Source organism: Psychrobacter sp. TWR1-1-1 (assembly GCF_049895865.1).
GTDB lineage: Bacteria > Pseudomonadota > Gammaproteobacteria > Pseudomonadales > Moraxellaceae > Psychrobacter > Psychrobacter immobilis_A.
Map to the genome: position 1 here is coordinate 57,672 of NZ_JAFCTE010000008.1, position 57,671 is coordinate 115,342.

Annotated in this window: 48 protein-coding genes and 1 tRNA gene (2 of these 49 cut by a window edge); 25 read left to right on the plus strand and 24 right to left on the minus strand. The window is 42.9% G+C overall.

Annotated features, from left to right (window positions below; genetic code table 11):
- Both ACP69U_RS09225 and ACP69U_RS09230 read right to left on the minus strand, forming a co-directional pair.
- Positions 1–75, minus strand: partial view of a TetR/AcrR family transcriptional regulator gene (locus ACP69U_RS09225; protein WP_045446854.1) — the start only. 609 nt of this gene lie to the left of the window's left edge; the window shows 75 of its 684 coding nt (coding positions 1–75); the start codon lies at positions 73–75; its stop codon lies off the left edge, out of view.
- A 233-nt stretch (positions 76–308) separates the two neighbouring features.
- Complete coding sequence (locus ACP69U_RS09230) at positions 309–1,097, minus strand: TatD family hydrolase (protein ID WP_426138371.1); 789 nt, start codon at positions 1,095–1,097, stop codon at positions 309–311.
- A 260-nt stretch (positions 1,098–1,357) separates the two neighbouring features.
- Here ACP69U_RS09230 and ACP69U_RS09235 point away from each other — a divergent pair, with 260 nt between their 5' ends.
- Entirely contained in the window at positions 1,358–2,023 is a 666-nt protein-coding gene (locus ACP69U_RS09235; RefSeq protein WP_426138372.1) for an acyltransferase, read from the plus strand.
- A 53-nt stretch (positions 2,024–2,076) separates the two neighbouring features.
- On the opposite strand, the gene ACP69U_RS09240 is transcribed toward ACP69U_RS09235, so the two are convergent.
- Both ACP69U_RS09240 and tsaA read right to left on the minus strand, forming a co-directional pair.
- The gene (locus ACP69U_RS09240) at positions 2,077–3,864 is read right to left on the minus strand and encodes a GspE/PulE family protein (protein ID WP_426138373.1); all 1,788 of its coding nucleotides are present in this window, start codon (positions 3,862–3,864) and stop codon (positions 2,077–2,079) included.
- Positions 3,865–3,936: 72 nt separating this feature from the next.
- Positions 3,937–4,833 (minus strand): tRNA (N6-threonylcarbamoyladenosine(37)-N6)-methyltransferase TrmO, encoded by an 897-nt coding sequence (gene tsaA / locus ACP69U_RS09245; protein WP_426138374.1) that lies wholly within the window; start codon positions 4,831–4,833, stop codon positions 3,937–3,939.
- Between the two features lie 509 nt (positions 4,834–5,342).
- On the opposite strand from tsaA, the gene ACP69U_RS09250 reads away from it, so the two are divergent.
- Together ACP69U_RS09250 and ACP69U_RS09255 are read left to right on the plus strand one after the other, a co-directional pair.
- Positions 5,343–6,116, plus strand: coding sequence for a ferredoxin--NADP reductase (locus ACP69U_RS09250; protein ID WP_045452050.1), 774 nt, complete (start codon positions 5,343–5,345; stop codon positions 6,114–6,116).
- Between the two features lie 143 nt (positions 6,117–6,259).
- A tRNA-Leu gene (locus ACP69U_RS09255) sits at positions 6,260–6,345 on the plus strand.
- A gap of 97 nt (positions 6,346–6,442) precedes the next feature.
- Here ACP69U_RS09255 and ACP69U_RS09260 read toward each other — a convergent pair.
- Positions 6,443–6,646: a hypothetical protein gene (locus ACP69U_RS09260; RefSeq protein ID WP_426138375.1), complete on the minus strand. Its 204-nt coding sequence runs from the start codon at positions 6,644–6,646 to the stop codon at positions 6,443–6,445.
- 508 nt (positions 6,647–7,154) lie between these two features.
- On the opposite strand from ACP69U_RS09260, the gene dinB reads away from it, so the two are divergent.
- From dinB to infA, 7 genes are all read left to right on the plus strand, one after another.
- Complete coding sequence (dinB, locus tag ACP69U_RS09265) at positions 7,155–8,240, plus strand: DNA polymerase IV (RefSeq protein WP_426138376.1); 1,086 nt, start codon at positions 7,155–7,157, stop codon at positions 8,238–8,240.
- Positions 8,241–8,406: 166 nt separating this feature from the next.
- The gene (gene queA / locus ACP69U_RS09270) at positions 8,407–9,627 is read left to right on the plus strand and encodes a tRNA preQ1(34) S-adenosylmethionine ribosyltransferase-isomerase QueA (protein ID WP_426138377.1); all 1,221 of its coding nucleotides are present in this window, start codon (positions 8,407–8,409) and stop codon (positions 9,625–9,627) included.
- A gap of 111 nt (positions 9,628–9,738) precedes the next feature.
- Positions 9,739–11,493, plus strand: a complete 1,755-nt coding sequence (locus ACP69U_RS09275; protein WP_426138378.1) for a type IV pilus assembly protein FimV — start codon at positions 9,739–9,741, stop codon at positions 11,491–11,493.
- A 51-nt stretch (positions 11,494–11,544) separates the two neighbouring features.
- Complete coding sequence (locus ACP69U_RS09280; RefSeq protein WP_426138379.1) at positions 11,545–13,158, plus strand: FimV/HubP family polar landmark protein; 1,614 nt, start codon at positions 11,545–11,547, stop codon at positions 13,156–13,158.
- A 184-nt stretch (positions 13,159–13,342) separates the two neighbouring features.
- Positions 13,343–14,428: an asparaginase gene (locus ACP69U_RS09285; RefSeq protein WP_426138419.1), complete on the plus strand. Its 1,086-nt coding sequence runs from the start codon at positions 13,343–13,345 to the stop codon at positions 14,426–14,428.
- Positions 14,429–14,502: 74 nt separating this feature from the next.
- The gene (gene truA, locus ACP69U_RS09290) at positions 14,503–15,342 is read left to right on the plus strand and encodes a tRNA pseudouridine(38-40) synthase TruA (protein ID WP_238049565.1); all 840 of its coding nucleotides are present in this window, start codon (positions 14,503–14,505) and stop codon (positions 15,340–15,342) included.
- Positions 15,343–15,463: 121 nt separating this feature from the next.
- Positions 15,464–15,685 (plus strand): translation initiation factor IF-1, encoded by a 222-nt coding sequence (infA, locus tag ACP69U_RS09295; protein WP_045446828.1) that lies wholly within the window; start codon positions 15,464–15,466, stop codon positions 15,683–15,685.
- A gap of 304 nt (positions 15,686–15,989) precedes the next feature.
- On the opposite strand, the gene ACP69U_RS09300 is transcribed toward infA, so the two are convergent.
- The 6 genes from ACP69U_RS09300 to leuC all read right to left on the minus strand — a co-directional run bounded on the left by ACP69U_RS09300 (position 15,990) and on the right by leuC (position 22,520).
- A complete protein-coding gene (locus ACP69U_RS09300) occupies positions 15,990–17,186 on the minus strand; it encodes a L,D-transpeptidase family protein (protein WP_426138380.1) in 1,197 nt (398 codons plus the stop codon).
- A 433-nt stretch (positions 17,187–17,619) separates the two neighbouring features.
- A complete protein-coding gene (gene leuB, locus ACP69U_RS09305; RefSeq protein WP_426138381.1) occupies positions 17,620–18,723 on the minus strand; it encodes a 3-isopropylmalate dehydrogenase in 1,104 nt (367 codons plus the stop codon).
- Positions 18,724–19,022: 299 nt separating this feature from the next.
- Entirely contained in the window at positions 19,023–19,772 is a 750-nt protein-coding gene (locus ACP69U_RS09310; RefSeq protein WP_426138382.1) for a hypothetical protein, read from the minus strand.
- Positions 19,773–19,913: 141 nt separating this feature from the next.
- Positions 19,914–20,564: a 3-isopropylmalate dehydratase small subunit gene (gene leuD, locus ACP69U_RS09315; protein WP_426138383.1), complete on the minus strand. Its 651-nt coding sequence runs from the start codon at positions 20,562–20,564 to the stop codon at positions 19,914–19,916.
- Between the two features lie 47 nt (positions 20,565–20,611).
- Positions 20,612–21,076, minus strand: a complete 465-nt coding sequence (locus tag ACP69U_RS09320) for a hypothetical protein (protein WP_045455168.1) — start codon at positions 21,074–21,076, stop codon at positions 20,612–20,614.
- A gap of 25 nt (positions 21,077–21,101) precedes the next feature.
- Complete coding sequence (gene leuC / locus ACP69U_RS09325) at positions 21,102–22,520, minus strand: 3-isopropylmalate dehydratase large subunit (RefSeq protein ID WP_201603548.1); 1,419 nt, start codon at positions 22,518–22,520, stop codon at positions 21,102–21,104.
- A 487-nt stretch (positions 22,521–23,007) separates the two neighbouring features.
- Between leuC and ACP69U_RS09330 the strand changes: the two genes are divergently transcribed.
- Together ACP69U_RS09330 and putP are read left to right on the plus strand one after the other, a co-directional pair.
- Entirely contained in the window at positions 23,008–23,880 is an 873-nt protein-coding gene (locus ACP69U_RS09330) for a LysR family transcriptional regulator (protein WP_045446822.1), read from the plus strand.
- 477 nt (positions 23,881–24,357) lie between these two features.
- Positions 24,358–25,857, plus strand: coding sequence for a sodium/proline symporter PutP (gene putP / locus ACP69U_RS09335; protein WP_426138384.1), 1,500 nt, complete (start codon positions 24,358–24,360; stop codon positions 25,855–25,857).
- A 694-nt stretch (positions 25,858–26,551) separates the two neighbouring features.
- On the opposite strand, the gene ACP69U_RS09340 is transcribed toward putP, so the two are convergent.
- The 3 genes from ACP69U_RS09340 to ACP69U_RS09350 form a co-directional block, all read right to left on the minus strand.
- A complete protein-coding gene (locus ACP69U_RS09340; protein ID WP_426138385.1) occupies positions 26,552–27,958 on the minus strand; it encodes a hypothetical protein in 1,407 nt (468 codons plus the stop codon).
- A gap of 405 nt (positions 27,959–28,363) precedes the next feature.
- Complete coding sequence (locus ACP69U_RS09345; RefSeq protein ID WP_238049945.1) at positions 28,364–29,758, minus strand: outer membrane protein transport protein; 1,395 nt, start codon at positions 29,756–29,758, stop codon at positions 28,364–28,366.
- Between the two features lie 206 nt (positions 29,759–29,964).
- The gene (locus ACP69U_RS09350) at positions 29,965–30,237 is read right to left on the minus strand and encodes a SlyX family protein (protein ID WP_045455183.1); all 273 of its coding nucleotides are present in this window, start codon (positions 30,235–30,237) and stop codon (positions 29,965–29,967) included.
- Between the two features lie 241 nt (positions 30,238–30,478).
- On the opposite strand from ACP69U_RS09350, the gene ACP69U_RS09355 reads away from it, so the two are divergent.
- The 6 genes from ACP69U_RS09355 (at position 30,479) to ACP69U_RS09380 (ending at position 36,914) form a co-directional block, all read left to right on the plus strand.
- Positions 30,479–32,422 (plus strand): ATP-binding cassette domain-containing protein, encoded by a 1,944-nt coding sequence (locus ACP69U_RS09355; RefSeq protein WP_426138386.1) that lies wholly within the window; start codon positions 30,479–30,481, stop codon positions 32,420–32,422.
- A 471-nt stretch (positions 32,423–32,893) separates the two neighbouring features.
- On the plus strand, positions 32,894–33,478 hold the full coding sequence (petA, locus tag ACP69U_RS09360; RefSeq protein ID WP_045446807.1) for a ubiquinol-cytochrome c reductase iron-sulfur subunit: 585 nt from the start codon (positions 32,894–32,896) through the stop codon (positions 33,476–33,478).
- A gap of 22 nt (positions 33,479–33,500) precedes the next feature.
- On the plus strand, positions 33,501–34,706 hold the full coding sequence (locus ACP69U_RS09365; RefSeq protein WP_173936707.1) for a cytochrome b: 1,206 nt from the start codon (positions 33,501–33,503) through the stop codon (positions 34,704–34,706).
- Positions 34,706–35,422 carry a cytochrome c1 gene (locus tag ACP69U_RS09370; RefSeq protein WP_045446804.1) on the plus strand — a complete coding sequence of 239 codons (717 nt, stop codon included), beginning with the start codon at positions 34,706–34,708 and terminating at the stop codon, positions 35,420–35,422. The genes ACP69U_RS09365 and ACP69U_RS09370 overlap by 1 nt, the downstream gene beginning before the upstream one ends.
- A gap of 195 nt (positions 35,423–35,617) precedes the next feature.
- Entirely contained in the window at positions 35,618–36,232 is a 615-nt protein-coding gene (locus ACP69U_RS09375) for a glutathione S-transferase N-terminal domain-containing protein (RefSeq protein ID WP_198329725.1), read from the plus strand.
- 244 nt (positions 36,233–36,476) lie between these two features.
- On the plus strand, positions 36,477–36,914 hold the full coding sequence (locus ACP69U_RS09380) for a ClpXP protease specificity-enhancing factor (protein WP_426138387.1): 438 nt from the start codon (positions 36,477–36,479) through the stop codon (positions 36,912–36,914).
- Positions 36,915–37,021: 107 nt separating this feature from the next.
- Here ACP69U_RS09380 and dcd read toward each other — a convergent pair whose 3' ends face one another.
- From dcd to ACP69U_RS09420, 8 genes are all read right to left on the minus strand, one after another.
- A complete protein-coding gene (dcd, locus tag ACP69U_RS09385; RefSeq protein WP_426138388.1) occupies positions 37,022–37,597 on the minus strand; it encodes a dCTP deaminase in 576 nt (191 codons plus the stop codon).
- Between the two features lie 136 nt (positions 37,598–37,733).
- Positions 37,734–38,876 carry a DUF2804 domain-containing protein gene (locus ACP69U_RS09390; RefSeq protein WP_426138389.1) on the minus strand — a complete coding sequence of 381 codons (1,143 nt, stop codon included), beginning with the start codon at positions 38,874–38,876 and terminating at the stop codon, positions 37,734–37,736.
- Positions 38,877–38,888: 12 nt separating this feature from the next.
- Complete coding sequence (locus ACP69U_RS09395) at positions 38,889–39,326, minus strand: hypothetical protein (RefSeq protein ID WP_404641763.1); 438 nt, start codon at positions 39,324–39,326, stop codon at positions 38,889–38,891.
- An 82-nt stretch (positions 39,327–39,408) separates the two neighbouring features.
- Positions 39,409–40,632, minus strand: a complete 1,224-nt coding sequence (gene apbC / locus ACP69U_RS09400; RefSeq protein ID WP_426138390.1) for an iron-sulfur cluster carrier protein ApbC — start codon at positions 40,630–40,632, stop codon at positions 39,409–39,411.
- 171 nt (positions 40,633–40,803) lie between these two features.
- Positions 40,804–42,156, minus strand: coding sequence for a magnesium transporter (gene mgtE / locus ACP69U_RS09405; protein ID WP_426138391.1), 1,353 nt, complete (start codon positions 42,154–42,156; stop codon positions 40,804–40,806).
- A gap of 175 nt (positions 42,157–42,331) precedes the next feature.
- Positions 42,332–43,132 (minus strand): 3-hydroxybutyrate dehydrogenase, encoded by an 801-nt coding sequence (locus ACP69U_RS09410; RefSeq protein WP_426138392.1) that lies wholly within the window; start codon positions 43,130–43,132, stop codon positions 42,332–42,334.
- 61 nt (positions 43,133–43,193) lie between these two features.
- Positions 43,194–43,823, minus strand: coding sequence for a CoA transferase subunit B (locus ACP69U_RS09415; protein ID WP_045455208.1), 630 nt, complete (start codon positions 43,821–43,823; stop codon positions 43,194–43,196).
- 176 nt (positions 43,824–43,999) lie between these two features.
- Complete coding sequence (locus ACP69U_RS09420; protein ID WP_426138393.1) at positions 44,000–44,713, minus strand: CoA transferase subunit A; 714 nt, start codon at positions 44,711–44,713, stop codon at positions 44,000–44,002.
- A gap of 347 nt (positions 44,714–45,060) precedes the next feature.
- On the opposite strand from ACP69U_RS09420, the gene ACP69U_RS09425 reads away from it, so the two are divergent.
- The 6 genes from ACP69U_RS09425 to ACP69U_RS09450 all read left to right on the plus strand — a co-directional run bounded on the left by ACP69U_RS09425 (position 45,061) and on the right by ACP69U_RS09450 (position 53,708).
- The gene (locus tag ACP69U_RS09425; RefSeq protein WP_426138394.1) at positions 45,061–46,476 is read left to right on the plus strand and encodes a GntP family permease; all 1,416 of its coding nucleotides are present in this window, start codon (positions 45,061–45,063) and stop codon (positions 46,474–46,476) included.
- Between the two features lie 398 nt (positions 46,477–46,874).
- Complete coding sequence (gene metG, locus ACP69U_RS09430) at positions 46,875–48,986, plus strand: methionine--tRNA ligase (RefSeq protein WP_426138395.1); 2,112 nt, start codon at positions 46,875–46,877, stop codon at positions 48,984–48,986.
- 313 nt (positions 48,987–49,299) lie between these two features.
- Positions 49,300–50,352 (plus strand): ABC transporter substrate-binding protein, encoded by a 1,053-nt coding sequence (locus ACP69U_RS09435; RefSeq protein WP_201614565.1) that lies wholly within the window; start codon positions 49,300–49,302, stop codon positions 50,350–50,352.
- A gap of 159 nt (positions 50,353–50,511) precedes the next feature.
- Complete coding sequence (locus ACP69U_RS09440) at positions 50,512–51,552, plus strand: ABC transporter substrate-binding protein (RefSeq protein ID WP_109590281.1); 1,041 nt, start codon at positions 50,512–50,514, stop codon at positions 51,550–51,552.
- Between the two features lie 430 nt (positions 51,553–51,982).
- Positions 51,983–52,882, plus strand: a complete 900-nt coding sequence (locus ACP69U_RS09445) for an ABC transporter permease (protein ID WP_426138396.1) — start codon at positions 51,983–51,985, stop codon at positions 52,880–52,882.
- Between the two features lie 31 nt (positions 52,883–52,913).
- Positions 52,914–53,708, plus strand: coding sequence for an ABC transporter ATP-binding protein (locus tag ACP69U_RS09450; RefSeq protein WP_045446787.1), 795 nt, complete (start codon positions 52,914–52,916; stop codon positions 53,706–53,708).
- 100 nt (positions 53,709–53,808) lie between these two features.
- Here the strand turns inward: ACP69U_RS09450 and ACP69U_RS09455 are convergent, their stop codons facing one another.
- Entirely contained in the window at positions 53,809–54,486 is a 678-nt protein-coding gene (locus ACP69U_RS09455; protein WP_426138397.1) for a response regulator transcription factor, read from the minus strand.
- 36 nt (positions 54,487–54,522) lie between these two features.
- Positions 54,523–56,643 carry a PhnD/SsuA/transferrin family substrate-binding protein gene (locus ACP69U_RS09460; RefSeq protein WP_426138398.1) on the minus strand — a complete coding sequence of 707 codons (2,121 nt, stop codon included), beginning with the start codon at positions 56,641–56,643 and terminating at the stop codon, positions 54,523–54,525.
- A gap of 254 nt (positions 56,644–56,897) precedes the next feature.
- Here ACP69U_RS09460 and ACP69U_RS09465 point away from each other — a divergent pair, with 254 nt between their 5' ends.
- Positions 56,898–57,671, plus strand: the 5' portion of a protein-coding gene (locus ACP69U_RS09465; protein ID WP_426138399.1) for a cytochrome c. Its footprint extends 603 nt past the window's final position; the window shows 774 of its 1,377 coding nt (coding positions 1–774); the start codon lies at positions 56,898–56,900; its stop codon lies beyond the right edge, outside the window.

A 57,671-nucleotide genomic window follows, 5' to 3' on the forward strand; every position in this document is an offset into this window, starting at 1 on the left:
CGACTCAAGTAGCAATTGCTCTGCCATCGCTAAGATATTCTCTTCTCGTGCCTTGAACTGATGCTGACGACTCATAATCTCTCCTAAAACCTGACAAGATTAAGCATATGACCATCGTGTGGATGAATGCATCGGCGACAAGCGTATAACGTCATACAAAGTCTGCTCGAAAACCACCAAAGGAAATATGCTTATGTTTGCTAAATAGTCATTGATAATCATAGGCTTACGCTCCACATCATAAGTACAAATAACGTAAAGCAACAGGACTGTATCATAAATGACTGAGTGGTCATAGCATAACCATTTTAGTGATACTGTGCCAGTAAATTCTCAAAGTTTTTTGCAGTTAATACCCCAACATCATCGCTACTACAGCCATACATCTCTGCCAGACAACTGGCGACATACGGTACGTAGGCAGGCTCATTCGGTCTACCACGCTTGGGCACCGGTGCTAGATAAGGACTGTCAGTTTCGATAAGCAGTCTGTCTCTAGGCATGTTTTTTGCTGCATCTTGAATCATTTGAGCATTTTTAAAACTAACAATGCCCGAAAATGAGATATAAAACCCTAAGTCAAGTGCACGCTTGGCCGTCTCCCAATCTTCGGTAAAACAATGAATAATACCGTGTTCAGCGCCTTCTGATTTTAGGATATCAATCGTATCTTCTTTGGCATCACGCATATGAATGACGAGTGGTTTCTTCAGGCTTTGACTGGCATGAATATGGCGAGCAAGACTGGCTTGCTGCTCTTTTTTGTTTTCCGTTGACCAGTAATAATCTAATCCTGTCTCCCCAATCGCCCATACATGGTCGGCATCAGCCGTTTCGATCAAACGCTCAACCGTCGCTGATTGCAAGACACTGATATCTTCACAAGGATGAATACCGACGCTCATGCCAAGATTTAGCGCCTCATCACCATAAGTGCTGACAATATGAGCAATCTCATCATATTCGGCAAAATCACACATAATCGCCATTGCCCGAGTGACATTGGCAGCTTTCATCGCGTCAATCGCGCCAGACAATTTACCATCATACTTGGTTAAATCTAAGCGATTAAGATGGCAATGGCTATCAGTAAACATAAGTAATCTCGTTAATAAACATGAATGAATAAAAAATATTAGGTTTAAAACCTTAGAGTATTGATTGCTCCAAAGGCAACTGTTTTCAAACAAAGTTTAGCGTTACACTATCAGAGTCATGGTTAACCGTGTCTGAAACGGTATCAAAACTGACTATATTCTTGACATGAGCCTTGATATAAAGACAGCTAATCAACCATAGAAGCCAGTCGCTAGCGAAAACATTACGCCTTCTACTCACTTTTCATAAGCCCATCATTATGAACCATAAAAAAACCATCAGCCTTTCTCCGATTATAAAAACATTATTACCCAAACAGCTCTATAAAAAGCGGTTTTTGTTACAAGACAAAGGGCTCAATAATCATATCAATATCGCCAAAGATGCACGCATCATTGGCAATTCGACCATTACCATTCGTAAGGGTCATGACAATCACATCACTATCGGTAAGGGCGGCAAATTTAATCAGTTAAAAATTGACATCAACGGCAATCACAATCAAGTCACGATTGGAGAGCACGTTAAATTCTCGGGACAATTATTGGTTGTCGGTAATCATCTGCATATTTATATCGGCAATAATACCACCGCTATTGATTGCTATATTTTGGCGCGCGATAAAAGTGTGACCATTGGTCAATCGTGCATGATATCACGTGGTATCGAAATTCGAGCGACTGACGTTCACAAGGTCTATGATATAGACACTAACGCGCGAGTGAATAAGGCACATACAGACGTCATTTTAGGAGACCATATTTGGATTGCCGCCAATGTGACCATTTCTAAAAACGTCTCTATCGCCAGTGGTTGTATCATTGCAGCAGGGGCATTTGTCAATAAACCAGTTGAGACGCCCAACTGCATGATTGCTGGTACACCAGCCAAAATTATTCGCCAAAATGTACGCTGGGAGCGTTAAAGAGTTAAGTTACAAGGCAACGTTTTGCTAAAGCAAGCACTGGCTATTTGACATCAATGCAATGGCACCACTCTCATTACTTCTTCTATAGTCGTCACCCCTTCACTAATACGCTTTGCGCCCGATAAGCGCAATGGCTGCACACCTTCGCGGTACGCTTGCTGCTTAAGCACATCTAAATTGGCATCGGCGGCGACCAGTTTTTTTAGCTCATTTGACAACGGCATGATCTCGTACAGACCAACGCGACCTTGATAGCCCGTATGGCGACAATGCTCACAGCCTTGCGCCGTATAAATTTGCGCTGGAGCGGGCGCACGCCAAGGCTGAACCAGTTCCTGCCACTGAACAGCAATTTCACTGTCTGGGACTACGTCTAGGGCTTTTTTGCAATGCGGACATAACGTGCGTAGCAAACGCTGCGCCATGACGCCTAATATCGTCGCTGAGGTTAAAAACGGCTGAATGCCCAAATCATGCAAGCGAGTAAGTGAGCTTGGTGCATCATTGGTATGCAACGTCGAGAGTACCAAATGTCCAGTGAGTGATGCTTGTACTGCCATATTGGCGGTTTCGGCATCGCGAATCTCACCAACCATAATGATATCTGGGTCTTGGCGCATCAAAGAGCGAATACCATCGGCAAAGTGCAAATCAACCCCTGGATTGACCTGCATTTGGTTGAAAGCAGGCTCAATCATCTCGATGGGATCTTCAATCGTACAGACGTTAACTTGCTCGGTGGCGAGCTGCTTAAGCGTACTGTACAACGTCGTAGTCTTACCTGAACCAGTCGGACCCGTAACCAAGATAATGCCATTTGGATGCGCGGTCAGCTCATGCCAAGTATCGAGCTGCTTACCTGACAAACCAAGCTGAGCAAACGAGCGCACCAGCACTTCAGGATCAAATACCCGCATCACCAGCTTTTCGCCAAAGGCAGTCGGCATCGTCGATAGGCGCAGCTCAGTTTCCAGACCCTTTGGCGTACGGGTTTTCAACCTGCCATCTTGTGGTTTGCGTTTTTCTGCCACATTCAGTCGTCCTAATATTTTAATCCGCGCCGTCACCGCGACAATGATTGCCAAAGGCATCTCATAGACGGTATGCAACACGCCATCAATACGAAAACGGACTTTACCCGTCTCACGGCGAGGCTCTAAATGGATATCACTGGCTCGCTGCTCAAAAGCATATTGCAACAACCAATCGACAACTCTGACAATATGTTGATCGTTGGCATCGGGGTTGGTATTGTCGCCCAGTTGCAGTAATGCCTCAACATTGGTGACATCAGCCGCCGCCCGCTTATGTACACTATTTGCTCCTGCAATCGCTTGGGTGACTTGGTAAAACTCTTGACGGTAGCGATTGATTTGCTCAGGATTGATATAAACCGTACGATAGCTTTTAGACTTGATTAATTTTTCGATACTTGTCTGCCACTCAGTACAAAACGGCTGGTCTGTACCGATGACGACTTCATCATTCGTCACTTCAATGGGCAAAATATGCTGTGAGCGGGCATATTCAAAGGACATCAGTTGGGTCACGGCTGGGACATCGACTTTTAATGGATCAATACGGACAAGTGCCATGCCTGCTTTGGCAGCCAACCATTGATTCAACCATACCAAAGTCAATTTATGCTCAACATTTTTATCCAGTGCATGACCGTTTGGCAGACCAAATTCACTGATGGTCAGGAGTGGATGCTGCGCTTTATCACGGCGGCTCGTCATCACTAAATTGTAGCCACGCTGATCAATCACCTTATCTGCCAATAGTTCATCTAAGCACCAACGTAAATCAATCACGATTGAGTATTTCTGAGCAGACATATTTTTTTCTTCTTTTATTATTGAGGAGTGATTTATGGATAATTCATGCGGCAGTAATGGCGTCACTGGACATTATAAGCTCACTTTGACAACAGCCATTATCTGCAATTGCCCTGATTCTATCAACTGGAAGCTCACATCGACAGACTTATAACGCATGACAAACGGCGTATTTATCTCCGCGCGACGATAAGCTGGACGCGGGTCTTGTGCAATTAACGCTTTAATAGTCTCGATATCGGAAATAAGCAATTGCTCTTGCATTTGTTGAATAAGCGTCGCTACACTATTATTTTTTGCATGAATAGCTTTCTTATTATTTTTATTCTCAGTCTCAGTCCCATTGTCATTGTCATTGTCATTGTCATTTTTATCGCATCGTCCAGCATCAACCAACGTCATAAATTGCTCGTAAGCAGACTCCGTGATAATTATCTCTAATAAATCTGGCGCAGTTGGCGCAAACCCGCTTTTTGCATTGCTGAGCGCATCGCTATAAGCGACATAGGGCTTAATATCGATAATCGGCGTACCATCTATCATATCTGCACCGCTAATAATAAGTAACACGCGCCCTTCTACAACCTCGATACTTTCAAGCTTGACGACAGATAACCCAAGCGCTGAAGGTCGATACATACTGCGACTGGCAAACACCCCTATTTTTTGATTGCCACCGAGCCTTGGTGGGCGGACTTGCGCACGAAAGCCAGTGCCGCTTTTGCCAATGTGAGTGTCTTTATTGGTATAGTTATGATGAAACTGCCAACTGATCCAGATATGGCTGAACGCGTCTAAACCGGCAAATGCTGCTGGCGAGTCATAAGGCGCTATCATCTCAATGATACTGGTGAGCGCAACCAAATTCGGCTGGCGTGGCGCACCAAATTTCTGTGACAACGGGGCACGATGGTAGCCAATCATTGGCGCATGGTGGTAACCCGCCAAAGAGATATTATCATCGGACATCATGTTTCTCCAAAAAACCGTTCAATAGTAAGCATCTGCTTTTATGAGAGCGTTTAGCGCATATTATCCAGTGATACAAAATTACTCACTAACGATATTCCATTTTATCATGCCGCATCGTCGCTGCCAGACGGATTTTTATTTTAAATTTTGGTATTATGAGCCATAAATTCGATGAGAGCCTTTATTTTTCAACCCTTATAAGCCATCTACAGCAACAGCCATTGCCGTGGTTTTACAGGAGACAGATTAAATCATATCTATCCTTAGACTTTATCAGTCCCTCTCCTGATTTTAAATGCTTAATAAGGTGTTAGAATATCGCCCCATGACGTTGGTTAAAACATCGGCTATGCTACTTACTTTGCGTGACAGAGGTTTTAAACGATTAGCTGTTCCAATAGTGATTGAAAATTTACTACTCTTCTATACCTTTTTTCATTGAAAATTTTAATTTAACACTCATTTAAACTTAATAAAACCGATAGCAACTTATTAACGAGGACTTTATGTCAAAACTTCGCACCGAAACGGTCACAGAGGTTCATCACTGGAATGACGCTTTATTTAGCATCAAGACAACTCGCGACGATGGCCTGCGCTTTCGTAATGGCGAATTTGCGATGATCGGAATCGTTGTCGATGGCAGACCACTATTGCGCGCTTATTCGATTGCTAGCCCGAACTACGAAGATCACTTGGAATTCTTTTCTATCAAGGTTCAAGATGGCCCATTAACCTCGCGCTTGCAGCATATTAAAGTTGGTGACGAGCTGTTGGTCAGCAAAAAACCAACGGGCACTTTGGTACTAGATGATTTACTGCCTGGCAAAAACCTTTATATGCTCTCTACAGGCACTGGACTGGCACCATTTTTATCGTTGGCACGTGATCCTGAAGTCTATGAACGCTTTGAAAAAATCATCTTGGTACATGGTGTGCGCCATGTCGATGATTTGGCGTATCGTGATATGTTTGAAAATGAGTTACCTAACGACGAGATCTTTGGTGAATGGTACCGTGAAAAATTCATCTACTACCCAACAGTGACTCGTGAGGATTTCAAAAATCAAGGTCGCGTGACTGACTTAATGACCTCAGGAAAGCTCTTTGAAGATATTGGCTTACCACCGATGAATAAAGAAGACGACCGTGTCATGATCTGCGGTAGCATGCCATTTAATGCTGAAGTTTCAGCGATTTTGGATGATTTTGGTTTGACCGTTTCACCACGCATGGGTGTCCAAGCAGATTATGCCGTTGAACGTGCTTTTGTAGGCTAAACCAATTTTTTTGATTTAATTGAAAATTATATCAAATAATTCTTGACGGATAAAAATAGGCTGCTATAATACGCAGCCTATACAGAGTTAACCCTGTAGCCCAATTCGATAATCTCTATCTAATAGACCTTATCTTCTAACATGCCAGTGTGATGGAATTGGTAGACATGACGGATTCAAAATCCGTTGCCTAATAAGCGTGTCGGTTCGAGTCCGACCACTGGTACCAATATTAGTAACAAATCAGCCTCCTCATTAGGAGGTTTTTTTGTGCCGGTAATATTATTGCTATACTTACTTCTCTATTTCAGATTGCAGCACCGCAATTATCTTAATGGGCACGGCAAACTCCCACGGCATGCCAGCATTACAATAAAAATGTCCGTCACGATATAAGCCGTAAAATCATTACCACAATGATCCATCATTGCTTGCTCATCACTATCATCACAAACCGCACACCATACTTTTTTATCGCCGCGTGCTAGCATCGCCCTTGTTAAATCGCTCCCTTTTAGTTCATTATTCATCATCAGCTCCTTAGTCATTCTAAACTCTCTAACATCAAGCTCTTAAAGAGTTAATTTTACCAAAACTCCATTTTCGATCTTGGCATGAGCGATAAGTAATGTCTTTTTTACATGGTCATAGAGGCGCACAAGGCATTACTTATTGTTTTATAATCATCCATTAGCGCGGATACTATATTGTAAAACACCAGAATCAAAACTGTAACATCTAAATGTGAGATTTATGACAAACGGTGAGCTTGATACGACAGGTGGTGCAAGAGTACAAATGAGTTTGATTTACAGTAGACCTAGATCATTCAACAGCAAAAATATGTTTGCTAAATACGATCTTTTTGAATTAGTACTACTGTTTATTATTAACTAACTCTATGATATATAAGATTTATGACATATAAAATTATTCATATATCATTGCTAGCGTTCTACTAACCTAGCAAAGGATTCTATCGATAAATTTAAATTTTGATACTCAATCAAAGCGCTTGAATCAGGTAAAATAGTGAGTATGACAACTTCTATAAATGCTAGCCCCCGTAAAATCATTCATATAGACATGGATGCTTTTTATGCCAGTGTGGAGCAGCGTGACTTTCCTGAACTGCGCGGTAAGCCATTGGTGGTTGGTGGCGATCCAAGTGGTCGCGGTGTGGTCGCAGCAGCCAGCTATGAGGTGCGTAAATTCGGTGTACGCTCTGCCATGTCTTGTTATGAGGCGCGTAAACGTTGCCCAGAAGTCATTTTTGTAAGGCCACGTTTTGAGGTTTATCGCGCAGTTAGTAGCGATATTCGTCAGATTATGTACCGCTTAACGCCACATGTTGAACCATTGTCTCTAGATGAGGCCTATCTCGATGTTACAGGGCTACAAGTCCATAAAGGCTCAGCGACCTTGATGGCGAACTGGCTGAGGGCACAAATACTAGCGCATACTGGATTAACGGCCTCAGCAGGTGTGTCGTTTAACAAGATGTTGGCTAAAATTGCCTCTGATATCAACAAGCCCAATGGTACGGCAATTATCACACCAGCGGATGCTGATGCCTTTATCAGTACGCTACCTATCGAGCGCTTTCATGGTATTGGTAAAGCCACTGCCAAGCGCTTACATGCGATGGGTGTAAGTACTGGCGCGGATCTCAAGCGAATGCAAGCGGCTGTATTGGTGCAGGAGTTTGGCAAGCGTGGGCAGTTTTATCACGATATTGCCCATGGGCGTGATGAGCGGGCTGTCAAATCTGAGCGCGCGCACAAATCTGTGGGTTCTGAAACCACATTCAAAGACAATCTAAGTGATAACCATGAATTACGTATACAAATTTATGAACAAAATGCCGATGCCTTTCATCAACTGCAACAAAAACAGCTGGTCGCCTATACCATTACTCTAAAAGTTAAATACGCAGACTTCACTCAAATCACCCGCTCACACACGCTATCGACTGCCTTTAACAGTGCTGATTCTGCCCATTATTGGTTGGACAAACTGTTTTTAGACATTCCTCGTGAGCTACCTATCCGCTTAGTCGGTGTTACTTTCTCTTCATTAGCACCTGCCGCCCAATTGTTGCCGCAGTTAAATTTGTTTGAATAACATACTGACGCTCATCGCTTTTATTAATTATTTATTCTAACAATTAATGCTTAGGCTATTTAATATACAAACCCTTTTGTGCGCATAAGTCCTTACTAAACTGCCCTTTCATGACATGGTTTCTGCTACAATTACGCCAAAATTTACATTCATTTAAAGATTAATTATGAACGATTTTCACACTATAGACTCTACTACTGCCGCCTCAATTGATGCCGAAAAAAACAACAATGATTTGAATTATTTGAGCGTTGATGATTATGATTATGAGCTGCCAGACAGCCTGATTGCACGCTATCCTCTCTCACAGCGTTCTGCCTCAAAACTTTTGTATTTGCCCGCCAATAATCAAAAAGACTCTACGCTTGTAGAAGATCGCTTATTCACTGAGTTACCTGAGTTATTAAATGAAGGTGATTTGATTGTATTTAATGATACAAAAGTGATGAAAGCACGCCTCTTCGGACAAAAGGATACTGGCGGTAAGCTTGAAGTATTGATTGAACGCTTGGTTGATATCTCAGATTTAGAGACAGCGACTTTATATGTAGAGGCTGAAAAATCTGTAGAAGCTGCAAATGACAAACCCGTGAATCAAGAACATATTGCACTTTGCCATGTTAAAGCCAGTAAAGCGCTCAAACTTGGACAACACTTGCAGCTTGCTGACGGTCATATGAAGGCGGTGATGATTGGTCGTCAAGACAACTTATTTATTTTAGCGTTTGATGCGCCGATCTTGCCGCATTTAGAGCTTTATGGTGAGCTGCCTATTCCCCCCTACTTTGAACGCCATGCGGATGAGACAGACAATACTCGTTATCAAACGGTCTTTCATGATCCAACCAAGCTTGCGAGTGTGGCTGCACCGACTGCAAGCTTACACTTTGATGAATCGGTACTGAGCAGACTTGTGGCAAAAGGTATTCATACAGCTTTTGTGACTTTACACGTTGGCGCTGGTACATTTGCGCCAGTAAAAACGGACAACTTGCTCAATCACACCATGCATAGTGAGTATGCACATTTACCACAAGCAACCGCTGAGCTCATCAATCAAACCCATGCGAATGGTAAACAAGTCATCGCTATTGGCACCACGGTCACACGCGTGCTCGAAACGGCGTATCAAAAAACAGCCGTTAACGGGCAGCCTCTCTCCAGCTGGTCTGGTGATACCGATATATTCATTTACCCAGGGTTTAAGTTTGGTGTAATAGATCGACTGTTGACCAATTTCCATTTACCCAAATCAACGTTGTTAATGCTGGTGTCGGCATTTTCGGATAAAGATGCCATTGAGCATGCTTATCAACATGCGATTAAAGAACACTATCGCTTCTTTAGTTATGGTGATGCAATGCTGCTCGATAGAAAGCGCGATTAAACAATACTCAAACATTTTTTGTATTGTCCACAACAGTTGTGAAATAAACTGGTAAACTAAATGGTATTTTGTTATAACAGCACAGATAACTTATATCTTAAAGGTCTGCACATGTCTTGTCATTTATCTCATCGGTTGACTACGGTACATCGCGCGGTCTCGATGGCACTACTTTGTTCCGTAGGCTATGCGGCTCTCGTATCGAGTGCACAAGCTGCAACGATTGGTAAGACTGTTGTCACCTCTGCCCAACATGAGCCGCTAGCTGCGAGCATTGTGGTCAGTGATATTCGAGCCGCTGACTTTTCAGCAAGTTTGGCAAACTCTACTATTTATCAGCAAATGGGCTTGGCCCAAACTGATTCGATGACCGTACGTTTTAAACCTACCTCAGCGACCAGCGGTGAAGTATTTATTACTACTTCACAACCTGTATCCACACCTTTTGCTGATGTGGTTTTAAACATAAATGATAAGGGTCAACGCAACGTCATTCCCAAGACATTGTTGATGCCGCTCAATAGCCGTCTGCCCATTGACACGCCTAAAAATATCGTTACTGGCGCAAAAAAACCGAATCTACCCAGTGTGTCCTCTAATACGGCTAAACCGTTGACCGTTAGAGAAGGTGCACCGCCGCCATTAACATTATCGCCCATGCTAGCGACTACTCACTCGTCAACGAGCGAGTTGGTGGCGTCTAAATTGCCAGCACCTAATATCCAAGCACCTACAACGACTCCTACCTCGCAAGGCAACAATCTTGCTTATGCGCCTAGCCGGCTAGATAATGGTCGTTTAAACAACGTTAACAATACTCTTAACGCTAACGACAATGATCGTAATCCAACCAGTCGATTAGACAATGGTCGCTTGAGTGCAAATGGCAACGTTACCACAATAGGTAACAGCAATATCAACCTCAATTCTGCTAAGAATGTAGCGAATGATACAGCCCTAGTCAATAACAAGACCATGCCAATAGATAATAGTCTATCAGCGACAGCTGTCACTGATAAACAGCTCGATATTTTGAATATCCAAGTCACTCGCCAGATACAGCCGAGTAGCAAATCAGAAGCTGGCATGATGGCCGCTTCTCCTATTATGCCAACGCCGAGTGAAAACAAAGCGAGTACACCAAATGCCAGTCTTGATACCAGCAATACAGCTGTCGCCACTGTCCCATCTAGTGTCACCAACAACGCCTCTATCAGTACGGCAGCCAGCACTACTACTGCGTCCCAATATCAAGTACAGCGCAACGACAGTCTATGGGTTATTGCACAGCAAATTGCGCAAGAAAATGACTTAGACATTCAAACAGTAATGAAGCAGATTCAGACACAAAACCCTGATGCCTTTATTAATAAAGACGCGGGTCAACTCAAAGCGGATGCCAAGCTTAGCTTACCCAGTTACGATGTTGTACCATCACAACAAAAACTAGAAGCGGCTATTAAAGCGCAAAGACAATATAGCCGCAGAGCAAACACACCTGTGGTAAAAAAGGCTGCAAAAGCACCCTCTAAAAAACCGTCTGAAACAAATCAAGTCGCTAAACAGCGTAAAAAACCCATGATTACTAAAACACAAACGCTGCCAAAAGCACAGTTTTCAGTGCTCGCACCTGGTCGTAATGGCAACGCAGATGGCACCCAAGCAACATCAGCAGCGGCAACAGGTAATGGTCTCAGCACAGATATATTAGCCACGCTCAAGGCCTCAAGACAAAGTACGGCAGCTCAAGCTCAGCAGCTGTCAAAAACCAGCAGTGCACTTGATAGCTATACAAGAAAAATTCAATTACAAAATCAAAAACTGGCTGAGCTCCAAGCTCGTCTCAAAAAACTACGCAATCAATAATTGCCTAACTGATCAACGCAGTGTGCTGTGATCATAGGCGTGGGAGTAACTATGGACAATATGCTATATATCATCGCCGGATTGGTACTTATTCTAATAGTAGCCGGTTTACTATTGTACAAAAAGAAAGCGCAAAAGCCCTCAGCGCAGCCGGGAATGAGTACCACTACGCCAGCTCCGATGCCAAAAACGGATCACAAAACTCCTGCCCAAAGCCACAAAGATGATGACAATAAATTTGATCATATTACGATTGCCCAGCGCTTCATGGATCAGCAGCGTTATGACAAAGCCATTGAAACCCTCAGTCGCGGCCTAAGCGAAAAACCGAATGATGGTCAATTGTCTGTTAAATTACTCAGTATATACGCGACTATTAATCAGCCAGAGAACTTTAACAAAGTTTATGATGCCATCAAGACGCAAAGCGAACCAAAAAGTCTTGCGCTAGCTGATGAGTTAAAAACTTTATTTTCAGAAGAGCAGAATCAAGTCGCAGCAAAAGAGGCACCCGTAGAAGATAATAGCCATTTTGAAAGCATAGATTTTGACTTACCGATTAATCAAATCGATAGTAAGAACGCGCTATCTGATCAGCCAGTAACCTCTGAAGACAACCGTAGTACGCTGATAGATGACAGCATGTCTAATTCGGCAGTAACAAACACATCTTATGAGTCCAGTCTTACTAGCGACAATGTAGAAGATAACTTTGATCTTACGCTGAGTGATTTAGAGAGTAATATTAGCGCATCTGAGGCGACTGATACGGCGCCAGTCACTTCATCATTAGAGATGACAGATGATGAAAGCCTGAACACTGCCAATATCGACAGAACTGATAATGATGTCGCGGTGTCCGCAGAAGATAATGATCTTAGTGATCTTAGTGATTTTGACTTCAGCTTTGATTCATCTGAAGAAACTGATGCGCAGGCAACGGATTCTGTCATTCCAGACCGCCCTGATAGTATCAACGATGAAATGACGCTAGAAGATGACGCGTTCATTTTAGACTTTGATGATCTAGCAACTGATGTCGATAAAGGTGTTGACGAAACTGCTGAAGCATTGTCTATCAACACTGTCCAGAATGACGAAGAAAATGATTTCACTTTGTCTTTAGACAGTCTCGATGCGCCAAACAACATAGAAACATTAACAGAAAGCGAAGCGCCTGTACTTGAAGAGAATAGTGATACTGATAACTTCATTATTGAAGAAGATCGTTTTGAAACTGAGAGCTTTGAAAATATTAATCTCGAAGCACAATCGCTTGATAATAATGATTCAGAATATAATCTTGCTGAAGAATCTATTGTCACAACGACAGCCCCGCTGCTGTTCGATGATAACTCTTTATTAGACAATGAATTCGATACTCACTCTTCAACAGCACTCAGCCCAGTTGCTCCAATTGAGGACGAGTCTACCCTTACCGCCGAAGATGCTGCTGAAACAGCAGAAGACTTTTCCTCGCGCTTTGCGGCCGACTTTGACTTTGTCAAATCATTAGATAGCACTCAAGTTACGCTGGATTTGGCAGGCCAATATTTACAATTGGGTGAATACGACAGTGCCAAACGCTTATTAAATGAGGTATTAATTCAGGGCACTAATGAGCAACAGAACCAAGCAAAAGTATTACTAAATCGTACTGCGTAAAAGCCCCATCGTTCTTTTGTCAGCAAGTATTCTATAACACTAAGAATACTTGCTGATTTTTTTTGCATTTAACCTTTATACTATTTATTATTACTGAGCGCTATTAGCTATTAGCATCCAACCTTAAACTCTCTTTTTTATCACATACTTCTTTATTACGGCTCATACTATGCCATTTTCTGCTATGACAAATACATTATCCAATCCTGTCCAACTCATTTATGCTGGCGGTACTTTTGGTAGCTATGGACGACCCTTAGCACCGTTATCAGCAGAAGTATTCTTACCGACTTTACAGAAGCTATTGACTGACCAAGATAACGCTAACCACCTGCCTCAAATCTCATGGCTGGATAATGCCTTAATTAAAGACAGTAGCCAACTTACCCCTAACGACTTTGTACATTTTTATCAGCTTTTGCTAGCAGCCTATGCACAAGGCGACAGGCGTTTTGTGCTCATCACTGGTACAGATACTTTGAGTTATTTGGGTGCATTTTTAGCAGAAGCATTTGCTGGCAGTGATATTTGTATAGTCGTCACTGGTAGTATGCGCCCACTGTTAGACAGCGAGGTGATACATTCCTATGATATCGATGACCATAGCGACGCATGGGATAACCTCAGCGATTCATTAAAACTGGCTGCTGCTGGTGAGTCGGGTGTGAAGATTGCTTTTGGCGGTGAGTCTTGGCCTGCGCAAACGGTACAAAAAATTCATAGCCATGATTTAATGGCATTTACGGGTCACTCTAGAGCTGCCTATCCTGCCAATAGTTATATCAAAAACTTACCGGATACCCGCCGCCAGCATTGGCTCGATGATCAGCAAGCAATGATTGACCATATCGAATCTCGAGCTGAGCAAGCACGCATTCATGCTTTATATTGCTTGCCAAACGACACTGAGGTAATGACTAGTCAGCTACAGGCATTATTATCACAGCCGCCATGTGGCATTATTCTATTAGGATTTGGCGCAGGTAATGTTCCTTATTCACAAGCGCTAGCAGAGGCACTAGAGCTTGCTTATAAAAACGGTCACATGGTGATATGCGCTAGCCAGTCTCCATTTGGCGGTGTCAGTGACAGCTATGCGGCTGGTAGTTGGCAATATGAGTATCATGTGATTGCTGGCGGACGCTTAACGATTCCTGCTATCTATGCACGACTGCTATGGCTATTGCTGCGTTATGACAATCCCACTCGGCGCAGACAACGTTGGTTGAACAATGTCAATCAGGCGGGCACCACTATCAAAAAACGTTAGACTATCGTTAAATATGTTTATATTTATAGGCGCCAATACGAAAATGTCCAATACCAACCATGTCCGAGATTAACATGTCCGAGATTAACAGCATCAACGCTGAAACGCCCCCAACCTATACATTGGCCATTGCAATTGAATTTTTGGGGACGCGCTATCATGGCTGGCAGCGGCAACGAGAAGTATTAGGCGTACAAGAAGCATTAGAAACCGCTATCGGTAAAGTTGCAAATGAGGCGGTAGAGGTCGTCGCGGCTGGTCGTACCGATGCAAGCGTCCATGCCAGCAATATGATTGCCCACTTTACGACACGTGCCTATCGTCCTACTCATAACTGGCTGCGCGGAGTAAACAGTCTATTGCCTGATGATATCGCCCTGCGGTGGATTCAACCTATGCCTGACGACTTTCATGCGCGTTTTGGTGCCATTGCCCGTCGCTATCGCTACATCACGCTGAATCAAGCACAGCGCCCTGCTATTTTGAATCACCAAGTCACTCACATCTATGAACCGCTCGATTTAGCAGCGATGCAACTGGCGGCGGCTGAGATCGTCGGTACTCATGATTTTAGTAGCTACCGCGCCGCTGCTTGCCAGTCTAATCAGCCGGTACGCTCAGTCAGTCACGCAAGACTCTTTGCCCATGGTCAGTTTATCGTTTTTGACATTCAAGCAGATGGATTTTTGCATCATATGGTTCGTAACTTAATGGGCACCTTGTATGCCATCGGTCGACACGAGTTGCAGCCAGAAGCCTTTTTAGATATTTTAGCCAAAAAAGATCGTACTATCGCACCGCCTACTGCCTCTGGTGATGGTCTATATTTTATCAATGCTTACTATCCTGAGCATTTTCAACAACGACTGCCGAATGCTCCTTTAACCCCTATTTGGCTAAATTTACCTGACTGAATAAATAGGAGTTGGCATACATAACGATTACAGGCTGTCAAGTAAAAACCTAGTGTTGTATTGCTTTAATCCGCTAACTTACGTATAATATGGGCTTATTTTTAATTGATTGATACCAACTATGGCAAAAGACGATATTATTGAATTTGAAGGCGAAGTCATTGACACCCTTCCAAATACCCTGTTTAGAGTTCGTTTAGAAAACGGACACGAAATCATTGCTCACATCTCAGGTAAGATGCGTAAGCATTATATCCGTATCTTGACAGGTGATAAAGTTAAGGTCGAAATGACACCTTATGACCTATCAAAAGGTCGTATTACTTATCGTGGCAAAAACTAATTTCTTATAAACTAAAATGGTTATAAAAGCATTTATATAAATACAGCTGGTTGCTAAATGGCTTCTTTTCGCTGATAGCTGATATAGACGCTTGGGTGGTTTAACTGATAATAATAATGAAAATGCTAACCTGCTCATTATTGCCTATCAATATTTTAGTGATTCAGTCTTAGTTATTTGTTTTTATCATAAAAAATACCGCTAAATTTCAGCGGTATTTTTTTGTCTAAATTTTATGAGTTGACTTACTTTCAAATTTTTAAATCATGATTAATAAGTAGCATGATTAAGAAATAGTGAGGCATTATTTAAACTCGACAGTCGCACCGTTTTGGATCACCCCTAGCAAAGCAAGTGCATCCCAATTTGTCAGGCGTATACAACCCGCTGAAGCTTGACGGCTGATACGATCAGGATCTGGTGAGCCATGAATACCATAAGAAGGCTTACTAAGCCCGATCCATACCGAGCCCACTGGATTATTAGGGCCAGGTGGAAGAATAGACTTGCTACCGTCTTTAGCAGTATAAGTATAATTAGGCTCATGTACCTTCACCTCTACCGTATGCGTCCCTGTTGGTGACGGTGTTGCCGTACTACCTACTGTGGTCGGATAGCTGGCAACTAAGTTGTCTTTATCATCATAGGCATATAGCGTTTCAGTGGCTTTATCAGCAACGACTCGACTGACAGGCTTGGTATTTGGATTGCCAGGATTATAAACTGTGATGGTTTCACCCGCCGTAAAGCTAGCCTTAGGGTTTAACGCTTTGAGATAGCTTTCACTAATATGGAATTTTTCTGCTAGCCCTTCCGTGATGCTCTCGTAATACAATCCCTCAAGTTTGGATTTGGCTTCAGCACCAGCTGGTATTTCTGTCATTTTAATATTAACATCCACATCAGTTATCTGATAGCTGACCAACACTGGCTGCACCGTGAGTTTTTCATTCTTTGTCAGCGCTTGCCATGTTTCGTTGTTTAGCGTGTCAGTGACTGCCAAACCATTTGCTTGTTGAAACGCTTGCATGGCCTTGCGAGTATTTTTGCCCCAATAACCATCAACAGGGCCTACACCATTGTGATGCCAATTTAATAAGGCTTGCAATTTAGTACCGATGACACGGTCGATACTCATCCCCTCTTTCCAAGTGGCCTTATTCACCTTTTGCGCAGCAACTGATAAATTGTCTGTCGTATACTTAATAGTAGGTAAAAATTTGTTCGAAGCATTTGCGGTTTTGCTATCACGTGCTAGCTTTTGGCTAACGCCATTGGTCACAGGGCTGACCTCTTCAGCAGCATTCGCCTTATTAGCATTATTTTTGCTAATACTGGCTTCATCGTTATTGGTCGGTGTTTGGTTGTCAGAGCTATTGGTCGTTGCTTGATTGTTGACATTTACACTATCCAGTGGTGCTGCAACGCTCTGCCCCATGAAAACTGCCGTAGAAAAACCAATCATCGCTACTGCTGTGCTGATTTTTTTTAATTGATACACCTCATGCTCCTAATTTTTTATAAAAATAATAAGTTTTATTTTGTTATGTTGTCATCAAGGCTTGTTATTTTGAGTTTTAACGCCTTACTAACCAACTTTACTCAAACACCTTTTCATCAGCTCTCTTCTAACGTGAAAGTCTGCGATTCTAGTGGTTTGTAAGCTGTTAATAGTGTCATATTACCTTGTGAGCATATAACAGCTTTATGTTAATAAAGCCCTTGTCCTGCGGTGTCTGTGTTAAAACAAGTACTTTTTTACAACTATCTGGTTTAGTGTGTTACCGCTGGAAAGTGATTAAAATGAACATAAAAAAAACCCATAATTTGCTGAGCAAACTATGGGTTTAGAACGACGATAAATGATAAAGATGAGAATTTTTCCCTATCGAAATAAAACAGGGGAAAATTTAATCTATATCACTATAGTGAGACTAGAGTAATTTAGCCAACACTGCTTGCCCCATCTCTTGGCACCCCACTTGCTTCAATCCAGCTTCACTACTGTCCAAGATATCAAGCGTACGCAAACCGTCATCAAGGACATCACTCACTGCTTGCTCAATCGCTTGTGCCGCTGCTTCTTGCTTAAAGGTATAACGCAACATCATCGCAACCGATAAAATAGTCGCCAATGGGTTGGCTTTGTCCTGCCCAGCAATATCAGGCGCTGAACCATGACAGGGCTCATACATGCCTTTGCTTGCTTCATCAAGACTGGCTGATGGCAACATACCGATAGATCCAGTGAGCATAGCAGCTTCATCAGACAAGATATCACCGAACATATTGCCTGTCACCATCACGTCGAACTGCTTAGGATTCTTGATCAATTGCATACAAGCATTGTCAGCATACATGTGCGATAACGCCACGTCGCTATAGTCCGCTTGTTGCATCTGGGTCATCGTCTGCTTCCACAGCTCTGTGACTTCTAATACGTTTGCTTTGTCCACTGAGCAAACTTTCGCTGCTGTACCTGCTGCTTGCGCACGGGTTTTTGCCAATTCAAAAGCAACTTTGCCGATACGCTGAATCTCGCTTGTGCTATAGACCATGGTGTTGTAGCCCTGCTGTTCACCATTCTCTAGTGTGCGGATTCCACGTGGCTCACCAAAATAGATACCACCCGTTAACTCACGAACGATAAGCAAATCCAAGCCTGAAATAATCTCAGGTTTGATACTAGACGCATTGACCAGCTGCGGGTAAAGCTTTGCCACACGTAGATTAGCGAACAAACCAAGTTCACCACGTATTTTAAGTAAACCACGTTCAGGGCGCTTGCTGCGTTCAATACCATCCCATTTAGGGCCACCGACCGCTCCTAACAATACCGCATCTGCTGCACGAGCACGGTCTAGCGTCTCATCTGGCAAAGGCTCACCCGTTGCATCAATGGCCACCCCGCCAATCAATCCAGATTCAAGTGTCAAATCTAACGCAAATTTCTTATTGACCGCATTCAGTACGTCAATGGCTTGAGTCATGATTTCGGGACCGATACCATCGCCCGCTAATGTTAAAATCGTTGCCATACTAATCCTTGTGGGTAGGTAGTTTTTTATTTATGTTAGGGCATGTCCTCATTTTAAAAATGGTGATAAAAATTGCCGTCAAACAAGGAAAGTAGCGCAAATAATATCGAGATATTGATAAACTATTTAACGATGTTTAGCAAAATTTAGCCATTTTTAACTCATTTAAAGGATGGTCAATTGAATTGAGGACACGCCCTAATACTATAAATTTACGATATTTTCCTAAAACGATTCTTAGTGCCTTCAATAGCACAAAAACCGTGATCAATTTGCTATTTTTAAAAACCAAATAGGCTTTAAGCTTTGGCTTTTACTTTCGATGATGCAGGCAATGCTTTCACGATACGAGTTTCTACAAACTCTCCTTGATGCTCAGCAGACAGCTCTTTACAAAAGCGGCGCTGTACAGTGTTGCCTTGATACAGATCAACACATAGCGGCTGTGGTGAAGCGGTGTCTAATAAACTGCCAGAATTATCGTTAGATTTTTTCTGATAAGCCCGTAATTGATAAGTATCAGCGTCAATAAAATCGTGAATTAAAGTAAAACGCTCAACATAACCCAGATTATTTTCTGGATAGAAATTCACCTGTACTTCGCGTTTTGCAGGTTTTACTCGCGCATAATAATTGGTTAGACCCGGCATGCCTGAGGCAGACAAAGGTACAATTTTAATCTCATTTTTATGAGCGAGTGGTGTCATATCTATGTTTGCGTGCATTGATGTTTGTGCATGCTTATTGCTGGTATGACTTTTGCCTTTTGCACTTATATCTTTCATCGCGACCAGCATGGCAGGATTGATAGGCTCATGCGTATCAGCCCCTATCACTCGTGTCTTATCTATCCGTGCAATTTCACAATGATAAGTTCCTATACAGGCAATATTGACTTCACCCACAATCGGTTGAATCTTACCTGCCCATGCTTTAGCGTTTTCTGCCTCATCTATTTTCTGATACCCAGTCAATAGCTGACAGCCTGACAACAATAAGCTTGCGGCAACAACCGTACTTGTCCATAAAGCATAACGTTTTTTATTCATAATGGCGGCTACTATTTATGAGAGAAATAATAAAATATCGTAAAAAAACTACCATTCATTTTAGCCAGTTCACCGCCATAACTCAACGTTACATTATTACTGTTCAGCAGTTTTATGAGTAATGGCTTGCAGATTCATTATTTATGCTCGTACATCGTTAAATATCCATGGTGTTTTTTGCATCATCTTATGCTCATAATCTTTAATGGCATCGCTTTGCTGCAAGGTTAAACCAATATCATCAAGCCCATTTAACAAGCAATGTTTGCGAAAAGCATCTACGTCAAATGCATATTCTTCACCTGTCGAAGTAACGACGACTTGGCGTTCAAGATCTGCGGTTAGCTCATAGCCTTCATTAGCAAGCGTATCTTTCATTAATGTATCTACAATTGCCTCATCCAAGACAATTGGTAGCATGCCATTTTTAAAGCAATTGTTATAAAAAATATCCGCAAAGCTTGGCGCGATTACCGTACGAAAGCCATATTCAGACAACGCCCAAGGCGCATGCTCACGACTAGAACCACAACCAAAGTTGCGGCGTGTCAGCAAAATAGTCGCGCCTTGATAACGCGGCTTATTTAGCACAAATTCTGGATTGATAACGCGTGTGCTATTGTCCTGCCCCGGATATCCTTCGTCAAGATAACGCCAATCATCAAACAAATTGACGCCAAATCCTGTGCGTTTAATAGACTTTAAAAACTGTTTTGCAATAATTTGATCGGTATCGACGTTTGCGCGATCTAATGGGCAAACGATACCCGTTTGAGTGTTATAAGCTTGCATGGTTTTTCCTTAAAATATCGATTACTAACGTAAATTTTTTTGACGGTCTAATGAATCTTAAAAGAGCGTGCCATTTGTTTAACAATACTGGTCATTTTAGTTTTTTCACTTTCAGGATAATTCAGATGTAATACTGCTTCCTGACCATCCTTAACTTTAATAACATGATAAAAAACTTGACCGTCTTTTCTATAGCCGCTTGCTGTATAGGTTTTATCTTTTAACAGCTCGTAAGTAACTGTCATGCCTGTTTTATATCGATGCTGCTTCTCTTTTAGATAATCGCTATCGGTATAAAAGAAAACAGTTGGTGTATTACTCCCAAAGACCAAAATAGTGGCATTAGAATTGGGTAACTTAAAATGACGACCATCACCATTATCTGCCTCAGGCAACCATGTCAATTGATTTGGCACATCGACACAATAGGCAAATCTTCCATTACAGTAATCACGAGCCATTGCTAGCTGAGAGCTACCCAATAAGCAAAATAAAACAAACAGCATTTTCATTTTTATGCTCTATAGAAATGCAAAGTTAAAACGTTCTTACATCGACAAAGTGACCCGCCAATGCGGCGGCAGCTGCCATTGCTGGGCTGACCAAATGAGTACGACCACCATTGCCCTGACGGCCTTCAAAGTTACGGTTAGACGTTGAAGCGCAGTGTTCTTGTGGCTCAAGCTTATCCGCATTCATGGCAAGACACATCGAACAACCCGGCTCACGCCACTCAAACCCCGCCTCAGTAAACAAGGCATCTAAGCCTTCTGCTTCAGCCTGCAATTTCACTTGCCCAGAACCTGCCACAACGATGGCTTCTTTGATATTGTCCGCGACTTTACGACCTTTAATGACTGCGGCGGCATCACGCAAATCTTCGATACGCGAGTTGGTACATGAACCAATAAAAATGCGATCAAGCTGGATATCGGTAATCTTTTGCCCAGCGTCTAAACCCATATAGGTATAAGCACGTAACCAGCCTTCTTCTTGTGCCTCATCTACTGCTTGATCAGGTGTCGGTACAGATTGAGTGATATCGACAACCATTTCGGGTGAGGTGCCCCACGAGACTTGTGGAGCTATTTGGCTACCATCCAACTCAACCACAGTATCAAATACCGCGTCATCATCTGAATATAAGGTACGCCAGTAAGCTTCCGCTTGTGCCCATTGCTCAGAGGTTGGCGCATAAGGACGACCTTTGACATACTCGATGGTTGTGTCATCGACCGCAACCATACCCACGCGAGCACCCGCTTCGATTGCCATGTTACAGACGGTCATGCGACCTTCCATACTCATGTCTTCAAATACTTGCCCAGCAAATTCGATAGCATGCCCTGTCCCACCAGCCGTGCCAATCTTTGCAATGATAGCAAGTACCACGTCTTTTGAAGTCACGCCAGCACCAAGCTTACCAGTGACGCGAATTTGCATATTTTTTGATTTCTTTTGAATCAAACACTGCGTTGCCAATACATGCTCAACCTCTGATGTGCCGATACCATGCGCTAAGCAGCCCAATGCGCCATGAGTAGCAGTATGCGAATCACCACAAACAACCGTCATACCCGGTAACACCAAACCTTGCTCAGGGCCAACGACGTGTAAAATGCCTTGACGAGCATCATTAATCGTAAACTCAGCGATATCAAATTTGGCGCAATTTTCATCCAATGTCACTACCTGCAAGCGTGATACCTTGTCTTTGATACCAGGCACGCCTTCTAAACGCTCTTTAGTGACTGTGGGTACGTTATGGTCAGGACTGGCAATATTAGCCGAAAGGCGCCACGGTGCTCTATTGGCTAACTCCAAACCTTCAAATGCTTGCGGACTGGTCACTTCATGCAACAGATGGCGGTCGATATAAATCAGGCTCGAACCATCGTCACGCTTGGTGACTTCGTGAGCATTCCAAAGTTTGTCATATAACGTTTGACCGGCCATGTTGCTATCCTTTATTGGTTGCTAATTACTGGTTTTTTTACTTGCTTATAGTCATTCCACTATAAAAGTATTGCTGCGTTAACCTCGCTTGAAGTATTAAATATACATCTACACTCGGTTGCCTTGTACTACTTTTAAGTTGACTCGACTATAGTCTATGGTAAAAATTTTCTTTGAATTTTATACGTCGCGATACTTTATTATCAGCGGCATCGTCAGCGGCGCTTGTATCAAAATCGATATTTTTATATTGGTGATTTTACATTGATGACCATTATCAGCGCTTAAAACGTACGATGAGCTGCAAATAGTCAATTTAATAGAATAAATATGTCACAATACGTCTTGATGTCTTGTGATTATAGCAGGCTAATCCTATAATAATAATTGATGATTTTTGCCCAGACGCAAACTTTTATTTCTAATACATTGTGATTGGGTCAGCCAACTTTTATTTATAGCTCGCAAAGTAGCTAAGGACATCCGTTTGAACACCACAAACTTGACGACATTCGTTACCGTTATGCACACTGGCAGCATCTCAGGTGCCGCAGAAAAACTGTTTATCACACAGCCTGCCGTCAGTAAACGCATCAAAAATTTGGAAGATGAATTCAACATTACTTTGTTTGATACGGTGGGACGCGGCATTGTACCGACCCAAGCAGCCAATGAAATGCTGCCGCATGCCAAGCGGTGGCTAGAAGATTATGAGAATTTTAAGATTAATCTGCAACACTCTCAGCATATCGTATCTGGTAAATTAGTGATCGGCACCAGTCATCATATTGGCTTGCACCATTTAGCGCCTGTACTTAAGCATTTTATCCAAGCTTATCCTGCCGTACAACTAGAAGTACATTTCGTCGATTCAGAAAAAGCGCACAAAGCCGTACTCGATGGCGATTTATCATTAGCATTTTTAACACTGCCGCCCGTCTATGATAAGCGCTTGACCTATCATACGCTATGGTCAGACCCTCTTTACTTTATGACAGGTACGCTATCGCCTTTAGCGACCAAATCTAATGTGACACTAGAGCAATTGGCGCGCTATCCTGCTATTTTACCGTCTGCCAACACCTTTACCAGTCAAATTACCTTGGCTGAATTCGCTAAGCACAATCTGAAACCTTATGCCACGATGAGCACCAATCCTCTTGAGTCTATTCGCATGCTGGTTTCTGTTGGTCTGGGATGGTCTGTATTACCGCAAACCATGATTAGTCAAGATTTAGAACGTATCGATATGGCAGACAATATAGAGTTACAACGCTATTTGGGTGTGGTTATCAATCCGAAATTGACGCAATCTAGCAGCGTTACAGCTTTGTTAGACTTGTTAGCGCCTATTGAATAAGACTCCCGCTAAATGAGGATTAGAGCCTGCTATGGAATCCAAAAAGCACGCTATTCGCATTTACGACCCTCATGCGTTATAATACGCTTGACATTGTTTTTATAACAAAAATTTACTATAAGAACACTGATAGTCATATATTGAACACTTCGAGTAATATATGATGGTTAATAGTAGGTTTAATGGTTTTAAATGATTGGTTATATAGGTGGCCGATACTGATAAATGAGTCGCAAATGCGAGCAATCGATATGATGTAATATGGCATTCTTATTGATCTCTAAGCACTGTGAATTCGTATTAGCCCTAGAACAGCATCAATCATATAAAACTAACAGCAGATATTGAATAAAAGCCATTATGTCCTACTTAATGGCTTTTTTCGTCTTTAGATATTGTTTGGGACATCGTCTTATAACACTTAATCTTTATAGTTAAAATAATTACCGCCAACCATGTTGGTTAAGGACAATTTATATGAACGGAGTTTCTAGTGGCGTGCTGGTATCACTTGGCGCCTATTTTTTAGTGATGATTGGTATTGGCATTTACGCATACTTTAAGCAAGCCAATGATACTGAAGGCTATATGTTAGGAGGACGCAGTTTAGGTCCAGCAGTCACTGCACTATCGGCAGGTGCATCAGATATGTCAGGTTGGTTACTACTTGGCTTGCCCGGTTATATGTATGCTGACGGTGTCGTGAGTATATGGATCGCACTTGGTCTGACACTTGGTGCATTTTTAAACTACCTTATCGTGGCACCGCGTCTTCGCGTTTATACCGAAGTGGCTGACAATGCCATCACTCTACCCGATTATTTCGCCAACCGCTTCGAAGATAAGTCGCACATGCTGCGTGTTATCTCAGCCGTGGTTATCATTTTATTCTTCACGGTTTATACTGCTGCAAGTCTAGTAGGCGGTGGTAAACTCTTCGAAAGCTCACTGAATCTTTCTTATAGTACTGGTCTATGGGTCACCGCTGGCGTTGTCGTTGCTTATACGTTATTCGGTGGTTTCTTAGCCGTTTCGATGACTGACTTTGTACAGGGTATCATCATGCTATTTGCGATGGTCATTGTTCCTGTCGTCGCTTTCACTGATCTGGGTGGTATTTCAGCCACTACTCAAGCGGTTAGAAATATCGATCCAAGCTTGCTTAACATTACTAATGGGATGAGTATCCTTGGTATTGTGTCATTGATGGCATGGGGTTTAGGCTATTTTGGTCAGCCACATATCATTGTACGTTTTATGGCCATTCGCTCAGTCAAAGATATCCCTACTGCCCGTAACATCGGTATGAGCTGGATGATTGTCAGCCTTATCGGGGCACTGATGACAGGTTTTGCTGGTCGTGCGTATGTGCAAAAGACAGCGATGACTTTAGATGATCCTGAAACCATCTTTTTAGTATTTACGCAGTTTTTATTCCATCCATTGGTTTCAGGCTTCTTATTAGCTGCAATTTTAGCTGCGATTATGAGTACCATCTCATCACAGCTATTGGTAGTATCAAGCTCATTGACTAAAGATGTCTATAAGTTGTTTTTTGATCAAGATGCACCTGAGGCACGTCAAGTATTGGTCGGCCGCATCTCTGTAATCATTGTCGCCGTTGTTGCCATTTTACTGGCGTCTAATCCAGAAAGCTCAGTATTGAATTTGGTTTCTAACGCTTGGGCAGGGTTTGGTGCCGCATTTGGACCGTTGGTTATTTTCAGCCTAATCTGGCGCGGTATGAACCGTAACGGTGCAGTTGCTGGTATGGTGGTCGGTGCATTGACGGTTATCCTATGGATTTACGGTCCTTTCCAGATGAATGGCATGGCACTCAATAGCTGGTTATATGCTATCGTTCCCGGCTTTATCTTAAGTACAATCGCCATTTTTGCGGTAAGTATCATGACAGGCGGTCCAAAAGCCTCTGTTACTGCGAAGTTTAAAGAAATGGAACTTAATTTAAATAAATAAGCTTATCGATATAATTATCACTATAAAAAAACCTCGCCATTATTGGCGAGGTTTTTTATTGATGACTATTAAATATAATACCTAGGACATTGGTACATAAGTAAGCTATGATTATTTCTATTAGAGATCTCATACTTAGCTAATAGCGCTATAACATTTCATAATTCAGGTGTTAACTTTTCACTCAATCATCACGCTTGTAGCCACTTATGCTATGTCATTAATCATCTAACTTGTTAGTGTAAGATATACTACTGAATAAATTTATAATGCACCTCAAATATCAAAGATAAATGGATAAGCAGAACTACCTCAGCGAGGCTAAAAAGTTAGAGATATGGCAGTTATGATATCTATTAGCGCTGAGAGGTCAATGAGTCTTGGATTTAAGTGTGTTTCAAGAAGCGTATATTTCAGCTGAAATATACTTATGATCGTCATAACTCAATGATGTTGTGGCTTATGTTTGAGGCAAATATCGTTTCATTGCAGGCAAGAAACCAATCACCGCCTTCTTAGACATCGCCTAAAAAAGGCTGTCAAATAAATTTATTATTTTGCTAAAAACCTTTATGCACACTTTAAAGTCGTTGATTTAATGTTCTTTTATATCAATTTCTATTTCGAACACCGATAAAAAAGCGACCCATCACGGATCGCTTTTTTTATGTATCAATACGGCAAAATATGCGTATTATTTAGTGTCTTGGTAAGACAATTTTACACCAAATATGTATCCATCATTATCCTGAAAATCACCAACAATTTTACCACTTGGCAACACACCTTGGGCATCGCCGAACCATAAGTATTTACCACCCGCTGATACTGCCCAGTTTTCTGTCACGTTATACTTTGCACCCAAACCAGCGCTGTAATAGCCTTCGATAGGACCTAACGAGGTGACAGGGTTACCAGCACCACTATCCCAACCAACGGTACCACTAATTGCAAGTGCTGGCGCAACACGTTTGGCAAGACCAAGCTCAACTTGCCATTGATCCTCTTCGTACTCAACCAAGTTCAAACCATCAGGTCCATAAGATCTTTTACTAACTTCATTATATAGTGGCGGCGTAATCTTAAAGTCACCCCAAGGTACCCAGCGCACTTTTGCAGTTGCTAACGTTGTAGGGTTAATACCCGTTTGAAAATCAAAGTTTACGGATTTAGGAGTAGTAATTTCCATATTACTGGTACGATTGGCTGCAGCTGGATCACCAGCTAAAGCACCTGCAATCGGGTAGTTTTCAGCAATCTTCATGTTGTGGTCGATTTCAGAACGATAGGTCAGCGCTGCTTTTAAGGCAATTTCAGGTTTGCTATAGGCAATACCAGCTATATAACCATAGTCCATATCAGGGCTGTTACGTGAGGTATAGCCAGTAGCAGGACCATAAGCCAAACCTCGTAATTTTACTTCAGACTCAATACGCTGAGCAACTGGACCACCGTATACTTGAAACTCTTTATTGGCACCAAATTTTGCCCCAAGAATAGCTGTCAGGCTGTTACTACGTACTTCAACATTAGTACCTTCCCCTGCATTAGCTGCTTCAGCATTTGCGATACCTACTGCTCCACGCAAACCATCTAACTGCGCTTGCTGTTCATCTGTCAAGACTCCAGCCGTTTCTCCTGGCGTGAGCGCACCTATTCCAGCCAAAGCTGCGGCATAAGTGGGAGCTTGATTGTTAGTAATGGCAGCGACAGAAGCATCAAGATCGCCTTTCGACACAAAATTGTTGTCGCCAGTATATTGCGCTGCTGCGCCAAAGGGCTCATCATATAAGATACCAACACTAAAGGTTTCATTGATATCTGTTTTTACACCATAACGAAAAAAATCATAATACTCAGCGATATCGCCAGTCTTATCATCTCTAACATAGGTATTGTTGCTAGGAACGTTATTGGCACTATCATAACCACTAACGTCAGCATCGATATAGGTGTAAACAGCTTCAGCATAGGTGCCATCTTGGAGGAAGGCTGTGACATCTTGACCCGAACGATCAAGACCTGCAGCATTGGTCATAGTAGCTACAGAAATAGTAGCAATAGCTACGGCAAGAGTTTTTAAGTGAAAAGTAGCGCGCATTGTGTATCTCCAAACGTCCTTGTTGTTTTACTACTTAAATAATCAATATTTAGCATTGCTGCGCATAACTTTATGATTATAAAAGTCGTGTCCTGAGATGAATACTAATGCCTTTTTGACACTAAAACAACAATTAAAGTGCTTTATTTCCCGAATATGACTGGACAGTACAAATAAGATACACGTACAAAACTAATATCTAGTTTTTCATTCTGATATTTTTTAAATTGCTCTCAGTATTTTTTAGAGATAGCAGGCAGATACTTATCTGTTATAACTTAATAATTCTAAAATACTCCAATCCTTTATTAAACTTAAATACACTGGCATAAAAAAGCGACCCAATCAGGATCGCTTTTTATTATTTAGACTATGGATTTATAATTTAGCAAATTACACATCACATTAGTTTGCTTGGTAAGAAAGCTTCACGCCAAGTGCAAAACCATCGTTGTCTTCAAAGTTACTAACCACGGCTTTAGTCGGAATTTGGCCTTTAGCATCACCGAACCATAAGTATTTACCACCAGCTGATACTGCCCAGTTTTCAGTCACATTGTACTTGGCACCCAAACCAGCACTGTAGTAGCCTTCGATAGGACCTAGCGAGGTTACAGGGTTACCAGCACCACTATCCCAACCGACAGTACCTGTCACTGCTAATGCTGGCGTCATGCGCTTGGCGAGACCTAGCTCAACTTGCCATTGATCTTCATCGTAACTAACTAATGCCAAGCCTTCATCATCTTTTGTCGATATTTTACTGACATCATTGTATAGTGACGGTACGATAGCAAAATCACTCCAAGGCACCCAACGGACTTTCGCAGTAGCTAGCATGGTAGGATTGATACCCGTCTGGAAATCAAAGTTGACTGATTCTGGCGTATTGATTTCAATATCAGAATGTCTGGTAGTCGGCAACGCTAGACCAGCGGTAGCACCTGCAGCCGTAGCAATTGGAAAAGTCTCAAAAGCTTTTGCATTGTGCTTGATTTCAGAGCGATACGTCAAAGCAGCTTTAAGTGCAATTTCAGGCTTGCTATAAGCCATACCAGCGATCCAGCCATAGTCTTGGTCATTACTGATGTGAGTGGTATAACCCTTGGCTGAACTGTATGCGTCACCGCGCAATTTTACATCTGCCTTTACGCGCTGAGCCACTGGACCACCATAAGCTTGAAACTCTTTGTTAGCACCAAATTTAGCACCAAGAATACCAGTAATGCTCTCAGTACGTACTTCTACTTGCGTCGCTTCGCCCGCTACTGCTGCTAGACCTTTAGCGGCTTCAAGACCAATAAGCTGACCTTGAGCGGCTTGTAACTGCTCAGCAGTTAGACCACCTGGATTACCTGGAGCAAGCGCCCCTTGCAATTGTGGTATTAATACGTTATCGACATAAGCTTCGGTAATATTAGGGTTTTTTGTAAAGTCTTGAATGATAGCGTCACGATCACTTTCGGTAACGAAATCGTTTTGACCGTTATAATCAGCGGCGGCACCAAAAGGCTCATCATATAAAATACCGATGCTAAACGTGTCGTTAATATCTGCTTTTACACCATAACGGAAAAAATCATAAGACTCTGCGATATCATTGAGCTTATTGCCTGACAAGTCTTTACCACTCACATCGGCATCGATATAAGTATAAACAGATTCGGCATAGGTGCCATCTTGTAAGAATGCAGTGATATCTTGACCTGAACGATCAAGACCAGCAGCACTAGCAACGCTAGCAATAGAAAGAGCAGCAACAGCTACTGTGAGAGTTTTCAAATGAAAATTTGCGCGCATTATGTATCTCCAAACGTCCGCATTGTTTTACTACTTTACTTAATTTTAATAAGCAAGCAGCATCCGAGGTGGAGGATAGTAATGATTTTCGAACATTAAAACAACTGCAAAAACACATTATTTCCTGATTATGACTGAACAGTATCTGTATCTCACAATGCGGATATAATAGTTATAAATTTTCTACCATTTAGTTTTTGCAGATATTAATAATGAGGGGGTCTTTCTGCCATTACATCAAAAGGTGCAATGCCGCCTTCAGGATCCTGACTTTCCACTTGTTTATAGATCAGCTGCAACTGTCGTTGTAATGTCTGAATATCTTTATCTTGCCGCGCAATCACCTCATCGAGTCGCTCTACTGTCATCTCTAGATGCGCCATACTCATCTGTAAATCAATGACTTGTTGCGTTTGTAAGTCAGCATGCACAGCTAAAGCCTCGTTCTGAGCTTTATCTTGAGGATTAAATTGATTCATATTTTTCTCTGAATTATCATAAACATAAGACTGGTAGAATTCATTAATAAAATGGCTCGATGACCGATAAAAAGTAGCAATTAGACGACGATGCTCTTTATAAAATAGCAGCCGTTAATAAAAGCTATAAATAGTGCGGATAAAATCATTTACGCTCACTACAGTCACGTGATGGCATGTTATACTGCTCGCAATTTTGCAGCAACCCCTACCTCACTATTATATAAGCTTAAGATATTCTATGGCTCTGATACATTTAAAAGATATCCACCTCGCTTTTGGCGTCGCTCCTGTTCTTGATGGCATTGATTTTGCTATTGAAGCAGGTGAACGTGTCTGTTTAATTGGCCGTAATGGCGAAGGCAAATCCACCTTATTTAAGCTAATTAACGGTACCTTGCAACCTGATAGCGGCGAAGTCATTATCAATAGCAGCGTGCGCGTTGCGATGCTAGAACAAGACGTTCCCGAGACAAGCGGACGTATCCTAGACATCGTTATGGGTGGTAGCAGCCGCACGGCTGAGCTGCTTATCAACTACAATGCCCAAACAGATTTATGTGCCAATGGCGACATGGATGCCTGCGAGCGTATGGCCGATTTGCAGCATGATATCGATGCGGTACACGGTTGGGATTTAGAACGAGAAGCCACCCGCCTGATCAAAACCATGGGGCTGGATCCAGATGATGATTTGTCTTCATTATCAGGTGGTCGTAAGCGCCGTATACTACTAGCACGCTCATTGGTCACCAAACCTGATGTACTGCTGCTCGATGAGCCTACCAACCATTTAGACGTTGATAGTATTGAATGGCTAGAGCGCTTTTTATTGGATTGGCAAGGTCTAACATTGTTGTTTGTCACCCATGATAGAGCATTCGTCAACAAACTATCGACGCGCATCATTGAGCTAGATCGTGGTCAATTAACCAGCTATGACGTCACTCAAGGCGAAGGTGGCTATGCACGCTATCAAGAGCTAAAAGAGCTACAGTTACTCGCTGAAGAAAAAAATAACGCCAACTTTGATAAAAAACTGGCGCAAGAAGAAGTTTGGATTCGCCAAGGTATCAAAGCCCGCCGTACTCGTAATGAAGGCCGTGTCCGTGAGCTAAAAGCACTGCGTGAAGAGCGTAGCGATCGCCGTGAGCAAGTCGGTAACGTTAATATCACCATGGGTCAAGGCGAGAAAAGCGGTAAGCTGGTCTGTAAAGTCAAAAACTTACATCTTGAGTATGATGGCAACGTATTGGTTGATAACTTTACGACCACTATCATGCGCGGCGATAAAATCGGTATTGTCGGACCCAACGGTGCGGGCAAAACCACACTGATTAAAGCCTTACTCGATATGTCTGATGATGAAGTCACCAAAACTGGTAGTGTTGAATTAGGCACTAACTTAAAAATTGCCTTCTTTGACCAGTTGCGCGATCAGTTAGACCTTGAAGCCAGTGTGGCGCAAAACGTCTCTGAAGGTTCAGATTTCGTCGAAGTGGGTGGTCGCAAGACACACATCATGAGCTATCTACAAGACTTCTTATTTGCCCCAGAGCGTGCGCGTACCCCAGTCAAAGCATTATCAGGTGGTGAGCGTAACCGCGTGCTACTTGCCAAGCAGCTATTAAAGCCTGCCAACATTCTGGTACTTGATGAGCCAACCAACGACTTGGATATGGCGACACTTGAGCTACTAGAAGAGTCCGTCGCCAGCTTTGGCGGTACGATTTTGCTCATCAGCCATGACCGCTCATTTATGGACAATGTCGTTACCTCTACTTGGGTATTTGACCAAGATGAAGACGGCAAAGGTATCGTTAAAGAGTATGTCGGTGGTTATCAAGAATACTTGGTACAGAAAAACCGTGAGCAAGCAGCACACGCGGCTAGAGCACCAGCCAATAATGCAAATACTGCCAGTAAAGTTACCAATAATACAACCGCAGCAAAACCTAACAAAGCTGCCAAAAAGCTCAATTTCAATGAACAGCGTGAACTGGACAATTTGCCAAAAGAAATCGCTGCGTTAGAAGCTGAGCAAGCCCAATTGCAAGAGAAACTGGCTGATGGGTCATGGTTCACCACTGACGTTAATGCAGCGACTGCCGCAAGTGAGCGCCTACTGACGATTGAAGATGAGATGATGAGTAAGCTTGAGCGTTGGAGTGAGCTTGAGAGCTAATGTTAGCGACTGAAGCCATGTTTTATAAAACTTGAAGTTTGATAAGATATGAAAAATAATGAAATAATCACCGTGTTGTTCTTATAAAGCGGTGATTATTGGTTTACGACTACTTACATAGTAGTTAGGTGCTGAAAGTTAGTGAACATTACCTTAATTTCGAGTATCATTCGCTATTGCAAAATATCCTTATTAATTATAAGGTCATCACGCTTATAACCCTTGCCAAAAAATCTATGTGAGACATTGATAATGCAGCTATTTTGCATCAATTCTCCTATTCAACCTTAGAGTATGTTCTATCAAGGTTGCTTTATTTTTAACGCAATAATTTATTTTATCACCGAAATAGCTTAGAATAGCAACAATTAGCAAAATTAGGCACAGCCAAAGTGGCTTGATATTGTACATTTTCTAAGCCACAAACCCAGTGTGGGATAATCCCATTTCATTCACCTGGAGGAAGTATTAATGAGCCAAGCCGAAGGCGTTAACGTACAACGCCGTAGAGTTCTTATTGCCTCGACTGCCGCGATTGGTGCAGCTGGGGTAGCTGCTGTGGCAACACCTTTTGTCCGTTCTTGGTACCCAAGCGCTAAAGCTGAGGCTGCAGGGGCTGCAGTGACCCAAGATATTGGTTCTATCGAAGCAGGACAGATGATCGTTGTCAAATATCGCGGTAAACCCATTTTTGTGGTCAAACGCACAGAAGACATGCTAGCGACTTTAGCGTCAGTAAAACCTTTACTGTCTGACCCTGAATCTGATGCATCATTACAACCTGAATACTGTAAAAATCCAGAACGCTCTATCTCACCAGAAGTCTTGGTAGTAGAAGGCGTCTGTACACATTTAGGTTGTGCACCAAACTACCGTCCTGATGTTGGCGCGGCTGACTTGGGTGGTAATGATTGGTATGGCGGATTTTTCTGCCCATGCCACGGGTCTAAATATGACTTGGCGGGTCGCGTTTATAGTGGCGTTCCTGCACCGCTTAACTTACCTGTCCCAGATTACAACATGGATGGTACCATCTTGACGATTGGGGAGGCTTAATATGAGCATGGGTAAAAAGTTAATGCATTGGGTGGACGCACGCTTTCCAGCGACCGAAACCTATGAATACCATATGTCAAAGTACTATGCACCAAAAAACTTTAATTTTTGGTACTTTTTTGGCGTGTTATCAATGGTGGTATTGGTTAACCAATTGGTAACAGGTATTTGGCTGACCATGATGTACAACCCAAGTGCCGAAGGGGCATTTGCATCTGTTGAATACATCATGCGCGATGTCAAAGGTGGTTGGCTCATCCGTTATATGCACTCAACTGGCGCATCTGCGTTCTTTGTGGTCGTATATCTGCATATGTTCAGAGCACTGCTATATGGTTCATACCAGAAACCACGTGAGCTTATTTGGCTTATCGGTATGGGTATTTACTTAGCATTGATGGCAGAAGGTTTCTTCGGTTACCTACTTCCTTGGGGCAATATGTCATTTTGGGGTGCACAGGTTATCTTGAACCTTCCTGCTGCTCTACCTGTGATTGGTGATGGGCTTGCAGAATGGGTACGTGGTGATTATATTATCTCAGGTATCACCCTAAACCGCTTCTTTGCTCTACATGTGGTTGCTATCCCGCTCGTACTTGTGGGCTTAGTATTCATGCATATTGTAGCGCTACACCATGTGGGTTCGAACAACCCTGATGGTATTGATATCAAGAAGCTAAAAGATAAAAATGGTGTGCCGTTAGATGGTATTGAATTCCATCCGTACTACACAGTACACGATATGATTGGTATCGTGGTCTTCTTTATCTTGTTCTTTGCAGTGGTATTCTTCTTCCCAGAAGGCGGCGGATTCTTCCTTGAGCCACCAAACTTTGAGACAGCGAATTCATTGAAAACACCAGCACACATTGCACCAGTATGGTATTACACGCCATTCTATGCCATTTTACGTGCGGTTCCTGACAAGTTGGGTGGTGTGATTGCGATGGGTGGTGCGATTGCCGTACTATTCTTGATACCATGGTTAGACAGATCGCCTGTACGCTCTATACGTTATAAAGGCATTTTATCTAAAATTGCTTTAACCGTGTTTGCGATTAGTTTCTTAGTTTTAGGTTACTTAGGCGCGACGCCAACGACACCAACAGCAACATTGATGGCTCGTATCTTCACTGTTTTGTATTTCTTGTTTTTCTTACTGATGCCAATTTATACCTCTATTGAGAAGTGTAAACAGCCACCAGAACGCGTTACCGGAGGTCACTAATGAACACGCTAATTAAATCCCTAGCGGGTCTAGGCTTAGGCGCGGCATTAACCTTGACGGCTGGTACTGCACTGGCAGCTGGTGGCGGTGGATGTGGCACATTCACCAATGCTGAGGGTGTTGAAGAACACTTAGCTTGTAGTACTGCTCCTATTGATTTTACCAATAAGGGCTCGCTACAAAACGGTGCGAAAATCTTTATGAACTACTGTGCTGGTTGTCACTCTGCACAGTATGTTCGTCACTCGCGCATTGCTAAAGATTTAGAGATACCACCTGAGTTGGTCGAAAAGTATTTGATGGTCACCACCGATCAAATCGGTGATCATATCAATGCTGAAATTGATCCTGAAGTACAAGCATCATGGTTTGGCGCAGCACCACCAGACTTATCACTTGAAACCAGACTACGTGGCGATGACTGGGTATATACTTACCTGTTATCGTTTTATGAAGACCCAAGCCGTCCTTGGGGTGCCAATAACTTAGTACTTGCCAATGCGGCGATGCCTCATGTATTGCATAATATGCAAGAAGAGCTGAGTGCTGAAGAGTTTGAATCTGAAGTGGGTGATTTGGTTAACTTTATGGCGTGGATGGCAGAGCCTAACCGTCATGACCGTCAAGTGATTGGCTTCTTTGTGATTTTATTCTTATTAGTATTACTCATTCCAGTTTACTTATTGAACAAAGAATTCTGGAAAGATGTAAAATAATTAAGTATTAAAAAATATATTTTTATCGAAAAAAAGGCACTACTCTGGTAGTGCCTTTTTTTGTCTCTTAAAAGACCATAAAACACTGAACCATTATTTAAAACAAGGCTCACCCGCAATGTTTACGTACCTTGCCTTGATAATCAGGGCAACTTTGTTTACGATGATAGGCTTTACTATTAACATTAGGCTTTCATGATTGATGCGAACGACATTCCAAGTAGTCAGCTGATTTTATACGCTGATGACGGCTACGACAGTCATGTAGTGCGCCTATTGCTTGAGGAAAAAAAGCTTGCCTATTATCTATCACGCTTGCACTCCGAACGGCCTGAAGATTTAACCGAGCTGAATCCCTATCACACCTTACCTGTTCTGCAACAACGTGAAATCGCACTGTATGAGATCAACGTTATCTTTGAGTATCTTGAAGAGCGTTACCATACAAACAAGCTACTGCCGGATACCCCGCAAGAGCGTGCCCAATTTCGCCAGCTGGCCTGGCGTATTCAGCATGATTGGCTGGTACTCGGTAAGCGTCTACTCATGCACCCTAATAGCTTTAATAAAGCACAAGCTGCTATTGCGAAAAAACAGTTAAGCGATTCTTTGATTACTTTATCACCACTGTTTGCTCATAAACCTTATTTTATGGCAGACGATTTTGGCTGGTGTGATGTATTGTTAGCACCTTTGTTATGGCGACTTGAAGAAATGGGAATTGAGCTGCCACGCGCGATTAGTCGCCCCTTATTTGATTATCAACAGCGGGTCTTTGAGCGTACTAGCTTTCAAAAAAGTGTGCGTTAATTAGGGTGTATCCTCAATCTGAGCATTAAACCTTAAATGGGTCAAAAATGACTAAATCTTTGTCAAATAGCTTGCTTATATTTAGATATTATCAGTACTATTTTCCTTGTTTGGCTGCAATTTTTATCACCATTTTCAAAATCAGGACACGCCCTAGACAATGCTTAACCGCTGTCTTAAAATAGAAAACAACAAAATATCTGTAAGTTATTATCTTTAAATTATCAGTATAGGAAACCCTTAGATGAGCGAAACCACCTCTATTACCCCAACACGTCCCTATATGGTGCGCGCGCTTTATCAGTGGATAGAAGACAATCAACTAACGCCTTATCTGATGGTTGATGCCACTGCCGAAAACTTACAGATTCCAAGGGAACACGTGCAAGATGGTCGTATTGTATTGAATATTGCCAGCCGTGCGACTGGTAATATGAGTATGGAAAATGATTACATTCATTTTAGTGCGCGTTTTGGCGGCGTGTCACAAGAGATTTGGGTACCAATGACGTCGGTATTAGGTATTTATGCAAAAGAAAACTCGCAAGGGATGTTTTTTGACCCCAATGAATATGACAACTATCAACCTGAAGATGATGCAATAGTAAGCTCACAGAAAAGCCCTACTGCGACACCTAAAGCCAAACGTGATAATAAAGCAGGTTTAAAAGTATTGAAATAGTCAATTTTTCGGTATAAAAAAGGCTGATCGTATTATATACGGTCAGCCTTTTTGTGATTACTCTAAAAGATTTATCATTGTGCACTTTCAGTTAACACGTAAGATTACTAGGTTCTTGGCAATGTCACGCCGCGCTGACCTTGATACTTACCACCGCGATCTTTATAGCTGGTTTCACATACGTCATCAGTATCGCTTTGGAAAAATAGCATTTGTGCCACTCCTTCGCCTGCGTAAATACGCGCTGGTAGATTGGTGGTATTACTAAATTCCAAAGTGACATGCCCTTCCCATTCAGGCTCCAGCGGCGTCACGTTGACGATAATTCCGCAACGGGCATACGTTGATTTACCAAGACAGATCGTCAATACATCACGTGGAATACGGAAATATTCCATGGTGCGTGCTAGCGCAAACGAATTTGGCGGAATAATGCACTCGTCACCGATGACATCAATAAAGCTTTTCTCATCAAAGTTTTTTGGATCTACAATCACCGAATGAACATTGGTAAAAACTTTAAATTCAGGCGCGCAGCGTACATCATAACCATAGCTTGACGTACCGTAGCTAACCAAACGTTCGCCTGCATCATTAAAACGTACTTGACCCGCTTCAAACGGCTCAATCATGCCGTGTTCTTCAGCCATTTTACGAATCCAGCGGTCAGACTTGATAGACATTTTTGTTCCTTAGCAGCTATAAAATAAAATTTACGATATGAAGGGTATTTTGATAGCGACGATTATACGGAATTGAGCGCTTAATTTATAGGCTTGCCTGCGTTTAATATAAATCTACAATCAACACAGCAACCGCCTACCATTTTGCGAAATGATCTTCTGCTAAGCCCATTATCTTATCGATTTTAATCACGTCATCTTTTAGACGAATCTCACCACTATAGAAGCCAAGCCATTGCTCAAATATACTGGCAAGCACACCAAAGTTATCCATCTTTTTATAAACGGTTATCGGCGTGAAGGTTAAGTCAATATCAACATTGCTCCAGCCTAGGTTTTGATGATAGATGCGCCAAGGCTGTCGCGTATTATCTATGGTTTTAGCTTTGTCATCTTGCTCATTAGCTGGCAACTTTAAACCATCACGGACAAACATCACAGGCGGTAAATAATAAATCTGCCCATTCAGCCAGCACGCATTTTCGCTAACCCCTGTTTCATTGACGCCCATCGCTAGATTTAGGGCAAAATGACGACCGTCTGGCAAATAACTATTGATACAACTCCAAAACCAATTGGTCTTGTGACGCATATAACCAAGCGTCCAATCGAGATTGGCGATAGTCGTTTCGGAAAAGTGGATTTGTTTGGCTTGAGTATCAGTGTTAAATTTTGAATGGGCTTTAATAAGCAAATGACCAGATATACACGTCAGCGGTTCTTTTTGAGTGAAGGTCCAGCCGCGCCTGCCCGTTGGTGTGCAGACTGCTAATGGCGCTGCTTGCCGCTGTAGCATCACATCAAGCGTAATGTGTTTACTGTCCAATGCTACTGCGATTTGTGAAGGCGTAAAATCCAATGTTAATGTGAGATTACTATGGGTAAATGCCATTTGCCCTTGATAGCAATCGCCTTCTAACTGTGTTTGATGCGTCAACGGCTGCAATGCTTCACAAACCTCTAGCCCATCCGTCGCTTCGTTATAAAGATAAACAAAGGCACTGGTTGCCAGTTTAATCGTTGCCAATGCCAGACAAACCCGATAAGGCGGTTGAATAATTTGAATAAAGCAGAATTGATTGGCTTTTAACTCTTTGCGCCAGTTTGGCAGCGCCTTTTGCGAAATAAGATGACTGTGATAGTCCAAATAATTGATATTTTTAACGTGAGCAAAGATGCCAAAAGTAGGCTGACCGTTTTTAATCAGCTCATCGAGCACAACTGGCTTAATGCTGGTAGATAGTTGTTGCTGATCTTGCTCGTTGCTATTTTGATTCATGATTGAGGCATCCTAGCCAAATTTTTCTAAAGGTACTATTTTTCCTTGATAACTCACGGTAGTATGTACAGTTTTTCTTTTTGCCTTCGCAGAACCCACAAAAAACGCTTCCGTTATTACCTTAACTTCAATGCTGGTCAATCCATCTGCCAGTGTTTCTGTCACATCGGTAGCGGCTATCGCGCTCATCCATAAAAAATGCCGAGGAAACTTAAGTAACAGGTCAGTTAACGCCTGTGAGAATTTGTTAAAATTAGCAATCACCATGCGGCGATTACTAAAGTCATCATTAACTTGATGCCGTTTGCTACTCCCATCTTTATAGTAGCAAACGGCAATCACTTGATTGTTTGAGAGCTCAATCACGTATATCGGCGGGCGCAATAATTTCAAAAATATATACTGCGTGGGAATATCGTCTAAATGGCGTTGATAAATAGATAAGCTCACAATACTCCCTTTTTGAAAATCTAAGCCCTTTAATTTTATTTGCTTAGGCTATTTAACTATTACGAGAAGCAATTAAAAACTATTAAAAAATACGCTTATCATTGACAGGCTTGGCGAATTTATTAATAGTGGCTTCGATATTTTTAGCAATGCTAAGATAGTACGGCGCAAACTCATCATCGGCTAATACGCTCGGCTCACCTTTATCCACTTGTGCACGAATACCGCTAGCCAATGGCAATTGCCCTAACAGCGGCACCTGATACTGTTCAGCGATTTTTTCACCGCCGCCTGTACCAAAGATAGCTTCTGTATGATTACAGTTACTACAGGTATGTAGTGCCATGTTTTCGACCACGCCGAGTACTGGGATATTGGTTTTGTTAAACATCTCAATACCTTTTTGCGCATCAAGTAAGGCAATATGCTGCGGCGTCGTGACAATCACCGCGCCCGTCACGGGAATACGCTGCGCTAGCGTGAGCTGAATATCGCCCGTACCCGGTGGCATATCAATGACTAAGTAATCCAGCTGCGGCCAGTTGGTTTGATTATACAGCTGCATCAGCGCACCAGTGGCTTTTGGTCCGCGCCACGCGACAGGCGTATTGTCACCATCGAGTAAGCTACCAATCGATAGCATTGCCATACCGTGCGCATTGATAGGAACAAACTGCTCGTTTTCCAGCTCAGGTTTGACATTATCGACGCCTAGCATCGTTGGCATACTAGGACCATAAATATCGGCATCCAGTACGCCAACACGGTTGCCTAGCTTTTGTAATGCCAAAGCAATGTTGACCGTGGTAGTGGATTTACCAACGCCACCTTTACCCGATGCCACGACGATAATATGACGAATACGCGGATGCGCGGCGAGTGACGCTTGTGTCGGCGCGGCTTTGGTAATTGGTGGTTCAACAGTAGTATTGCTATCAGTATTTGCCGCTGGTTTATATTGATTGTCCATGGCATTAGTGGTTTTTGGCATTGCTTTTGGCAGACTTGACCCCGAGCCTTTCGTCGGTGCGGGCAGACGAACATTCATATGAATAGTCTTGATACCGTGCGGATGTAACAGTTGCCCAAGTTCTTGTTGGATAATTTCAGGATTACTATTTACGGGTAGACGCAAGTCTAAGGTGAGCTGGTCACCATCACGCTCGAGCCCCGTTACCATGGTGGCAATACTGACAGTACCTACCTCATAACCAAGCAGCACCTTGTCCACGGCACTATCGCGCTCTGCTCGCTGCTCTGGTGTTTCTGATTTTTTGGTGGAGGTTTTCTTCATAAAGTTAAACATAGCGACTATTACTGCCTATACAAGTGGGTGGGCATGGCAAAAACTCAGCGAATACTGTCGTGAACAATACCGCTCGTGAACGTGTTAACCAGACCTTTTATAGTGACAGTGTAGCTGAATTACCACTATAAAAAAACCACAACGCTAGTGGGACTAGGCTTTATAGCAGCATTAACCGATAGACAAAAACTGTGAAGCAATAAACAAATAAATAAGTACACCCGAGGCATCACAGACAGAGGTAATCAAAGGCGCACTGGCAGTGGCAGGGTCAAAACCCAATTTATTAAGCACAAAAGGTAAGCTCATACCAATGACGCAACCAATCATCACCACCGACATCATACTCAGTGCCAGCACTAACGACACCACTGCATCACCACGTACATAACCGATGATTGAGATAGCCACCGCCATCGTCGCCCCAAGCATCAACGCAACCACCGCCTCTCGACCCAATAATGAAAACCAGTCACGCATGACCACATCGCCAGTCGCCAAAGCTCGCACCATCAAGGTCGCTGACTGCGAGCCAGCGTTACCGCCACTGTCGACCAATAAAGGTAAAAAGAACACCAATACCAAATTGGCGGCAATCACATCTTCAAATTTTGCAATACTAAAGCCTGAGAGCAAGTTGCCAAATACTAAGAACACCAACCAAAAGACCCGCTTACGGTATAACACTCGAATGCTGACGTCTTTTAATTTACCAATCATGGTCGAGACACCGCCCGACTTATGGAAATCGTCGGTTGCCTCATCACTCGCCACATCCATCGCATCATCGTGGGTAACAATACCGACCAAAGCGCCACTATCATCGGTAATAGGCAGCGCAATTAAATCATAGCGAGCCACGACTTTCGCAACGTCTTCTTGATCATCATTGACATTACAAGACACTACTGTACTCATCATAATGTCATTAATCAGCTGTTCAGGAGCCGCTAAAATAAGTACTCGTAAAGAAACAACGCCTAATAATTTACGCTCGTCATCAATCACATAAGCATGATAAATAGTCTCGGCATCAGGTGCTTCTAGGCGCAGTGCTGCCAATGCCTCAGAGACAGTCATATGAGCAGCTAAAGTCGCATAATCAGACGTCATCAACGCACCAGCAGTGCGCTCCTCATAGGTAGATAACTTACGAATATCTTCACGTTGTGCCTGTGCCAAGGCGGGTAACAAAGCATCCCGCTGCTCCTGATTTAGGTGCTTATATAAGTCGGTACGCTCATCCGCAGGCATCTCGCCTACTATCTTTGCTAATACAGCCCGAGGAAATACATAGGCAAGCGCAACCTGAATATCCGTTTCTAAATAGGAGAACACGGTAGAACGATTGGGCAGATGCTCAAGTAGCTGCCATGCAAGATTTGGCTCCATGAGTGCTAGAACATCGGCAATATCAATCGGGCGCAAATTTTGAAGTTGATTGATTGATTGCTCAAACTGCTGTTGCTCGATAGCACGGCTTACTGTTACTGCAAGCGTTTTTGCAAAATCCTTATCATTCATTATACTTACTCCGTGCAACCCTAAACGCTATTCAAGCGCTCATAAAAAAGAGCCAATCTAATTGGCTCAAATTAATATAAAACTAGATGCTAATGGATTGGTCTTTTATTAGCAAGCCCATGATTTTTAAATCAATCAATCAAACAGCCCGCGAACCTATCCATTGACCACGCTGTTAATTCATAAACCAACCATGACTGGCAACAATAGACTGACCGGTAAATACATTACTTGGGAATGCGGCTAAGAATAATGCCAGTTGGGCAATGTCATCAACGGTGGTAAATTCTTTGTCGACGGTATTCACCAGCATAATATCATTGACTACAGATTCTTCACTGATGCCTTTTTCAGCCGCTTGTTGCGGAATTTGCTTTTCGACCAACGGCGTTTTGACAAACCCCGGGCAAATCACATGCGCGCGTACCTTATGCTCAGCGCCTTCTTTGGCCAATACACGGCACAGCCCAAGTAACCCATGTTTCGCTGTGACGTAAGGCGCCTTAAACATGGATGCTTCATGCGAATGTACCGAGCCCATATAGATGACGGTACCGCCTTTGTCATCTTTATACATATGCTGTATCGCCGCTTTGGTGGTCAAAAATGCCCCATCCAAATGAATGGCGAGCATTTTTTTCCAATCCTCAAACGCCATTTTATAGATCGGATCGATAATCTGAATACCAGCATTGGAGACGAGAATATCAATAGCACCAAAGGTATCGACCAGTTTTTGTACACCGTCATTAACGGCAGCTTCAGACGTTACATCCATGGCAATGGCAAATGCGCGTCCGCCTGCCGCTTCAATAGCGTCAACGGTTTTCTGAGCGGCTTCAAGATTAATATCAGCAATACCAACTGCCGCGCCTGCCTTCGCATAAGTCTCAGCGATATCACGTCCGATACCGCTGGCAGCGCCGGTGACCAATGCCACCTTGCCAGTCAAATCTTGTTGTAATGTGGTCGCCATATTTTATAGTCCATTATCAAATAGGTTTTTTAGAGGTCTGTGGCGAATATATCTAACAAGCTTATTGAGCAATGCTCACTGGCGTTTTTTCTTGTAGCTCATCAAAGCTAACACCTTCTGCCAGCTCAACTAGCTTTAGACCATTGTCAGTGACGTCTAGTACAGCAAGTTCGGTAATAATCCGATCAACCACCCCTTTGCCCGTCAATGGTAGCTCGCAATTGGCCAGGATTTTTGGCTCGCCGTGTTTATTGACTTGCTCCATGAGTACAATCACGCGCTGCACGCCAGCGACTAGATCCATGGCACCGCCCATGCCTTTGACCATTTTTTTGGGAATCATCCAGTTGGCCAAATCACCTTTTTCTGACACTTCCATCGCACCCAATATTGCAAGATTAACATGACCGCCGCGAATCATCGCAAACGACTCTGAGCTACTAAAATAACTGGCACCCGCTTCGGCAGTGACGGTTTGTTTACCCGCATTAATCAAATCTGCATCGACATTTTCTGCCGTTGGAAACTCGCCGATACCTAATAGACCATTTTCAGACTGTAGCCAAACATCGACATCTTTAGGGATATAGTTTGCGACCAGGGTTGGTAGTCCAATGCCTAAGTTGACATAATAGCCGTCTTGTAGCTCTTGTGCGGCACGCTGTGCCATCTGCTCTCTTGTCCATGCCATGATAACTTCCTTATTTTTATAACGACCCCAAAAAATATGATGAGCGGTGTGAAACTCGCTTAGTCTACTAAATGTAGCACTTTCACTCGTTTTCCTTGCCACTCAAATTTTTAGGAATAGTATTACAATATTCTATTATTAATTTAACACTTTAAAAAATTCTATAAAGCCTTTAACTAAGCGCCTTCGACTGCTTTGGTCGTGGTTTTTTCAATACGCTTTTCAGGATTGCTATTCAAGACGATACGCTGCACAAAGATACCCGGCAGGTGCACATCATCAGGATCAAACGTGCCCGTCTCTACGATTTCTTCGACTTCAACAATGGTAATTTTTCCTGCCATGGCGCAATCTGGATTGAAGTTACGCGCCGTCTTGTTAAAAATTAAATTGCCCGCTTTGTCCGCTTTTTGCGCTTTGATTAATGACACATCAGCGCGCAATGAATGCTCAAGTATATAAGTACGACCATCAAAATCACGGGTTTCTTTGCCTTCAGCGACCAGTGTACCAACGCCAGTTGCGGTATAGAAAGCAGGAATACCAGCACCACCCGAACGTAGTTTTTCCGCTAACGTCCCTTGCGGCGTTAACTCAACTTCTAACTCGCCTGCCAAGTATTGACGCTCAAATTCTTTATTTTCACCGACATAGGATGAAATCATTTTTTTAATCTGGCGAGTTTGTAATAGCAACCCTAAGCCAAAATCATCAACGCCTGCGTTATTACTGATGCAAGTTAACCCTTTGACACCACTATCACGCAATGCGGCGATTAACGCTTCAGGAATACCGCACAGACCAAAACCACCGATAGCGAGCGTTTGTCCATCGCTGACGATACCTTTTAGCGCTTCTTCGGCACTGCTATATACTTTTGATTGACTCATGCTTATCTCCTTGCAAGTCTATTTTTTGTTATTAACTTCTATCATCAATGATTATGAGTGGGTGATATCACTCAATATTTCCATATTTATATTAATACAATTTCTATCGATATATCATAATTAAAAATCTTGTGCTAACTTACCATATTATTCTCGTAGCGAGAAGAGAATAACCATAGGAATATACAAGCCAGCGCAGTAGCGGCATATATGATGGCTCAATATCTCATTAAATCAGGATTTATGTTTAATAAAATATCAAATATTGCCTATTTTAAGTAATTTTATTGACCAATATCACTATGCTCTGCATACTCGCTGATTGAACTTTGCCAAGGAGGGCGATCATGTTTAGTACCTTTGCTATTGTCATTACTTTATTATTATTGATGTTTTTTGCTTATCGCGGTTATTCCGTGCTCATATTAGCACCGATTATGGCGACATTAGCCGTACTATTATCAGGTGATTTTTTAAGCACGATTCCGGCCTATACCGATGTGTTTATGGGCGCATTGAGTGGATTTTTACTTAAGTTTTTTCCTATATTCTTGCTGGGTGCACTATTTGGGCGTTTGATGGCAGACTCTGGTGCGGCGACCGCGATTGCCAAAACTGTGGTCGAAAAGCTTGGTGCCAGCAAAGCCATCTTAGCGGTTATCTTAGTTTGTGCCATTTTAACCTATGGTGGCGTCTCGTTATTTGTGGTGGCATTTGCTATTTACCCCATCGCCAAAGACTTGTTTAAAGCCGCTGATATTCCTAAGCGCTTGATTCCGGCAGCGATTGCCTTAGGCTCATTCACCTTTACCATGACGGCATTGCCAGGTACGCCTGCCATACAAAACGCCATTCCGATTCCTTACTATAATACCAACGTTTTTGCCGCGCCTATCTTGGGTATTATCGGCGGTACCATCATGTTTATTTGTGGTTGGTTATGGCTTCAATCACGCGCCAGAAAAGCCAATGCAGCAGGCGAAGGCTATGGTCAGCATGACGAAGAGGATGTGGGCGGCGTTGGCGCGGCCAAAAAAGAGACTGATGTATTAAATACGCATCACACCTCATTTACTATTGCTATGATTCCACTGGTGTTGGTCATTGGCTTAAATGCTCTATTAACTTACGCTGTCTTTCCATCAGTGGATTTTAGCGGCTTACAAGCTCAGTTTCCTGATCTAAATATCGCAGGCTCACTGGGTTTATGGTCAATTATCATCTCGTTAGTCGTGGCTTGTGCGGTGTTAATTTTGCTACGTATCGGTCATTGGAATAATCTGCAAAAAACCATTAACCGTGGTACTTATGATTCGATGTTGCCAATTTTTAATACCGCCTCAGAAGTTGGTTACGGCGCGGTTATCGCCTCATTAGCAGGCTTCCTTATCATTCGTGATAGTATCTTAAATCTAACGCCTGACAACCCTTTAATCTCAGAAGCGGTGGCGATGACTACACTGGCTGGTATTACTGGCTCATCGTCTGGCGGTTTAAGTATTGCCTTATCGACGTTGGGTGAAGACTATTTAAGAATGGCGGTCGCAGCGGGTATTGACCCAGAGCTCATGCACCGTGTTGCCGTGATGGCAGCGGGTGGTTTGGATACGTTACCGCATAGTGGTGCGGTCATCACCTTACTTGCGATTTGTGGTTTGACCCATAAGCAGTCCTATCTAAACGTCGCCATGGTAACGATGGTGATTCCACTTATTGCTGTGGTCGCCGTTATCATTTTAGGGACGATATTTGGCTCGTTCTAATGTTCTGGAATGAGGCATTTATTAAACCTTAAAGATAATTAAATGTAACGATTATTGCTTGATACCAAAGAGCCCACTGAGCGATTGCTTGGTGGGTTTTTTATGCATGCTTTCTCATTACTACCTCTAAATACAACCGACTATTTATCTCTCATAATTGATTGACACTCTATATACCGTATAGAGTTAATCGCTTTATTAGCGACTATATTAATTACTCAGGTAATGTCACAAATTTGGCCGAATTACGGTATCATAGGCACACTTTTTTAAATTTTTATTTGCTTAATACGTTTTAGCATTGATAGTTTGATATTAGTAGTATCGCGTCTAATAGCCCAAAATCGCTTAAGACGTTTGATAACCAACCCGTTTATATAAAAATATAGGTGATAAAAGTGCGTGAGATTCTAGTAACCAGTGCTCTTCCTTATGCCAATGGCGATCTTCATTTAGGCCATCTTTTAGAACATGTACAGACTGACGTTTGGGTGCGTGCGATGAAAGCACAAGGTCATCAAGTCACCTATGTCTGTGCCGATGATGCTCATGGTACTGGTATCATGTTAAAAGCTGAAGAAAATGGCGTAACTCCAGAAGAGCAAATTGCCGCAGTGAAAGCCTCACATGAAGCGGACTTTGCTAAGTTTTTGATTAACTTTGACAATTACCACAGCACCCACTCAGAAGAAAATAAGCATTTCTCTGAGCTGATTTATCGTCGCTTGAATGATGCTGGGCATATCAGTACAAAAGATGTCGAACAATTATTTGACCCTGAAAAACAGTTGTTTTTAGCCGATCGTTTTGTCAAGGGTACTTGCCCTGAGTGCGCAGCGCCCGACCAATACGGCGATAACTGTGAAGTTTGCGGTACGACCTATGATGCAACGGATCTTAAAGACCCGCATTCAACGTTATCAGATGCCACGCCTATTCTAAAAACCTCCAAGCATTACTTCTTTAATTTGCCTGAATTTGAGCAATTCTTAAAGGATTGGACGCGTAGTGACAATCGCTTGCAAACATCGGTTGCCAATAAACTACAAGAATGGTTTGAAGCAGGTCTGGCAACGTGGGACATTTCCCGTGATGCACCGTACTTTGGTTTTCAGATTCCAGATACCCCAAGCGATGAGCCAGACAAATATTTCTATGTTTGGCTAGATGCGCCGGTCGGTTACATGGCGAGCTTCAAAAACCTCTGCGATAAGCGCGCAGGTACAGACGAGGCGCTTGATTTCGATCGTTATTGGATGCAAGAAAACGAGCATAAAACCGAGGTGTATCACTTCATCGGTAAGGACATCGTTTATTTCCATGCGCTATTTTGGCCTGCCATGCTAGCCGGTAGTGAGTTCCGTACACCAACGGGTGTTTTTGCTCACGGCTTCTTGATGGTCAATGGCGAAAAAATGAGTAAATCACGCGGTACTTTTATTAAAGCCGAAACGTATGCTGATCACTTACATCCTGAATACTTGCGTTATTATTTTGCTAGTAAACTGTCTGATAAAGTCGAGGATATCAACCTTGATTTAGAAGATTTCATGCAAAAGGTCAACTCTGATCTAGTCGGTAAAGTGGTCAATATCGCCAGTCGCAGCGCTGGATTTTTGGTGAAGAAATATGACGGCATGCTAACAGAGATCTGCGCTGAGCCAAGTTTATTAGAAGATATTACCAAAACGGGCGATGAGATTGCTGCCGCTTATGAGAACCGTGAGTTTTCGCGTGCCATGCGTTTGATTATGCAATGTGCTGATAAAGCCAATGAATATATCGATGAGAAAAAACCATGGGCGCTTGCTAAGGTAGAAGGCGCGGAGCAAGAAGTTCAAGATGTTTGCTCGGTCGCGATTAATATCTTCCGTCAATTAATGGTTTATCTTGCACCAGTATTGCCTGAGCTGACGGCCAATGCCAAAGAATTCTTAAATGTTGACGATTTAAGCTTTGCTAGCCGTAATGAGTGGCTACTGGGTCATAAAATCAATAAGTTCAAACCTTTGATGCAGCGTATCGAAGAAAAAGACGTTGCCGCGATGGTTGAGGCGTCAAAAGAGTCTTTGGCTCAAGCTGCCACTCCAGTGGCTAGCGAAGCCGTTGCTAAAAAAGATAACAAGCCAGCAAAAAAAGCTGGTACTGATATAGATGCTGAGACAAATACTGAGCAAACTGACTATATCGGTATCGAAGACTTTGCCAAAGTTGAGATGAAAGTCGCTCACGTTTTAGCCTGCAACCATGTCGAGGGCGCAGATAAGCTTTTACAATTTACCTTGGACGTTGGCGAAGACAAACCACGCAATGTGTTTAGCGGTATCCGTAAGTTCTATGAGCCTGAGCAATTGCTAGATAAAAAGGTGATTTGCGTGACCAATCTTGCCCCGCGTAAGATGAAGTTTGGTGTCTCAGAAGGTATGGTGCTATCAACTGGCAATCCAGAAACCCAGCTGACGGTAATTACTTTACCTGACAACTGCGTGATTGGCGATGTCCTTGCTTAATAGTTAGGCTTACTCAACAAACAAAAAAGATGTCCAGCTGGGCATCTTTTTTATTGTCCCAAAACTATCACTGGTCAATCGCCAAAATCAGTGCTTATATAGAGAATAATATCGATGAACATTAACTCAGCACGTTCTTTATAGAGGTAATGACAAACGCGTTTTAATTTCTTATTGCCATAAGTTACATTACTGTCATAATATGGACGTAATGATCAATGGATTGATTACTTTGATGTTAGCCCGTTATCTCAGCATGCACATAACATTGACTCGGGTAACCTGCACTCTCTAACCTATGAGCCCCAATAAAATGACCTTTGCTACTACTTTACGCTTCAGCCTATTCGGTGCTGCTATGAGCGCCGCGCTTGGATTAATTGGCTGCTCAAACACGACCGACACTGCTGCAACGACAGATACAAGTGCCGCCGCAGATTCTGACAAGCCTGCCAAGACATTAGCCATCACTCAAATCGTCGAACATCCTTCGTTAGATGCGATGCGCCGCGGCATTATTGATGAGTTGGCAGATAATGGCTATGTTGAAGGCCAAAATCTAACCATTAATTTCCAAAGTGCTCAAGGCAATACAGCGACAGCAGGTCAGATTGCGAAGCAGTTTGCAGGAGACAACCCAGATGCCATCGTGGCAATCTCGACGCCATCAGCTCAGTCTATCGTTGCGTCAACTAAGACGGTTCCGGTTATTTATACGGCTATCTCAGACCCTGTAGCGGCAAAGCTCATTAACGAGAACAATACGCCTATCCAATCTAATGTGACAGGACTGTCTAGTGAGCTACCTATCGAGCCACAACTAGACAATATTCAAAAAATTGTACCTAATGCAAAAACCATTGGCTATGTTTATAGTCCAGGTGAAGTCAATTCGGTGGTGGTACTCAATCAACTTAAAAAAGCTGCGCCTGCACGTGGGCTTAAGATATTAGACGTAACCGCCAATCGCCCGACGGATGTGGCCATGGCGACTCGTAGCCTTGCTGGTCGTGTTGATGTGATTTATACCTCACTAGATAACAATGTGGTATCCGCCTTTGAAGCGATGGCAGGTGCTGCCAATGAGCTTGATATTCCTGTCATTGCCTCGGACGAGTTTAGTGTGCGACGTGGTGCAACTGCGGCACTTGGTGTCAATGATTATGACTTTGGTCGTACCACAGGCAAAATGGTGTATCGTGTGTTAAATGGCGAAGCAGTTAGCAGCGTCAAGCCTGAAGTGATGAATACCTTAACCTTATATGCAAGCCCGAAACATGCTGCTGAGCAAGGCGTCAGCCTGACTGATGAGCTGCTAAAAAATGCCATTAATGTCGACAAACAAGCGCAGAGCGCGGATAAATAATACGGATAAATAATACGGATAAATAGTGCTGACAAGTAGCACTGACAAATAACATTTAGCCTTCTATACAGATAACTGCTTTACCCTTTATCCATCTATACCTTTTATCTATAAATTAAATAATGTACGGACACATTATTATTTTCAGGAGTGAGACCCATGTTGTATCAAAATCGTTTTGGTCATTTTAACTTTAGTAAAGCACTATTATTAGGTGGTGTTTGTACGGCCATCTTAACTGGCTGTAATCAATCAGCACAAGATACCAGCACCACTGATACAGCTGCTACTGGCGATGCAGCCACAGCGATGAAGACCGTCGCTATTACGGCTATCGTCGAACATCCAGCGCTTGATGACGTCCGTAAGGGCGTTATCGACGAGCTTAATGAAGCAGGCTTTAAAGATGGTGAAAACTTAACGGTTAATTTCCAAAGCGCACAGGGGAACACTGCTACTGCTGGACAGATTGCTAAGCAATTCGTCGCAGACAATTCAGACGTTATCGTTGCGATTGGTACACCATCAGCGCAGTCAGTAGCTGCTGCTACTAGCAGTATCCCTTTAGTATTCTCAGCAGTCACTGACCCAGTTGCCGCCAAACTAGTGACAAAACTAGATGGCTCTGGCACCAATGTCACTGGCGGCTCTGATGCACTGCCTTATGAGCCACAAATTGAGCTGATGCGTCAAATCATTCCTAGTCTAAAAAATGTCGGCTATGTTTATAGCCCAGGCGAAGTCAATTCAACGATTATCTTGAAAAACTTAAAAGAAAAACTGACACCACTAGGTATCAATGTACTCGAAGCGCCTGCCCAGCGCAGTACTGATATTGCGATGGCAGCACGTAGCCTCGAAGGTAAGGTCGATATGATCTATACCTCAACCGATAATAACGTCGTATCGGCTTACGAATCACTATATCAAGTCGCTAAAGAGAGCAAAATTCCACTGATTGCGTCTGACACTAGCTCAGTTGAGCGTGGTGCCGTTGCTGCATTGGGCGTGAATTACTACGAGCTTGGTCGCGAAACAGGCAAAATCGTGGTACGTATTTTAAATGGTGAAAAAGCAGGTGCTATTCCTGTCTACACCCCGCAAATGTTGGATCTATACGTTAGTCCAAAGCATGCCAAAGAAGAAGGTATTACTTTGTCACAAGCGGTTATCGATAAAGCAAAAGAAGTGGTAGAATAACGCACTTTTATAGCTAGCTCATTACAGCTATCATAAGGTAGATACCGAGTTTGATGGATTTGGTGTCAGCCGTCATCTACCTTTATGCGATGAGGCTAAATGTTTAACATCAGAAACCCAGCTATGAATCAGTAGGCTGGGCTTCTTATTTAAACCACATTGATTAAATATAAAGTATTTGCATCGTTTCTAAATTTGCCCTTTTTTTAATCAAAGCTTTGAACCTAGGTAGCTTATGATAGCTGTTGATCGTGACATGTTTTGGTTTACCCTAACCGCAGATTGTTTAATCTGTTAAATTCACCGCTTAGTCGTTTAGCTAAAATTGACGTATAGATGAGACAGCGCTGATCTATATCACGCACTCATTCTATAAATCGATATTAGAACGTTAGTTGCTAAACGCTTGGTTATGACTTACTGATCTCTTATGTCTTTAATTGCTTTTTTTGGTGCACTTGAAAGCGGTCTGATTTATGGCCTAGTAGCACTTGGTGTGCTGATCTCATTTCGCACCCTCGACTTCCCCGACTTGACCGCTGACGGTAGTTTTCCACTAGGGGGCGCTGTCGCCGGTATTTCTATCATCGCTGGTCTCAACCCATGGCTTGCCTGTGCTTTTGGTATGTTGGCAGGTTCCGTCGCTGGTATTGTTACGGCATGGCTACACGTCAAGCTTGGCATCCTGCAACTACTTGCCAGTATCTTGGTAATGGTCGCACTATACTCTATCAATTTACGGATTATGGGTGCGCCGAACTTGCCATTATTGGGTGAAACCACGGTCTTTAGCACCTTGGTCACGGATGGCAACGGGTATTGGATGCGCTGTCTAATTATTGGTGTCGTGGTGATAGCTGCCATGTTATTTTTAAACTGGTTCTATAGTACTGAAACGGGTCTTTCGATGCGGGCGACGGGTTCCAACCTCCGCATGGCACAGGCGCAAGGCATCAATACCTCATGGATGACCATCATTGGTATGGCGATTTCTAACGGTTTGATTGCTCTAGCAGGTGCATTGTTTGTGCAGACCCAAGGTGGCGCAGATATCTCGATTGGTATTGGTACCATTGTCATCGGTTTAGCAGCGGTCATCATTGGTGAAACCATCATTCCTGCCAAGCGTATTTGGCTGATTACCTTTGCCGTGGTTGTCGGTGCGGTGCTGTACAAGCTATTTATTCAGGTGGCGCTATCGAGCGATACGCTACGTAGTATTGGTTTTGGTCCGCAAGATTTGAACTTGATTACAGCGCTACTCGTCGTATTTGCCTTGGTCTTGCCCAAAGCTAAAAATAAATTTTTAAGTCGTAAAGTTCGGGCTTAATGTCAATGTGCAACCATAAGGAATAATTATTATGATGCAAGCTACAGATTTGCGGTTGACCTTTAATCCTGGAACGCCCATTGAAAACCCTGCCCTACGCGGTATCAATCTCAACATCGCTGATGGTGAATTTGTCACTGTCATCGGTACCAATGGCGCGGGTAAATCAACCTTTTTAAATGCGGTCAGTGGTACCACGCGCGTCGATAGCGGTTCAATCTTATTAAATGGTATCGATGTCACCAAAAAGACCGCGCACCAACGCGCCCATTGGGTGGCTCGTGTCTTCCAAGATCCGATGGCGGGGACTTGTGAAGCATTAACCATCGAAGAAAATATGGCGCTGGCTTATAAGCGCGGCGGCAAACGTGGTTTGAGCTTTGCACTCAACCAAAATAACCGTGATTTATTTCGCGAAAAATTATCAGTATTAAAATTGGGGCTAGAAAATCGTCTGACCGACCGTATGGGTCTGTTATCCGGTGGTCAACGTCAAGCTGTTAGCCTATTGATGGCTTCACTGCAACCTTCCAAAATTTTATTGCTTGATGAGCACACTGCTGCCCTCGACCCTAAGACTGCTGCTTTCGTTTTAGAATTGACCGATAAGATTGTGACGGACAATCAGCTCACGACTATGATGGTCACGCACTCAATGCAGCAGGCATTGGCGCATGGCACCAGAACGGTGATGTTACATCAAGGACAAGTAGTATTAGATGTGGCTGGCGATAAACGTCAAGGCATGACTGTACATGACTTACTTGATATGTTTGAGCAAACTCGCGGCGAAAAAGTCGAAGACGATAGCTTGATATTGAGTTAAATAACTTAGCAAAATTCTTCAAATCTTGAAAAAATATAACGTCTGTTTAATATCAGGCGTTTTTTTATGACTGCTTTAATTGGTACGACTGTCTTAATTTTTAAGCATCAAGCAATACTAATTTTTGAATCAACTCACTGACATGTTGTGACTGCATTTTTTTCATCACTTGTGAACGATGCACCTCTACCGTACGGACGGAAACGTCTAAATGATCAGCGATATTTTTATTCAAATTACCTTCTAACAATTCATTGGCAACCTGCTTTTCTTTATCGGTCAGCTGCGCATAGAGCTTTTTAATATCATAAAGCGTGGCGCGTTTTAGAGTGAGGTTTTGCGCACATGCAAGCGCTTCTTGTAGCCGGCGGCTATTAATCGGTTTTTCTAGATAATCAGCCGCACCTTGCTTCATCATATTGACAGCATCAGCAATCTCGCCATTTCCCGTTAGCGCTATCAATGCCATAGGGCTGTCCTGTTGACTAAGGTGCACTTGTAGCGCTTGACCACTCATCTCTGGCATCATCAAATCACTCACAATCACTGCTGGACGATAGATATTAACTTGTTGCAAAAACGTCAGTGCACTTGCCCACACTTGGGTCGATAGCCCTAAGCTGCTAATCAAAAAATCACAGGACATGCGCACACTTTCTTCGTCATCAATGATATGAATGATAAGCGATTCTGGCGTAATGCCTGATGAATCGTCAGACAGATGACTGCTTTTATCTTGCCAGCACGTAGACTCATTTGAGAGTTGATTAGACGTCATATGTGACCTTATGGCTAAATACATTATTGATATTCATTAGAGTTTTTCATTATTATTCGCTAAAGATAATGGCAGATAAAAAGATATTTGTGCGCCCACCGTGTTTGACAGCTGATAGTTAGTATTGGTTTGTAGCAGCTGGATTTTACCATTTAAGCTACGTTTAAAGCGGCGCTGCTCACTGCTCATTACTTGGTAAACTTGCTCAATTTCATGCTCGGTGTCAATATTATTTAGCTGCATCATACCGCCCAATGACTTGCATAAGCGCTGACATATCATCAGTCCTAATCCTAGACCGTCTGCTTTCGTTGATTGAGTAGCATACTGACTAGGTAGGTTCTCTGGTAGGTACTGCCCCTGCAACTGGGCTTTATCAAAGCCGCCAGCATCATCGCTTAGATGCAATACCAACCATTGCTTGCCATCGTTTTCTTCTGCCTGACAGCGTAGCATGATATTGGTCGCCCCTTGCTGCACAGCATTGGTCATGCTATTTATCAGTAACTGATCTAATAGTAAATTTGGCAAGGTTAAATGCTGATAATCACTTGCCAGCCAAAAATTGACACCCACTGCTTGCTCACCCAATAATAAAATGCACTGTTGATAGATAGCTGCGATATCGACACGAGTTTCCTTCGCTTGCGACCGTCCAGCCCAGCGGCGAATATTAGTCACTACAGCAGCGACGCGTTCTGTTTCATTGACAATCTGCTGCAGAGCATTCTCTCTCGCTGCATTATCAGGTGACGCTGCCTCGACCGTCTTTTTGGATGACTGCGCTTGTTGACTACGTATCAATAACCCTTGCGCATAATTTTGAATGGTTGCCAGCGGCTGATTTATTTCATGAGCGATAGCACCGCTCATCTCACCGATGACCGCAAAGCGCTCTGATTGGTGTAACTGCTGATCATAATCACGGATTAGCCTATTTTGCTGCACTATCTTTTTTTGCCGCCGCCATGCCAGCCAGCTCATCCAAGCATAATTTACTGTCGATATCAGGATAACCAAAATAATCACAGCCATCCACAATCGATGCGCCTTTATCCAGTCGATCATATGCGCGCTCAGCTGCTTTTGGGCGGGATGGCGATTCATCTCATAAAGGATGCGCTCAGCATCGCTACTTGATTCTGCTGGCAACCAGCGCTGCTCTAATTGACGCTTGCCAAATAAATGTTGATTGATCTGGCGCACCAAAGCATCTGGCGCTTGCTCGGTCGCTGCCAATGTCCAATTTGGGTATATTTTCGTTGAAGAGTGGCAGCTGGATACAGTGGCGACTGAATGAATGAGACGGTATTGCTTGTCATTGATTTGACCGCGCCTTGCCATCTCCTCCATCAAACAAAGCGGTGTAATGGCAGCGTCTACCTTGCCGCTAGCCAAGGCATGCAAAGTGCGCTCTATCGGATAACCGACAAACTGTGTTTGATAGTGACTTGGCATAATGCCATTTTGCTGTAATAAATGCGCGCCCAACAAATAACCGCCAAATGCGTCAGTGTCGACGGCAGCAATATGCCGTTGCTCCAAATCCTGCAAACGATAAATATCACTGTCGGCAGCGACCCATAAAGCGCTGGCGACCTCTTCCATCGCACTCGGCTGTTTTAATGGCGTATATTCATTTAGCTTATTAAATTCATTGGCGAGGGTGACTGTCGTCGATAGCTGATTTTGCGATTGTTGCCCATTAACACCCTCAGCATCAAATCCTTGATTGCTAAAAATTTTATCACGAGAACTTTTATCACGAGGACTTCTATCACGAGCGTTTTGCGCATTATTATTTAATTGAGCCGTCTCTGTTTGTAAGGTAGCCAGCCAGCGCCATCTGATGGTATTCATTTTTATAAACTGTACTTGTGGGCCAAGCACTAGCGCAAACTGCTGTGCCTCTATTTGCTGTTGCCAATTCTCCAGCGCCAAAGGTACCAATATCACGGTGTCATCTGATAACTGATCATTGAGCTCGTCAAGCCACGGCTGCCAGCGATTTTGTGCGGCTGTCTCGCCTTGCGGTGCCAGCACACCCAAATAGTAGGTCTGGGCGGTGGCATTAGATAGCGGCAACCAAGCAACCGATGCCACAACGATAATAAAACAAGCCTTTAAAATAGCCCAAATTTTAGACTTTTTATGCATACACCTAGCCTTATATTTGACCTACCAAACGTACATTATAAGCAAAAACCTTAATTATAATGTGGTTTTCCACAATATCACAATATTACCCGCTACCCTATACTAGATGACAGTCGTGTAACTTTTAATTCGCTGAGCTTAAATCACAAATATTCGATTTCAATTTTGATTTCAATAAGAATGATTAATACACCTCATGAAATATGGGTGATGAATTATAAGCTTAGTAAAAATATCTTATGGAGGGCGGGCTTATGAAAAAATGGCCACTGATTATAATAATAGCAGCCATCATCGGGCTGGTGGTTGCCTTTATTATTGGGCAATTACTGCCAAATATGCGCACCAACAGTAGCGATATCGAGGTCAATATCACTGATCCTGCTCTCATCAAGCAGGGCGAATATATCGCGCGCACTGCTGACTGTGTCGCGTGTCATACCACGCTCGATGGCGAGACTTATGCAGGCGGTCTGCCTATGCTAACGCCACTTGGGGCAATTTACTCGACCAATATCACACCCGATAAAGAAACTGGCATCGGCAACTATAGTTTCGACGACTTTAAAAACGCCGTTAAGCATGGGGTACGCAGTGATAATAAAGCCTTATACCCTGCTATGCCGTATCCTTCTTACCAGCTCATGCCTGACGAAGACTTAGCCGCGATGTACGCCTTCTTTATGTCCGATATCAAAGCCGTCAAGCAAGCCAATCTAAAAAGCGAGCTACCTCCCGTAGCAAACTGGCGCTGGCCATTGACATACTGGCAGGTCTTATTTGATCGCAAGCGTGACTTTGTCCCTGAGACAGACGACGCCCTATTGACTCGTGGTCAATACTTAGTCGAAGGTCCTGGGCACTGCGGCTCTTGTCATACTGGGCGCGGTATTGGCTTTCAAGAAATCGCTCTAAGTAATGCAGATTCTAACAAGTATTTGAGCGGTGCCATCATCGATGGTTGGCGCGCCAAAAGTATCCGCAGTGAGCATCGCGGACTTGGCACTTGGACGGTCGCAGAATTAAAT

Coding starts and splice junctions, on each gene's coding strand:
- petA (WP_045446807.1), top strand. CDS start 32,894: ATGAGCCAAGCCGAAGGCGTTAACGTACAACGCCGTAGAGTTCTTATT.
- ACP69U_RS09235 (WP_426138372.1), top strand. CDS start 1,358: ATGAACCATAAAAAAACCATCAGCCTTTCTCCGATTATAAAAACATTA.
- queA (WP_426138377.1), top strand. CDS start 8,407: ATGAACGATTTTCACACTATAGACTCTACTACTGCCGCCTCAATTGAT.
- ACP69U_RS09355 (WP_426138386.1), top strand. CDS start 30,479: ATGGCTCTGATACATTTAAAAGATATCCACCTCGCTTTTGGCGTCGCT.
- ACP69U_RS09280 (WP_426138379.1), top strand. CDS start 11,545: ATGGACAATATGCTATATATCATCGCCGGATTGGTACTTATTCTAATA.
- ACP69U_RS09250 (WP_045452050.1), top strand. CDS start 5,343: ATGTCAAAACTTCGCACCGAAACGGTCACAGAGGTTCATCACTGGAAT.
- ACP69U_RS09345 (WP_238049945.1), bottom strand. CDS start 29,758: ATGCGCGCAAATTTTCATTTGAAAACTCTCACAGTAGCTGTTGCTGCT.
- ACP69U_RS09240 (WP_426138373.1), bottom strand. CDS start 3,864: ATGTCTGCTCAGAAATACTCAATCGTGATTGATTTACGTTGGTGCTTA.
- ACP69U_RS09375 (WP_198329725.1), top strand. CDS start 35,618: ATGATTGATGCGAACGACATTCCAAGTAGTCAGCTGATTTTATACGCT.
- ACP69U_RS09455 (WP_426138397.1), bottom strand. CDS start 54,486: ATGACGTCTAATCAACTCTCAAATGAGTCTACGTGCTGGCAAGATAAA.
- dcd (WP_426138388.1), bottom strand. CDS start 37,597: ATGTCTATCAAGTCTGACCGCTGGATTCGTAAAATGGCTGAAGAACAC.
- ACP69U_RS09340 (WP_426138385.1), bottom strand. CDS start 27,958: ATGCGCGCTACTTTTCACTTAAAAACTCTTGCCGTAGCTATTGCTACT.
- ACP69U_RS09260 (WP_426138375.1), bottom strand. CDS start 6,646: ATGAATAATGAACTAAAAGGGAGCGATTTAACAAGGGCGATGCTAGCA.
- ACP69U_RS09440 (WP_109590281.1), top strand. CDS start 50,512: ATGTTGTATCAAAATCGTTTTGGTCATTTTAACTTTAGTAAAGCACTA.
- leuB (WP_426138381.1), bottom strand. CDS start 18,723: ATGGCAACGATTTTAACATTAGCGGGCGATGGTATCGGTCCCGAAATC.
- ACP69U_RS09320 (WP_045455168.1), bottom strand. CDS start 21,076: ATGAAAATGCTGTTTGTTTTATTTTGCTTATTGGGTAGCTCTCAGCTA.
- ACP69U_RS09275 (WP_426138378.1), top strand. CDS start 9,739: ATGTCTTGTCATTTATCTCATCGGTTGACTACGGTACATCGCGCGGTC.
- putP (WP_426138384.1), top strand. CDS start 24,358: ATGAACGGAGTTTCTAGTGGCGTGCTGGTATCACTTGGCGCCTATTTT.
- ACP69U_RS09415 (WP_045455208.1), bottom strand. CDS start 43,823: ATGGCATGGACAAGAGAGCAGATGGCACAGCGTGCCGCACAAGAGCTA.
- ACP69U_RS09445 (WP_426138396.1), top strand. CDS start 51,983: ATGTCTTTAATTGCTTTTTTTGGTGCACTTGAAAGCGGTCTGATTTAT.
- ACP69U_RS09285 (WP_426138419.1), top strand. CDS start 13,343: ATGACAAATACATTATCCAATCCTGTCCAACTCATTTATGCTGGCGGT.
- leuC (WP_201603548.1), bottom strand. CDS start 22,520: ATGGCCGGTCAAACGTTATATGACAAACTTTGGAATGCTCACGAAGTC.
- ACP69U_RS09350 (WP_045455183.1), bottom strand. CDS start 30,237: ATGAATCAATTTAATCCTCAAGATAAAGCTCAGAACGAGGCTTTAGCT.
- ACP69U_RS09365 (WP_173936707.1), top strand. CDS start 33,501: ATGCATTGGGTGGACGCACGCTTTCCAGCGACCGAAACCTATGAATAC.
- tsaA (WP_426138374.1), bottom strand. CDS start 4,833: ATGTCCGATGATAATATCTCTTTGGCGGGTTACCACCATGCGCCAATG.
- ACP69U_RS09390 (WP_426138389.1), bottom strand. CDS start 38,876: ATGAATCAAAATAGCAACGAGCAAGATCAGCAACAACTATCTACCAGC.
- infA (WP_045446828.1), top strand. CDS start 15,464: ATGGCAAAAGACGATATTATTGAATTTGAAGGCGAAGTCATTGACACC.
- ACP69U_RS09420 (WP_426138393.1), bottom strand. CDS start 44,713: ATGAGTCAATCAAAAGTATATAGCAGTGCCGAAGAAGCGCTAAAAGGT.
- leuD (WP_426138383.1), bottom strand. CDS start 20,564: ATGCAAGCTTATAACACTCAAACGGGTATCGTTTGCCCATTAGATCGC.
- apbC (WP_426138390.1), bottom strand. CDS start 40,632: ATGTTTAACTTTATGAAGAAAACCTCCACCAAAAAATCAGAAACACCA.
- ACP69U_RS09435 (WP_201614565.1), top strand. CDS start 49,300: ATGACCTTTGCTACTACTTTACGCTTCAGCCTATTCGGTGCTGCTATG.
- mgtE (WP_426138391.1), bottom strand. CDS start 42,156: ATGAATGATAAGGATTTTGCAAAAACGCTTGCAGTAACAGTAAGCCGT.
- ACP69U_RS09230 (WP_426138371.1), bottom strand. CDS start 1,097: ATGTTTACTGATAGCCATTGCCATCTTAATCGCTTAGATTTAACCAAG.
- ACP69U_RS09450 (WP_045446787.1), top strand. CDS start 52,914: ATGATGCAAGCTACAGATTTGCGGTTGACCTTTAATCCTGGAACGCCC.
- ACP69U_RS09310 (WP_426138382.1), bottom strand. CDS start 19,772: ATGAATAAAAAACGTTATGCTTTATGGACAAGTACGGTTGTTGCCGCA.
- ACP69U_RS09370 (WP_045446804.1), top strand. CDS start 34,706: ATGAACACGCTAATTAAATCCCTAGCGGGTCTAGGCTTAGGCGCGGCA.
- ACP69U_RS09410 (WP_426138392.1), bottom strand. CDS start 43,132: ATGGCGACCACATTACAACAAGATTTGACTGGCAAGGTGGCATTGGTC.
- dinB (WP_426138376.1), top strand. CDS start 7,155: ATGACAACTTCTATAAATGCTAGCCCCCGTAAAATCATTCATATAGAC.
- ACP69U_RS09425 (WP_426138394.1), top strand. CDS start 45,061: ATGTTTAGTACCTTTGCTATTGTCATTACTTTATTATTATTGATGTTT.
- ACP69U_RS09460 (WP_426138398.1), bottom strand. CDS start 56,643: ATGCATAAAAAGTCTAAAATTTGGGCTATTTTAAAGGCTTGTTTTATT.
- ACP69U_RS09380 (WP_426138387.1), top strand. CDS start 36,477: ATGAGCGAAACCACCTCTATTACCCCAACACGTCCCTATATGGTGCGC.
- truA (WP_238049565.1), top strand. CDS start 14,503: ATGTCCGAGATTAACAGCATCAACGCTGAAACGCCCCCAACCTATACA.